Origin of the sequence: Hansschlegelia sp. (genome assembly GCF_035538955.1) — a bacterium.
Lineage (GTDB): Bacteria > Pseudomonadota > Alphaproteobacteria > Rhizobiales > Methylopilaceae > Methylopila.
Genome location: NZ_DATLJK010000014.1, coordinates 1 through 53,697 on the forward strand (window position 1 = coordinate 1; position 53,697 = coordinate 53,697).

Here is a 53,697-nt window from a genome sequence, read left to right on the forward strand (position 1 = left end):
CGACCTGATGTACAGCCTGCCGTCGGAGTTCGCGGCGGACGCGAAGCTTTACATCAACCGGCTGTCGATCCGTGACGTTCGCAAGCTGAAGGACAACAACGGGCAGTACCTCTGGCAGCCCGGCCTCGTCCTCGGCCAGCCCGCGACCATCAACCAGGCGCCCGTCGCCGAGATCCCCGGCATGCCGACCGTCGCCGCGGGCAACATCGTCGCGCTCTACGGCGACATGCCCCAGACCTACCTGGTGGTCGACCGGATCGGCGTGAACGTCCTGCGCGACCCGTTCACCAACAAGCCCTTCGTCCACTTCTACACGACGAAGCGCGTCGGCGGCGGCGTCTTCAACCCCGAGCCCATGAAGGCCCTGAAGGTCGCGGCGAACGCCTGAGCCTCTGGGCTGAACGCGTCCACCGGGCGCTCTGAGCGGCGCGCCTTCCAGCGCGCCGCTCTTCTGCCTTCACCTTCCATCACATGGAGGCCGACATGGCCGTTACGAAGACCAAGGCGGACGAAAAGCCCGCCGAGAACGCCGGCGACGCGCCGGCCAACATCCCGGCTGCGTCCGAGTTCTCGACGTCCGGCGCGCCGCGCCAGGTGACCGGGTTCGATCCCTCGCATCCGGCCGTGGACGACAACCCGCGGAAGAACACGACGCTGCTCCAGAACCGGGTCGACTTCAACGATCCGACGCTGAGCGAGCACGAAGCCGTGGCCAGGAACATGGCCGATCAGGGCTCCGGCGACATCGCCAAGGCCCCGGACGCCGGCAAGTAGGCGCAGCCGAGATGCTCACCGTCGTCACGCCTGCGGCCTCACGGAGGCTGACGACGGTTGAGCACGTGCGCGCAGATGTCGGTCTCGACGCGGCCTCTCCGACGGCCGAGCAGATCGAGCGGTTCATCGATCAGGCGTCGGCGGCGGCGGAACGGTTCTGCCGGCGCACCTTCGCGCGCGAAACCGTCCTGCAGACCGTCCGAGGCTGCGACCTGAGGCGCGGGGTGATCCTCGATCGCGGCCCGGTGGCGTCGATCGCCTCCGTCACATGGAATGGCGGCGCGCTCTCTCCCGCCGAGTTCGAGATCGACCGGGGCGTGGTGCACCGCCTGAGCGCCTCCGGCGAGCGCTTCACCTGGTGGGGTTCATCGCTTGCGGTCCAGTATGTCGCGGGCTTCGTCCTGCCGGGTGAGAACGGGACCGATCTGCCGGCCGATGTGGAGCGCGCGGCCATCCTGCTCGTCGGGGCGGCTCTCTCGACGCAGAGCCGCGATCCTCTCGTGAAGAGCGAGGACGTCGACGGTCTCGGATCGATCTCCTTCTGGGTTCCGGGCTCCCGGAGCATGCTGGCCTCGCCGGAGGCCGAGCAGCTGCTGAAGCCGTACCGTCTGGCGCGGGTTCGCTGATGACGCCCGCCCAGGCTCGCGCGATGTACCGCCGACAGATCTCGGCGCACGGCGAGCTCGTCGCGCTGCGGCGTGAGGCGCTGGACCCGGCGCCGGAGGCGTCTGGACTGCGGGCCCGCGTCACTGGGTTTTCGCCCGAAGAGCTCGCTTCCGGGATCGACCAGGGCGCGCGCAAGGTGATCCTGCTCGCCGAGGATCTCGAGGCGGCGATCGCGGCCGGCAACTGGCCGGAGCCCGCCGCCGGCTTCCCCGCGATCCTGAAAGACGACACGCTGGTCGTGCGGGGCGCGCCGGTGAACGTCGAGCGGGTCGACGACAGCACGCGGCGCGTCAGCGGCGAGCTGATCGCCTATGAGCTGACGGTGATCGGCTGATGGCGCGGGTGGCGGTGATCGAGGCCGTCGAGGCGAAGCTCGCCGACGCCTTTCCCAACGACACGATCGTCGGCGTGCTGAACGGCGGCGCGCGCCCGGCCGGCAACGCCGGCTTCCTGCTCGTGCAGTATCCGGTCGTGAATTCCGAACAGGCCAGCGTCGGCGATCCCGGCAACAATGTCTTCCGAGACGAGGGCGTGTTCAGCGTGCTCGTGCACCAGCCGAAGGCGGCCAAGCGCGCCGCGGTCGAAAAGGCCGACGCGGTCGCTGACCTGTTCCGCGGGCAGGAGTTCGCGGGCGTGACGTGCTTCGCTCCGCAAAGCGCGCGCTTCGACGACGACAATGACCGCGGCCTCTACATCGTGGCTTCCGTCGCGGTGCCCTACCACTTCGACTATCTCGGCTGACGGCCGAGCCCCTTCCTCACATCGCGGGAGACGCAGATGGCTCTGGCTGATCACAGCAGCACGAGGATCGCCTATGTGGCCGAGACGTCGTTCGGCGTTACGCCGGCGACGCCGACCTTCAAGACCTTCCGCACCACGCGCGCGGCTGGCCTCAGGTCGAACAAGACGACCGTGACGTCGGACGAGATCCGCGCGGATCGCAACGTGCCCGACGAGCCGATGGTCGGCCTCGACGTGACGGGCGAATACCCGGTCGAGATGTCCTATGGCAGCTTCGACGACATTCTCGAGGGGCTGCTGTTCGGGACGTGGGCGACCAACGTCCTGAAGAACGGCGTCACGCGGAAGTCCTTCACCTTTGAGGAAACCCGCGAGCTCGGCGCCACCGACAGCTTCTCGCGCTTCCCCGGCGTCATGGTGAACCAGGGGCAGTTCACCGTGAACGCCCGCGAGAAGATCATGGCGACCTTTTCGATGATGGGCGAGAGCGAAGAGCTCGACGACGCCATCATCACGGGCGCGACCTATACGGCCGCGAACGCCAAGCCGATCCTGACCGCTTCCGCCAACATCGCCGCGCTCGCCGTGGCGGGGCTCGATCCGGCGCCGAAAGTCCGTTCTCTCGGCTTCACGATCAACAACAACCTCAGGGTCCGCCCTGTGGTGGGCGCGCTCCATTCAGAGGAGTTCGGCGCGGGCCGCTGCGACGTCACCGGCACCTCCGAGATGTATTTCCAGAGCAACGAGCTCTACCAGGCGGTGCTCGACCATGGCGGCGGCGCGCTGTCCTTCGTGGCCGGGGCCGCGACAAACGAGAAGTACCGCTTCACCTTCCCGAAGATCATCTTCCTTGACGGCACGGTGCCGACCGGCGGGAACACCGACGACGTTATGGTCTCTATCCCGTGGCGCGCGGTCTATGACCCGACCGAGGGCTGCTCGGTCAAGATCGAGAGGGCGGTCGCGTGAAGACCGTCAGGATCACCGAGAGCTTCACCGGCTACCCGGCCGGCAAGAAGCGCAGCTTCACTGCCGGCGAAGAGGTCCAGGTCGCGAACGACTTCGCCGAGCTGATCGTCGGCAAGGGCCACGCGAAGGAGATCGAAGGTTCGCCGGCGCCCACCCCGAAGCCGGGCAAGCCTGCGGCTGATACCAAGGGGGACGGCGCGTGAAGGCCAGCCAGGCGAAGGCGCTCAGCCGCAAGATCGAGCATGGCGCGTGGGTGCGGGACATCCCCGGCGCCGGCGACCTGCAGCTCAAGGTCCGGGCCCGCTTCAACATCGACTATCGCCGTCGGCAGAAGGAGCTGTTCGAAGCGGAGCCCGCCGAGAACAAGCCGAACGGCGTGCTGACGGACGAGGCGGCCGAGCGGCACGACCGCATCCTGCTGCACGAGACCGTGCTGATCGGCTGGGCGAACTGGGAGGATGATGACGGCCAGCCGATCCCGTTCAGCCTCGAGGAATCGGCCAAGCACGTACTGCCGCCCGACGAGCCGGTGTTCCGATCCTGGGTGAACTGGGCGGCGATGAACGTTGCCGATCTGGGCGAGCTCGAGCTCAGGGCTGCGGAGGGAAACTAACGGCCGCGCTGCGCTGGCAGCTCGCGTGGGGCGACCGGGAAACATGGCTGCGGGAGCTGCATGACGAGGAGGGCGGGCCGCTTCCGCCGGCCCTTCGCGACAAGCCGCAAGTTCCAGCGCACCTGCTGTTCTACTGGGACGCTTTTGCGGACCTGGCGAACGACCGGCAGGTCTTCATGGGTGGCGTATCGCCGATCCCGTTCCTGGCGATCGATGCCTGGGCGCGACGGTCAGAGGTGAGCGGTGAGGCCTTCGCGAGGCTGCAGCGACTGATCCGGGCGATGGACGCGGTCTGGCTGGAAGACGCGGCGCAGAAGGCGAAAGCGGCCGCGAAGAGGTGATGAAGCGGCCTGCATTCGGCAATGGTGAAGACCGAGGAAGCGGTATGCGCCGCGAGGTGGGCAAGCGCGGGGGGGGGGGAAGGTGTGCACGCCCAAGGGCACGTAAGACAGGAGATGAGGATCGCCATGCGTTGCGTATGTGGTGTCCGCCGCCGTAGGGTTGGGAATCACTCGGCTATGGACCTTGCCCGCATCATGGATCGTCTAGCGTTATTGAAGGAATTATCTTTTGGATCGCAGGTTGCTGAAGAAGAGATTCAGCACCTAGCAAGTTATTTTGTCGAAACAGACCAATGGAATCGAATTGTAAAGGGAGATATAGGTTTAGTACGCGGCGAAAAAGGCGCTGGTAAGAGCGCGATATATCTGTTGCTCGGAGAAAATGCAGACTCTCTGTTTGACCGGGGAGTTCTACTTGTGAATGCGGAGAACCCGCGTGGAGCGACAGTTTTCAAAGATCTCGTCTCTGACCCTCCAACCTCCGAGGCAGAATTCGTTGTATTATGGAAGATGTATCTCCTTTCCATAATCTGCTTTCAGCTTCGCTCTTTCGGCATAAATGGCGACAGCATCCGCCACGTCTACAGTTCACTTGAAGGTGCTGGGCTGCTTGAGCGGGAACTTAATCTAAGCAGCTTGCTTCGGAGCGCCCAAGCGTTTGCCCGCCGCCTCTTACGAATCTCGTCGCTTGAGGGTGGCCTTCAGTTCGATCCGAATACCGGGGTACCTACGGGCGTCTCTGGAAAGATTTCGCTCACCGAACCATCCGGGGACTTAAGAGCGAAGGGGATCAACTCCGTCGACGGGTTGTTTCTCAAGGTGAATGAAGAGCTGTCAAAGGCGTCGTTGGTCATCTGGGCGCTGCTGGACCGCCTGGACATCGCTTTCGCTGAGAGCCATGAACTTGAGGCTAACGCCATAAGAGCACTGATCAAGGTCTACAGCGACCTTCGTGGGCAGGATCAGATTAAGCTAAAAATCTTCTTGAGAGAAGACATTTGGAGGCGAATAACGGCATCTGGACTTCGAGAGGCAAGTCACCTGGTTCGATATCAGATTGTGGAGTGGAATGCCCCGACCCTTCTTCATCTGATGATGCGTCGGATGCTTAGTAATGATGTGATAGTTAAACAGTACGACGTGGACAGGGAGGCGGCGTTATCGAGCGCTGCTGAACAGGAGAGGCTGTTCAATCGAATTTTTCCTCCACAAGTCGAGCAGGGACCCCAGAAGGCTCCTACTTTTAAGTGGATGGTGACTAGATGCGCAGACGGTAAGGACAACACCGCTCCACGAGAGCTGATCCATCTGCTTAATTCGATTCGAGAGCAAGAGATTCGGAGGCTGGAACGCGGGGGAGGCTATCCTGCCGGTGAACAATTGTTTGACCGTTCAGTGTTCAAAGCTGCATTGCCGACGGTGTCGGCTGCCCGCCTGCAGACCTACATGTACGCGGAATACCCGGCAGAGCGGCCATTCTTGGAAAAGCTGGACGGCCAAAAAACCGAGCAAACTCCGGACAGCTTAAGTGAACTCTGGGGTGTTCCCCGGGCAGAGGCGATCGCGAAGGCTGCCGAACTGGTTGATCTGGGGTTCTTCCAAGCCAGAGGAACCCGTTCCGAGCCAACATACTGGGTCCCCTTTCTTTATCGGGATGCGCTGCATCTCGTTCAGGGAAGAGCAGAGTCGGACCCGGAATAGGACGGTCGGATCAGTCCCTCCTGGGCTTCGCCTTCTTGCTCTCCGCCTTCATCTCGCGCGCTACGCGGACCATAGGGGCGTCGACGGGGCCTTGCTGTTCGGGGAGCGCGCCGGCGGGGTCAGCGGGGTCCTCTTCAGCGTCAGTCGCATCGCGCTTGAGGAAGCCGCGCTCCTTCAGGAGATGGATAAGGCGCTCGACAGCCGGGTCATTCTTGGGCGCCGAGGCGAAGTAGCTGTCGGCGCTCAAGCCCATCGTCATCAGCATGCGGATCGCCGCCGGACGGGTGAGCTTCCTCTCGGGCTGGGCTTCGATCCAGGAGTCGAGGAGATCGAGCTCCGTCGGCTGGAGGCGGACGCCAATCAGCGTGCCCTTCCCGGTTGGTGCCGGGCCCCGCCTCTTTTTCTGTGATAACACGGATTGACGGCTCATCTGAAACTGTGTTAGCACGAATAAATCGGGCCACCAAGACGGTGCAACGTCGAGGCGGCCCTAACCGCAACGCGATCGGTCAAGGATCACGTCATGGCTTCGCACGCCTATAGCACAATTCCAGCGCGCTCTACGACGCGCAGAGGCTGGCTCGGCCACGCGGCCGGAGCCGCCTTCGCGGCCGTAGGCAGCTATCTCACCGTCAGGAACCCCGAGCCCGCAGCGGCACCCGATCTGAGCGATGGCATGGCCATCATGCGGATCGGCGGCCGGACGGTGCTGGTCGACACCGCGGACTTCGCCTGCACGAGCGGATCCGAGCAGGTCTGCATGCACTTCGACGGGCGGCTCACGATCGAGCCCGCTTGGGCGGAGACGTTCATGAAGAGCGCTCCGGAACGGACTGCGCTGGGGGCGTTCAAAGTCGTCCAGCCGGGCATCCGAGAACGCCCCTACGTCCGCGTGATCGGACGCGTCGTCGGCGAGCGCGGGCTCGCCCTCTGATCTGAAATCCCGAGATCCCCCGAGGCCAAGGGGGTTAGACGCGATGCACCGAGCTCCATCGGCTCCGGTGATCGCGAAAGCGACCCTGGGCGTCTACAGGCTTGGCCGGCCGGACGCCGATGGAGGCCATCATGGCGGCGACTGCGAAAAAGACCGAAACGACGATCGAAATCCCTCGGCTCGAGGTCGAGATGCTCGAGGTGACGATCGTGGGCGACAGCCCCTTGATCGTCCACGCGTGGAGCGCCAAGGCGAAGCGCGAGATGCTGCAGAAGCAGATGAAGAAGGCGAAGGCCGCGAAGGAGGCGAAGGACCCTCGCAAGGACTTCGAGGAGTCGCTCTACAGGTTCGAGGACGGCGGATACGGCTTTCCGAGTGTCGGCTTCAAAGCGGCAGCCGCGACAGCGGCGCTTACGACGGACGGGATCAAAAAGGCGCACGCGCTGCGCGCCTTCCACGTCATTGGCGAGGATATCGACGTGAACGGCGCCTTCGACGGCACCGTGATGCGGCAGAACCTGGTTCGGATCGAAGGCGCCCCGCCGCGGATGCGAGAAGACCTCGTCCGCGTCGGCATGGGCACGGCGGACTTGCGCTATCGCGCCGAGTTCCCGACCTGGTTCGCTCGCATCCTGGTGCGCCATCAGCCGCGACTGCTCTCCGCAGAGCAGATCCTGAACCTGATCAACCTCGCTGGCTTCAGTGTCGGCGTCGGCGAGTGGCGGCCGGAGAAAGGCGGATCGTCGGGCATGTTTCATGTCGCCAGCTCTGGCGAAATCGAAGCGATCCTCGCCGGCCTCGAGCCGCAGCGGAGGGCCGCGTGATGCGCGTCGGCGGCTACGAATTTGCCGATGGTGCCCGGTTCCAGCCGGGCGCCAGGATCGACGATCCGAAGCTGGTCGGCGAGCACATCGACTTCCTGCGGAAGCAGCAGAAGGGCGAGCTGACGCCGCAGGACGTTCTTGCCGACGCGAAGAACCCGAACAGCCCGCTCCATTCGTTCTTCGAGTGGAGCGACACCGCCGCGGCCGAGCAATACCGGCTGCAGCAGGCGAGGGGGCTCATCCGAGCGGTGGTCGCCGTCTACGTCAGCGACGACAAGCCAGCGGTCCGGACGCGAGCCTACGTCCACATTCCGGAGCCGTCGGCGCCGCACTACCGCTCAGCCGATCAGGCGATGAGCACGAAGAAGACCCGCGATCTTGTGCTCCAGCGCGCGTGGCGCGAGTTTCAGCAGTGGAAGGCGCGCTACAAGGATCTGAAGGAGTTCTCGACGCTCTTCGAGGCGGCCGACGAGGTCGCTCAGAAGGTGCGGGCGATCGGAAAGCACTGAGCGGAGGCGTGCATGGAGAAGAGCGACCTGCGCAAGTTAGCCGTGGACGATGTTCGGGCCCGAGTGAAGGCCTGGCACGATCTGGTGCTTTTCGTGGACAAACAGGCTGCCGACCTTCTCCGTCTTTACGTCACGCTTTCTGTGGCGGCCGCTTCGTTCAGCTTAGGAATCTTCAAGCCAGATCCCTTGAAAGGGTGCATGGCGGCGGGACTCACAGCCATCGCTGCAACGCTCATCGTCGGGGCACTGTATTGCTTCAAGGCGATAGACGATCCGGACGTTGAGCTGCCGGGGGAGGATGGCGATTTCTGGAGCTGGGCAGTTGAGGAGAAGGTGAGCGCAGACGAGGTCATCGCCCACTACATCAAACGGGCGGACATCTCCGCGAAGAAGTTGAAAGAGGGAAACGAGCGCCAGGCAAAGGCATACCGGACGGCGCGGCGACTTGGCGTAGCCGCGCCGATGGCTGGCGCACTGGCGGCCGGTGTGTCCTACTTGGTTTTGAGCGGCTTAGTCTCGCTCTTCTTGCCCGCCGTTTTCGGTGGCGGCTCCTTCGGCTGAAGAGGCTCTTTGGGCGGGTTCTTCTTCTCGTCCGACATGAGCTTGGCCCTCTCTGTCGATGAAGTTCCAAGGATGTACCCGCCTCGAGATGGTGTCGAGTCGGTTGAATGCGCGGGAGCCGGTCGCCTACCGGCTCGGCGAGGATCCAGGCAGGCATGGACTGGTTTGGCATGGCTTGTTGAGGCGTGCTGCGGCAGGCATGGCAAGGTGTGCTGAGGCGTCGTACGGCGCGGTCTGGTTGAGCAGGCATGGAACGGCACGTTTAGGCTCGGTCCGACAAGTTAAGGCTGGGCCCGGCAGGCTAGGTCAGGTGAGGCGGGCCATGGCATCGCGAGGGCGGTGTGGCTGGCGCGGTGAGCCAAGTCTAGGAGTGGCAAGGCCGGGCGAGGTTCGGCAGGCAAGTCGTGGTCAGGTTTGGCGGGGCAAGTCACGGCCCGCTGCGGCTTGATGTGACTGGCAGGAAAATGCGCGGAGTCGGATGCCCGTCCGGCTCGCGAGGACCTGGGTAGGGCAGGCGTGGTAAGGCCCGTTGAGGTGGGGCGGGGCCGGCCATGGAATGGTTTGGCAGGCAAGGTGAGGCGCGGTCGGGTCAGGCGCGTCTAGTTGAGGTCTGGCACGGCCAGGTCGGGTAAGAGCTGGTGAGGAATGGCCGAGCGTGTTTGTTGGTTGGTCATTCCACTACAGAAGGAGTGGAAACTTCGGCTGATCCGGTTTCTGTGATAGTGCATATAGCGTTGAATTTGACCTTCTGGTCCGCTAACTCAGCACGAAGTTCAATAAGCCGGGTGACCACTACTAGCTTCTCGGAAGACCATTGAGCCAAAAGGCTTTCGACAATCGCTTTAAGCCTTGGAGAGTCCCCATTCGCGGCTGCGATACTCGCCGCCTCGGAATCGTTTAAGGAGCGGTACGCGGTAACTACTCGGACGGCCGCAGAAGAGCTGCCTTTGATCGTGTCAATCCGTTGCTGAGCGAGTCTGGCGGTCCCGGCGGTCTCGCGTTTTGCTACCAATGAGGCTGTCGAGACGAGCCTAAGGTCTGCAATCGCTGGGAGTTTGGCGGCCGCAAGCAGAATGCATCGCTTGTCATCGACATCAGCTGTCGCCGGCGATGCCCAGAGGGCCAGCGCCGCCGTTACCGCCTTCAACTCATTGCTCATGGTGCATTCCTATGTCCTCTGGTCGCCCGTTGCGGACGATAGTCGAGGCTATCGTCTCGCGGGAACTCTCGCCCGCGGCTCGGCAGAGCGTAATCGCCGACTTCGCCAGGAAGCGGCTGGCAGAGGGCTTAGCGCAGAATGAGCGGGCGACCGGCCGGATCGTGCCATACCAGCAGGTCGTCGATGGCCGGCAAGGCGCCGCGCTGGAAAGCGTCGACCCGGATCGAGGTCGCATTCTCTTCCTGTTCCACGTGGCGTCGAACGAGCTCTTCGTCTGGATCGCGGACATGCTCGTGCGGCACGCGCCGCGGCTGACGGGCAGATACGCCGATAGCTTCCGTCTGTTCGCCGGTGGCCGTCAGATCGAGGTGGGCGAGGCGCTGCCGAAGGCGGACGAGTACGCGTTCCTTAACGTGCAGCCTTACGCTGGTAGGCTGGAACGCGGCTGGTCGGGCCAGGCGCCGGACGGCGTGCTCCAGGCTGTCGCGGCACTCGCGAAGGTCCGCTACGCCGACGTCGCTCAGGTGCGCTTCACCTATCGACACTTCTCCGAATTCGGGCTCGCTCCGAAACCAACGACGCGCGCCGAGAAGGCGAGCAACCGCACGCCCGCGATTATGGTGAGCCTCCGCTGATGGTCTCTGTCGCCGAAGTCCGCGAGATCGACATTCGCTACAAGGCGACCGGCGTCTCGGAGACGGTCGACCTGCTCAATCGCCTGATCAGGGCGGAAGAGGGCGTCGTCGTCGTCGGGGAGAAGGTCGAGCGCAGCGACGCCAGCCTCTCTCGCGGGCTGGAGACGCTGAAGGGTCGGTACCTCGAGCACTACAAGGTAATTCAGCAGACCACCCGCGACATCAACCTGCTGCACGAGGCTCGCGCCCGCGATCTGATCAGCGTCAACCAGTACCAGGCTGCGCTCGGCGCCATGCAGGCGAAGCTCTCGGCGCTGCCGAGCGAGCTGAAGCGGGTCCAGCAGGCGCAGGGCGAGGTCGCGCGCGGATGGTCTGGAATGGCCGCCCCGACGACCGGCGCCTACGCCACGATGCAGGCGAACATCAAGGCGGTCGAGACACACATCGCCGCGCAGCAACGCGCCGAAGAGAGGCTTCGTGGGCTGGGCCAGCCTGTTCGGTCATCCTCGGCGTCCAACGTTATCCCGTTCCAGCGAAAGCCGGGTCAGCTGTCGTCTAGCGGACTGTCGAACCTGTCATTCCAGGCAAACGACATCGCTACGATGGCGATCATGGGGGCCAACCCGACGCAGATCATCGCGTCGCAGGCCGGTCAGATCTTTCAGATCTTCCAGCAGGAGGGAGCGAAGCCCAAGGCTGTCTTCGAGCAGCTGGCGTCGGCGGCCGCGAAGGCGATTTCTCCGATCGGCTTGGTGGTAGCCGGCCTCGGGGCAGCCGGCATCGCGGCAGCCATTTTCTACAGTCGGACCAAGAGCGAAGCCGAGCTCTTCGACGAAGCGATCGAAAAGCACGCGGCGGCAATCAAGCTGATCCGAGATGCATGGGGCGAGGCGGCCCAGGGTGTCGAGGAATATGCAAAGCCCACCGCGATCCGGGGGGCGACGGAGCTTCAGGCGAGCCGCCTCCGCCTTGAGGCGGCCGCTCTTTCCAAGGGGAAGTCGGCTTCTTCGGGACTGTTCAGCAAAGCGATCGACATGACCGGCGAGGAGCTCCTCGCGATCAACCCGATTTTTGAGCCCATCCGAAAGGACGTCGATGCGTTCCAAAAGACCGTCGAGAAAGGGCGACCGGACTTCACGAGGCTCCTTGATGCGGTCGACAGCCTGTACATGGCTCGTCGTGGAGACAGCATGGTTTCCAAGCTCCGCGAGGAGGTCAAGAAACTAGCGGATGAAGGCGATAAGGCGCAGCGCGCACTTAAGGCGCTCGCAGAAATTCCGTTCAACACGGGGTTTGACGCCGCTATCGGTGCGCTTCCGAAGGCACCGACGCAGCTCCCGGCTATCGGCGATTATCTCGGCCCGCGCGTTCGGGCCGCGCAAGAAGCCGAGTTCGCCATGCGCGATGTGGCCGCTCGCACGGCTGCAGAACGCGCCGGTATCGCCGCAGATCGAGCTCGCGCGGAAGCTCGTCGCGATCCAAAAACTGCCGGAGACGCGGACGCCGCAGCCGCGAGAGCTTCTGCTCTCGTCATGGCTCAGGCCCGGCGCGAAGCTGCGGATTACGCTTCTCAGCAGGAGGAATCACGCCGCCGCCAGATCGAGGGCGCGCAGACCGAGTTGCGCGCGATCGGCGCGACGGCCGCTGAGACGGACAAGCTGCGCCGGCTGATCGAGCTCACCAACGAGGCGCGGCAGCACGCCTATGATCTTGGGAAGAAGTACGACGATGCCGAGCTTTCGGGTCTCGAGCGCGAGGCGGACGCCTGGGCGAAGCTGCAGCAGGCGATCCGCGAGGCGGAGGCCGCCAAGCGCGCCGTCGACGAGACGAAGCTGCTGCGCTTCGGCCCCGACGAGCGCGCGATCCGCGGCCAGTTCGAGACCGACGACGCCGGCGAGATCATCAGCGCCAAGGACCGGATGACGGCGGCGCAGCTCCGCTACAACCGAGCCGTTCAGGACGCGCAGGAGGCGGAACGTGGCCTCGGCAAGGAACTGATCGACGCAGCTCGGAAGGGCGACTGGAAGGCGATGCTGACCGCCCCGCTGGAGCGCGTCGGCGACTATTTCACGAAGCAAATCGGCGACCGGTTTGACGACGCCATGGGCGGCCTCATCGCGCAGTCCTTCGGCGCGCCGCCGATGAGCAGCGCGGACGTTCGCGCCATGTCGACCGCCGCGATGACGGTTACGGCCGGAACGGTGACGATCACCGGCGGCGGCGCGAGCCTGCTTTCGCCGACATCGTTCGACAAAGCGGGCGGCGCTCTCTCCGGCGGCGCCCCGCGCGCAGCCGCGAATGACGTTCTGGCGCCGAAGTCGATCGCCCGCACGCCTGCGCTCGCGCCGCACGCCGACGTGCTCGGCGACGCGATGTCGTTCGTCGGCAACTACAAGCGCGGCGTCGATCCCCGGCTGACGGAGATCCTGTCTGAGGCCGCCAGGCGCTCCGGCTACCGGGTTGAGGCGTTCTCCGGCTTCCGCCCTGGCGATCCGCGCTTCCATGGCCGGGGGATGGCGACCGATATCAGGCTCGTCGATCCTGCCACAGGCAAGGCGCTGCCGTCTTATCAGAGCGCGGCGAACTTCCGGCCCTATGAGCAGTTCGCCCAGACGGCTCGTCAGGTGCAGATGGAGCGCTACCCGGGCCTCGAGCGCGACTTCCGCTGGGGCGGCTATTTCTCGGGGCCGCAGGGCAAGTATGGCGCGGTCGACCTGATGCATTTCGACCTCGGCGGCCGGCGCGTCGGCATGGGCGGCGGGTCATGGAACGGCGGCATGACGGCAGCGCAGCGCCGCATGTGGCCGGGCGCGCAGTCATTCGGCATGGGAGCCAATGACAACGGCGTCACGGCGCTGCCGGAGATCAAGGTCGAAGGGCTTCAGCAGAGCTTCAACACGCTGCAACAGTCGACCGCGTCGCTGGCGCAGAACGCGATCCCTCAGGCCACGCAGGGACTCGGCGGGCTGGGGCAGCAGGCGCAGGGGCTCGGCGGAATCTTCCAAAGCCTGTTGAGCGGTCTCGGCGGCGGCGCGCCGGGCGGCGGCGGCGGGAACATCTTCACCTCGCTCCTCTCCGGCCTGTTCGGCGGCGCCTTCGCGGGCGGGACGGAGAACCTGCCGGCGAACAAGATCAACCTGGTCGGCGAGGAAGGGCCCGAACTGCTGATCGGCAACAAGGTCATTCCGCATCGTCGCAGCATGCAGATGATCGCCCGGCCGGCGCAGATCCTACAGCCGGTCTATGCCCCGGAGCCGCGCTCCGGTGGCGAGACGAAGATGGAGGTGCATGTCCACAACGCGCCTCCCGGCACGCGCGTCGAGGAAAGCACCGACGCCAAGGGCAACCGCCGCGCCGACGTGATCTTCGACGAGATGCAGGCGCGGAACATGAGCAATCCGAAGAGCCGCACGGGGCGCGCGGTCTCGTCGACCTTCGGCAGTCAGGCCGTCCAGCGGAAGTATGGCTGATGGCGCTCCTGTCGTGGCCGGCGGAGCTGCCGCAGCGGATGCTGGTGGACGCGTACAACCGCACGGGACGCGACGGCGTCGAGGCCACCGACATGAAGGCTGGGCCGCCCAAGACGCGGCTGCGCACGTCGAGCGCGGTCGAGCCGCTGCAGGGCGCGGTCGAGGTGCGCACAGCCGGGCTCGCGCGCTTCCGGAGGTTCTACAATGAGGAGCTGAAGTTCGGATCGAAGCTGTTCTGGATCCGAGACCAGGCTTTTGACGGCCAGCCGCTGACGACCGGCGACGGCTCGATCCTGACCAACGCAGACGGCGAGCCGCTGCTGCAGAGCGCGCATTGGCTGGTGATGTTCACGCCGGGCTCTCCGCCGCGCGAGACGAACCTGCGCGGCGACGAGTGGCGCATCTCCTTCAACCTGATCATCCTGCCGTGAAGCCCTGATGGCGAAGATCGTCGCTTTCGAGGTCCGCAAGGAGTTCACCGAGCAGCATTCCTCGGCCGAGCTCGTCGGGCTCATCCGGGTGACGCCGGCGGATGGCGGCGCGCCGATCCTGCTCTGCACGCATCCGGTGACGCGGTTCTCGGTCGACCCGCTGGCCTATGGGATCATGTCCCGCGGCGCGCGCTACGACTTCATGGCGGTGCGGTTCCAGCTGCCGGACTCGAGCAAGGACGAGCTGCCGCAGACGTCCATGGAAATGGACAATATCGACCCGGCTGTGGTCGAGGCGGTGCGCTCCTCGATCGACCGGGCGCGGCTCGACCTCGAGACGGTGATGTCGTCGCGGCCGAACGACGTGATCGAGCGCTTCCCGAACATGGAAGTGCGCGACGCGCACTGGACCGACGACGTGGTGTCGATCGAGATCGCCTACGAATCTCTGGCGACGACGCCGCTGGTGAAGCATCGCATGACGGTCGGGGTGTTCCCGGCGCTGCGCACGGTCGGCTGAAAGGCTCCGAACATGATCAGGTTTTTCGCAGGCATGGCGCTCGGCGCCGTGGCGGTGGCGCTCGCGCGTTCGCTGCCGAAACGGGAGCGGCGCTGGGCCGTGGAATGGTCCTTTCCGCAGGGGGAGGTCGCGTACACGAAGAAGGGCAATCCAGTGCGGTGCGGGTGGATCACAGCCCGCTTCCGCACCGCTCCGCAGGCGCTTGAGGTGCCTGACAGTTGGATCACGCGGCAGGATTGGGTGGAAGGCGGCGCCTAAACCACTCGGCCGCCTCTGGGGGGAGCATGAAGTAGTATTCCGCTCCGTCTGTCGTGACCAGCGACAGTCCGAACACTCCATCATCTCGACTCGGGTCTATCCGGAATTCTCCGACCCGCGGCCCAGAGAATATACCAGATGCTCCCGCCTCTAGGGCGCTCGAAACTCCGCCCTCCTGCTGAAAGCGGGCTCGGAATTCACCTTGCTTGATGCTGTGGGCGACCTTGGCGGCAAGCTCTGTGACGACCGTCAAGGTCTGCTCAGAACCTGCGGCGTCGAACACCCTCACGGTCACGGTCGCCCCATTGTCGTCTGTCTTGGAACCACCGAGCTTCACGCCAACTGCCATAGCCGCCTCCTGATTGCGATCTCCTAGTAGTTCAGACGGAAGCTGATGTGTCTTCTTTGATCGACTACCGCGGCCTTCCGTACCTCAAGTACGGCCGGGACCGGGAAGGCGTGGACTGCTGCGGCCTGCCGTTCCTCGCCTTCCGTGAGGTCCACGGGATCGAGATCGAGCCTCACGCTGGCGCCGTCGTCGGCGAGGTGGAGCGTGCCGAGGCCGAGGCGCTGTTCCGCGGCGAGCTCTGTTCCGGCCGCTGGCGCAGGCTTGGGCCTGAGCCCGAGCGTGAATGGGACATCGCCTGGTTCCGCGACCCCAAGGACTACCGCCCCACGCATGTCGGGATCGTCATGAAGCCTGGATGGATGCTGCACGCCCATGAGGGCGCGGGGCTGGTCGTGCCCGAGCGTTACGAGTCCGGCCTGTGGGCGCGGCTGCTGATCGGCTTCCAGCGCAATGTCGAGCTCGAGGCGCGCCTTGCGTCCTGAGGAGGCGAAGGCCGCACCGAAACGCGCGCTGTGGTCGCCCGACGCCATCAACGTCGTGCTGCGCTCGCTGATCGAGAAGGAGGACACGAGCGCGATCCAGATCCCGCCCGGCGCGAGCGTGGCGGAGGCGGTGCGGCTCCGGACGCCGAACCTGACCGATGCCGAGCGCGCCGCGCTGCGCGTGGTGAGCCATGAACGCAGCGGTGGCCATGTGATCGACGCGAGGCATAGGGAGCGCGTCAGGCTGAAGGCCGGCGCGGTGCTGGTGATCACCGATCCTCCGGCGGGCGGGGCGCTGCGACAGATCCTGCAGGTGGTCGTGTCGGTGGTGGCGCTCACGATCGCGACGGTGATCGGCGGGCCGTTCGGAGCGATCGTCGCCGGCGCCTTCGCGTTCGGCGCGAACTATCTGGTCAACCTGTTGGTCCCGGTGAAGACGCCGGACCAGAAGAAGCCTTCGCCGCTCTACTCCATCCAGGGCTTCAAGAACCCGCTCAACATCGACGCGCCGATCCCGCTGCCGGTTGGTCTGCGCCATCGCTTCGCGCCGCCCTACGCGGTCCCGCCTTACATCGATATCCAGAACGGCAAGGTGTATCTGACCGCCGCCTTCTGCTGCGGTTACGCGCCGATGGCGCTGTGGAAGGAGCGGATCGGCGACCGGCTGCTGACGCGCTTCGACAGCCGGTTCTACCAGGTCGAGTATCGCGGCTTCCTGATCGACGGCGAGGTCGACACCTCGCCCTTCACGCTGGTCACCGAGACGGTGATCCAGACCGAACAGCAGATCACGCTGACGCATCGCGACGACGGCGTGAGCGAGGATGACGACGGCATCCTGTCCGAGCCGTCGTCGCTGTTCACCGCGCCCGACACCGCTCGCTGGAAGGTGATCTGGAGCTTCCCGGGCGGTCTCGTCCGCTACACGAAGAAGAAGGGCAAGAAGCAGTCGGCGACGGTCAACATCCGCATCCGGCAACGGCCGGTGACGGAGAACAATGACGGCGCGTGGACGGTGATCGAAGCCAACTGGGCGATGCACCGCAAGGACCGCGACCCGTTCTTCGTCGAGTATGAGCACGAGATCACGGTAGAAGAGGGCGGCCGCGGGGCCTATGAGGTCGAGTTCCTCAGGCTGAACGACGACGACGACACGAACCGCGAAAGCTCGAAGATCGAGATCGTCGCCTTCCAGTCGATCCTGCCCGAATATCCGATCAACCAGCCGGCCGACACGCCCTTCGCGCTGGTGGCGGTGCGCATCAAGGCGAACAACCAGCTCAAGGGCACGCTCGACGAATACAACGCCGAGTTCGCCTCGCTAATCGATGCCCTCAATCCCGAGACCGGGCTCTATGAGCCGTTGAAGGAGACCGGAAACCCGGCGGACTGGTATCGCCGGCTCAAGACGATGCCGCAGAACGCCAAGGCGATCGGCTTCGACGAGCTGAACGCCGCCGAGCTCATCGACTGGCACGCGCACAACGCCGCCAACGATCTGATGTTCTCGCGGGTCTATGACTACGAGGTCGCGGCGGATGCGGCGATCCGCGACGTCTGCGCCGTCGGCCGCGCGGTGCCGCGGCTCACGAACGGCTATCACGGCGTCACGATTGACCGGCCCAAAGACCCGCTTACCGCCTACCCGATTACGCCGCACAACAGCTGGGGACCGGAGGGGCATCGATCCTACAAGGACCTGCCGCACGCCTTCCGGATCAAGTTCAAGGACCGGACGAACGACTTCAAGACCGCCATCCGCGAGGTGGAGCGGCCCGGCTTTGCGGGCGACCCGACGCTGTTCGAGGAGATCGAACCGCCCGGCGTGACGGACCCGACCGCGGCCTATGTCTGGGGCTACAAGCTCTGGCTCGAGCTGCTGCACCGGCCGGACGATTACACGCGGAACCTCGACTGGGAGCACCGCCAGCTCGACATCGGCGACCTGGTGGCGATGTCCGACCGGGTGCTGGTAAAGGGCGTCCAGAGCGGGACCGTCCTCGGCGTCGACGGGCGGATCGTGGCGCTCTCAGAGCCGGTCAGCATGACGACCGGCAAGAGCTATATGGCGAAGTTCCGCCGCATCGTTCAGGACGGCGACGGCAGCCGGGCCGAGGTTCTGTTCCGCGGCGTGACCGCGATCGACGGCGAGACCCGCACGCTGCTGCTGACCGGCTCTGGCGAAATGCCGGAGGAGGGCGATCTCGCCTGGTTCGGCGAGACAGGATTTGTCGACGTGCTCGGCGTCATCCAGCATATCGAGGTGAGCGAGGGCGAGCGCGGCCGGCTGACGATCGTCGATCAGGCGCCGCAGATCTTCGAGGCGCTCGACGCTCTGATCGTCCCGCCGTGGTCGTCGCGCGTGGGGGACGTGCTGGAGCCAGACGCCCGTACGCCGCCGTCCCCGGTGATCGCACGCGTGCTGTCGGACGATAGCGTCTATGACGATGAAGAGCCGGTGCCCGACAGTCCGCGGCGCGTCGTCGCCTATGTGGAGCAGGGGGAGGGGCTGCCGCTCGCCAGCGCCTTCAAGCTGCGCCACCGGATCGTCGGGGCGGGCGCCTGGTCGCAAACCGGCTGGACGCTGTTCGGCGCGGGTTTCGTGACGATCGAGGGCGTCTACGCCAAGGGCGACGAGATCGAACTGCAGCCGCTCGGCCGCACGCGGCTCGGCGTCGAGAGCGCGACCTGGGGCGCGACCTTCACCCACGAGGTCGGTCAGAACGACGCCGTTGGCCCGTCCGTGACGTTGTTCGAGGTCAATCGGCTTGGCGCCGCGGGGCTCAACCAGTTCGTCTGGGAATCGGCGGACGCCACGGCCACGGCCGAGATCCGGTGCAAGGCGACGAGCGCGCTGCCCGGCGGCTGGGAGGCTCTTTCGGACGAGGCGCAGTTTTCGCTGCTCGATCCGCTGCACACCGGCGTGCTGACGGGCTCGCCCTGGATTGCGGAAGGGCCGGACGATGTCGGCGATTATCTGGTCGGCATCCGCCTCACCAGCGACGACGGCGATCCCGGTGCGCCTTTCACCGATCTCTATGAGATCTCGGCGACGCCAGCGCCGGCGGCGCCCGCTTCCTTTGCGGCGACGCTCGACGGCGCGACGGTCCATCTGAACGGCCGCAACGGCAACAGCCTCGGGATCACGGCGGCGCGGTTCTACCGGACGGCCGACGGCGACACGTTCGATCCGGACGCCGACGACATCACGGGGCCGCTCTACTCGGCCCCGAACCAGACGCTGCCGACGATCGACGACGCGCCCGGACCGGGCACGTGGATCTACCGCATGACGGACGAGACCGCGCCGGACAACCGCTCGGCGACGCTCGCGGCCGCGCCCGTCACCATCGTCTAACGGCGCTCCGCCGCCGGCCCTGCCTTCAGCCGCCTCAGGGCGGTTTTTTCGTGGAAGCGCCCATGCCCGAAGCCGGCTCGCCGACGTCGAACCTGCCCGAGATCACGGGGCTGATCGAGAGCCTGCTCGGCAATGGGCAGCTCCCGGGAGGACAGGTCGACACCGGCCGGATCAAGCTCGCGACGCTTCTGCTTCAGCTGCTCGCGCAGGGGCCGCTCGCGGACGCCTTCGGGCCGCCCTTCGCGCGGCCTGGCGTCGAGCTCGCGCAGAAGACGGTCGCGATCCTGAAGCGCGGCACGGGGCCGACGAGCGGAGAGTATTTTCAAGGAGCCTACCGCGCGCCGCAGGGCGCGCACGGGATCGAGACCAAGAGCGCCACGGTCCACGTCGCGGATGCAGTGACGGAACCCGGCACGTTCATGCTGATTAAGCAGCGCCGGAGGACGATCTCGGAAGCAGACGCCGACAATGAGGACGATCTTCCGGGCGGGTATCACAGCTTTATCTTGTATCCTTACACTGAGGCTGGCCTCGCGAGTCTGGAACCGATCGGCTGGACGGAGGAGATCAACTCCGGTCACCAAGCCCTCAGCGCATGGGTTGACGAGGAAGCGGGTCAGATCTGGCTCTGGACGTCGAGCGGTTATGAGGAGGTCCCTGAGCCGGACCCGACGGATGACGGCGACGACGGAGATTCACCGGACGAGCAAGTGCCGCCGGCGCAGATCAAACGCCGCGGCCTTCAGCGCATCCGCTGGCGGGGCGTCTCGCAGGACGTAGGCGGCGGCACCACCCAGGCCGACGTCACGAACTACAAGATGTTCCCCGGCGGGGCGGCGAACGGCCGTTTGCGCGGGTTCTACGGCGACAGCGGGATCTGCTCGAACGACGGCCGCTTCGTCTTCATGATCGGCCAGCACAAGGATAACAACTACCGGTCCGACGGCGTCCGGCACGTCTTCGGCTGGCGTCGCGAAGAGGTCGAGGCCTGCCTCGACGGTGATGCGACAAATGTGCAGCCGATCTTTGAGTTTGTGCTGCCTCCGATGGAGGAGCTCGACGCTGACTGCATGCAGGATTTCGCCTGTGACGGCCGCTACTTCTATGCGTTCACAGGTCAGACCCATCCGTTCGGCACCCACAAGGTTATCTGCGTCGATCTCTTTCGGCCGACCGTCTGGTGGGTGCTGGACAGCGACGATGCCCGCGGGAACTATACATACGCAGAACTGCTCGGAGGTCTGGCGGAGACGCAGGGTCTGCCCTACTCGTTCGAGCCTGAGGGGCTGTTCCTGGTCCCGCCGATCGGCGGCTGGCCGCACACCGTCACGCAGGAGAAGTGGGGCGCGCCCGGCGACGTTTTCAGCTGGGAAGGACGCAACTGGAACTCGATCCTCACGCATTCCGACGTGCCGGGCACGTCGCGGAAAACCGCGCCAACGACTCTGCCGGCGACCGTCGGCGCCTGGGACCCGAACACGACCTATGCCGGGCACGGCGCCAACACGCTGGTGCGCGCTGTGGTGTGCCGCTTCAAGCAGGCTGACGGCGACCCCGGCGACAAGCCTCTCAACGCCGGCCTCACCTCTGTTAAATCGTCTGCCGCCCTAACATTAAACAGAGCGGTGATCGACATCGCCGTTCGGTACGGAGAAGAATTCCGCGTCGGCTACCACAATGATTTCGCAGACAAATACACGAACTTGTTCCGCGTCAGCGACGGCGTATTTCGCATCTATGACACGGACAAACGAGGAGACTGGGATAAGACCTCAGCGCGCATGGCCATTAGTGCGCGGACCGTGGGCGGGGCGCGACAGGAATACGCGTCATTCTCCTATGCCGGGACCGGCATCACCGGATTCTACGCGATCCGGGTCTACGGCCCGGCTGACGCCGCGACGGCAAGGCGGGTCTCGATTGGCAGGGTGTTCGGCAGCGGCGAAGTCGCTCCGGCCGAGTATCAGCCCGATTTCGGATGGAAGCTCCGCCAGGCGGCGTCGACGCAGCAATGGTCGGTCGATGCGATCGGGGCGGTGGTCGGCAACGGATTCGTGCGCCCGAACGAGTTCACCCGTCAGACGCTGCCGACCGCATCTTCGAGCAATATCGGGCGCTGCGACGTCTCAAACCCGGAGGCTGGCAAGAGTTACGCCGTCCGCAACTGGGGCTCCGGCGGCTGGAAATATGAGGACGGCAGCGCCGTCTCGCTCACCTGAGGTCCACATGACGCAATATGTCGAAGAGTTCGTCTATCGCGGGCGGCCGCCGTCGAGCGAGCTCCAGCCGGCCTGGCATGTCCGTCTCGGTTCGGAGACGCCGTCGGCCTTCGGCGGCGAGCCGACGATCGAGCTCACGCAGCCGATGATGGTCACCGAAGCCGAAGCGGCGGGATGGCCGCTCGACGACATCCTCGGCGCCGTTGCGGCGGCCGCCACGGTCCGCGCCGACACCCTCGCGGCTCAGCTGGCGGCGGCGCGCGAAGCCGCCGACGAGGCCGAGATGCTCCGCGATCAGCTCGCGCAGGCCAACGAGACGATCGCGCAACTGCGCGCCCAGATCATCGATCTGCCGCCAGCCTGATCGTCCGCCGCATCTGACCCGCCCATGCCCGCGCTCCACGCGGGCTTTTTCATGCCCGGAGCACAGCATGGCTGACACTGGCGGCGTGCCGACGACGTCGATCCCGGAGCTGACCGGAGACGCGGCCGAGTTCCTGGCGAATGGCGAGGTCGACGGGCGCGCGGACACCGGCCGGATCAAGGTGCCGGCGGCAGCCCAGCAGCTGCGCGCCGCTCCGGCTTTCGCGGACTCGTTCTCTGCGCTCGCCGCATCGCTCGCCAGCCTCGGGGAGCAGCTCGGCCAGATCGACGGCACGGCCGCGATCGCGGCTTCGGAGCTCGCCGCCGCCGCCTCAGCCGCCGCGATTGCCGCTCGCGCTGCTGCGGAGGATGCGCGCGACGTCGCGTTGGCGAGCGACGCCGGCGTGGTCAGCACCGCGCTGAAGCGCGACGTGCTCCCGCAGCCGGGCGGCGATCCGATCCTTGCTGGCGACGCGGGGGTCTCTGCCGGCTTCGGCGACCTGTTCGGCAACATGCAGGCCTATCTCGATCTCGACGGCATTTTGCGCGCCGAGATCGTCGACCTGACGGGGGAGGCGGCCCTCTCGGAGGACTACGCCTGGGGCCTGCTGAGCCCTGATGGCTACATCATGATCGGTCTTAACAAGGCCGGCTTCTTCACCCTCTGGGATCACGACGCCGCCTGGGGCGACGACTTCACCTGGTTCCGCGCTCTCGATGATGGGACGGTCTTCCAAGGCTTGCGCCCCGACGGTTCCATGCAGTGCGGCCTCGCGCCGGCGCGGCTCTACGTGCCCTTCGTGCGCGGCGCCAGCGGATCGCGCGACGTCTATCTCGCGTGGGACGCCGGCGAGGTCCGCGTCACCCGCGGCGAGGGCGACTGCCATTCGCCGGTGATGGACGGACCCGTGCTGCGCTACGTCCAGGAGATCGGCGGCGTCGCCCGACTGATCAGCGTCTCGCTGCTCTACACGTCGTCGATCGCCCCGAGCGTCACGACGCTGCACCACTTCCCGCTCACCGGCCAGAGCCTGCACGGCGGCACGCAGTCGACGCCCGCGATCACCACGACGCCGCCGCGCCCCGGGCGGGTGCTGATGTTCTCCGGCGGCGTGCGCACGCTCGGGACCAACTTCCCGACGGACAGAACCGCGATCATCGCCGACGAGGATCTGGCGGGCATCGTCGACGCCTTCGAGCGCACCGATGGCGACCGCGCGGGCGAGACGGTCGCCTCGATCGGCGGCTGGCAGGCGACCAAGACGCTTGCCTCGACCGAAGCCCTGCTGATGTCCGCGCACGGCATCGGCGGGCAGGGCTACGACTGGCTGAAGAAGGGCAGCATCCCTTATTCGAACATCCTCAAGGCGGTGCGCCGCGCGCGGCTTATCGCGGCGCTTTCCGGGATCGCCTACGAGGTGCCGGGCGTCATCTGGGACCAGGGCCAGCACGACCACGACGAGACGGAGTCGACCTACCGCGGTTGGCTCGTCGAGCTTCAGTCGGACCTCACCGCCGACATCAACGCCCTGACCGGCGGGACCGATCAGGTGAAGCTGATCATCCACCAGATGGCCAACTGGCAGCTCTACAATATCGCGACCTCGGGCGTGCCGCTGGCTCAGCTCAACATGGCGCTGATGAACCCGACGAAGGCGCTCTGCGTCGGGCCGCAATACATCCTCGAGACCGTCGCCGACGGCATGCACCTGACGGCCGCTTCCGAGCGCTTGCAGGGCCTCTACACCGGCCGCGCCATGGCGGCGGTCGTGGCGGGGCAGCCCTACACGCCGCTCTACGTCACCTCGGCCGTGCGCGCTGGCGCAGTGGTGACGCTCACCTTCAGCGACACCGGAACGGCGCTCGCGTTCGACGACGGCTCGCTGGTGACCGACCCGGGCAACAAGGGCGTCACCTGGCACGACGCCGGCAACGGCAACAGCGTGACGATCACGAACGTCGCGATCACCGGCGCGCACACGATCGACGTGACGCTTTCCGCCGTCCCGACCGGGACCGCGCAGCAGATCGGGATCGCGCGCGTCGCGACGCCGAACGCCTTCGCCGGCCCCACGACCGGCCCGCGCTCCGTCATCCGGGACCAGTCGCCGGACACGACCCCCGAGGGGCGGCGTCTCTACAACTTCGCCTGCATCCAACTCGTCAACGTCACCTGAGGGGGCCCGACATGGTCGGACGCGTCACCACTATTCCCGGCGTCTCCGCGCCCGCCCTCGGCGGCAAGCGCATCGTGATGACGGAGGCAGACAAGCTCATCGCGCGGCTGCCGGGCTTGCTGCACTACTTCGACCCGGCGGTGCTCGACGCCTATGGCGCCGGCAAGTGCCGGGCGAGCGGCCGGCCGATCCGGTCGTTCCCGCCGGCGGGCTCCGCCGCGGGGACGCTGCCGACTCCGACCAGAGTCGCGGTCGACGCCGCCTTCAACAACAAGCCGACGATCAGCTTCCCGACCGGCGACGGCGACATCCGCATCGGCCCGCGGACCGTGACGCCGTCCTTCGCGATCGTGATGGTCGCCTCGCTGGCCGCCGCGGCGAACGCCTCCGGCGCGGGCTTCGCGCAGTTGCTGACGACGGCGAACGCCAACGTGCTCGGCGTCACCTGGCAGAACGTCGCGACCGCGTCCTTCCGGGCCGACAATCTCGCCGGCGGCAGCGACTATATCGGCGTCCCGTCGGCCTCGGTCCCGCTGGATACGAAGGCGATCTGGGTCTTCTCCTATGACGACGACGCCCGGACCGCGATCGCGTGGATCGCCAACGTCACGCCTCTCACGCGGACGGGAATCACCACGCCGGCGCTGGTCGCCCCGTCCATGACATGGAACATCGGCGGCAGCGGCGGCAACAGCACGGCCAACGGCTGGCGCGGCAAGATCGCCAAGGCGCTGATCTTCGGCCGCGAGATGCACTCCGACACGTACCGGCCGTATCTCGACGACGCCGTGGCGGCGCTGAAAGCCGAGTTCGCGATCGCCTGACGCCGCCCGCCTGATCCGATCGTCCGCGCCCGTCACGAGCGGGCTTTTTCATGCGGCAGGGGAGGGTGGCTCAGCGCCGAAGCCCGGGGGGGAAACGGCGCTGAGCCATGCCACGCCGGGAGGAGACCAAGCGTGGCGAGCCACTCCAACGCGGCTGAGCGCTGTCGTCAACACCTGACTTCCCGCGCCCAGAGCGCGTCCCGCAACTCCTTCAGCCCGGCGCTTGCCGCTGACCACCTTCAAGATCGGCGATGCGCGCCCGAAGGTTCTGCTTGATGTCGTCGGCGGGAGCACCGTCGAGCTTCAACTCGAGAAATCCCGCCTCTAACTCGCGCATGGCTGCCGCGCTCTGGGCGGCGTCGCCTCCCAGTTCCAGAAGGTAGGCATCGATCGCGACGCGAGCATGCATAGCCGCGTCAGTGTCGCTCATCCCCGAGGCCACCGCGAGGGCCACCAGACAGTCGGTCATCGGTGTCATCCACCGATTGTCCGTCGGCAGTCTGGATTTAGCAAATCCCACAAGATCGAGACCTCCCAAGCCTAACCTGCTCAGGCTCTTCATGTCTCGCTAGGGTGGCTCAGCGCCAGTCTTCGGCCGGAAGCCAGCGCTGAGCCGCTACGTCGCGGGTTGGAGGACGCGCGGCATAGCAAGGCATTCAGAGCCGGACCGCCGGGCGGGGTCAATCGACGAAAAGATCAGCCGCCAGCTGCAAAAAAAGCTCAGCGCCGCGGAGGGCGCTGAGCCAGTCGCCACGCCCTGGGAAGGGACTGAAATCGTGGCGGCCTACTGCAATGCCCGGCGAGACTGACGTCAACGGTTGATCACATGCGCCCTCTCCGCGCGCGGCCATCATCGCAGCTATAGCCCGGCCCTCGCGCCGGGCTTTTTCATGCCCGGAGCGCACTATGGAATGGAACGGCTTCGTCGGCGCGGCCACTCGGCTCGCCGATATCGACCTGCCGCGCGTGGGCTACACGATCGGCGTCGGGGAGGATGAGGTCCACGCCATCCTCGATGTCGAGGCGGCGGGCTCTGGCTTCGACCGCGCAGGACGGCCGAAGATGCTGTTCGAGCCGCATGTGTTCTACCGCAACCTGTCGAGCGCGAAGCGCGCCGAGGCGGTCGGTCAGGGTCTCGCCTACAAGGTCTGGGGGACTCAACCCTATCCGGCTGACAGCTATCCGCGGCTGGAGAAGGCGCGGGCGATCGACGAGACGGCGGCGTTGCGCTCCGCATCCTGGGGCCTCGGCCAGATCCTCGGCGAGAACTTCGCCGCCGGCGGCTTCGACAGCCCGCAGGACATGGTGCGGGGCTTCATGGACGCCGAGGCGCGCCACCTCGAGGCAATTGTCGGCTTCCTCGTGGCCAACAAGCTCGACGACGATCTGCGGGCGCACGCCTGGGCGCCGCTCGCCCGCGGCTACAACGGGCCGGGCTATGCGAAGAACGGCTATGACACGAAGCTCGCGGCCGCCTTCGCCAAATGGGCGCGCATCCCCGACACGCCATTCTTCCCGTCGGCCGGACCGGGTTCGATCACGCTGCCGCGCACGCGCATCGGCCGCGGCTCGCGCGGGCCGCTGGTGACGCTCTGGCAGAACACGCTGGTCGCGGGCGGCTATCCTCTGCCGAGCGGTGTCGACGGCGCCTTCGGGGCGGAGACCGAGGCCGCGACGAAGAAGTGGCAGGCAGCGCACAAGCTGCTCGCCGATGGCGTCGTCGGGCCGAAGACGTGGGCGGCTGCGACGTGATTAAGGCAGTCGTGCTGGCCATTGCCACACTAACTCATCTCGTTCCATTGGTTGGCTCTGCTAAAGCCATCCCCTTTGATCGCCGCGGGGGGAGTTTCAATAGAAACTGGGGTGTTAGCGTAACGGTCCAATGCCCTCATAAGGTGGCCGGTCTTCAGCAAGAAACAAAACTTGGTCGTGTGATCCTCCTGAAAAATATCTCGATAACGCACAATGCCGATGATATACAGGCGCTCGTTGCTTCGTTGAAGTTCCAGGCAATCGTTTTTGGTAAGACAAGGGAACTCCTTGTTTACGATAAGCCTTTTTCCAGAACCCAGGATGCTGGAGCTTCCGGTTGCCGAGGCGCTTTCTCTATCTTCGGCAACCGAAAGTGTTCCGATGGGCGGATGGTGAGGCTTGATGGTGAGCAGGGTGCCACTACGAATGTACATGGCGGGGGTTTGCCCATTGTTCTCAATACGTATCTGCACCCGCATAACCTCGCGTTCTGGATTGAGAATGAGGGCTTTTTTTACGTCGACTGTAAGATACGCGCGCAGTTGGCGCTTACCCGTCGTCTCTGCAATTCGATTTGCTTGGTAGGCGAAATAAAGAGCTACCAGAACGCTGATAGTGCCAAGGCTGGCAAGAATGATCTGCGCCCAAGTCGGCGTTTTCATCCATTCTGCAACGTCGGCGCTGCGATCAGCTGCTTGTGCGGCTTGCCGCTGAGCCTGCAGGTTGGCCTCATCGTGTTTGTCGGTCTTTTGCTCGCGCTCACGAGCACTGCGCTGCTGATCTGCGGTCTCCATAATAATAACTGGAAGGCTAAAATTCTTTTTGGCTTCGGCGGCGCTCTTTTCATGCCCGGAGTGATCGTTTGTTATGCTTGGGCTTCTGGGCTGTTCCATTTCCCTGTTTGAAGGCTGAGCCAAAGCTATCGCGGTACACGATACTCCCAACCAGAGTACAAGAACTGAGAGTAAAGAGCGCTGAGACATTGCAGCAGCCACCGCGATGAGAACCTCCGTGCGAGGTTATTGCGGGTGTCCGGCTTTGTCTCGTTTCCCCGTGTGATGCTGGAAGCTTAAAACCGCGCCCGGCCGGCTGCCGGGCAATTTTCCTCCGGAGACATCCCATGAACCTGCTCTCACGGGCGGCCGCTCTCGGCCTGCTCGCGCTGTCGCTCGCCGCCTGCTCGGTCAGCGACGCGTCCACCACGACCGCCAAGACTTTCGACACGATCTGCGCGAGCGAGCCCGCGGTCTATGCCGCCTATGTGACGGTCGCGAGCATAAAGGGCGTCTCGGCGAAGAAGCTGCAGACCGCTGCCGCGGCGCACGCTGTCGTGTCTGGCCTCTGCGCCAGCCCGCCGGCCGATCTCGCGCAGGGCGTCGCGGCGGCGGCCACCGCCTACGCGACCATCATGGCGGCGCGCGCCGACGCCGCTCGTCAGGGAGCCTGAGCGATGGCGAAGATCACCAAGCCGAAGCTGCAGGACGTCGTGGAAAGCGCCGTCCGCAACCTCCCGCCCACCGCGGCGCCGGCGGAGGTCGCCAAGCGCGTCGTCACCGACCCAGCCATCGCGCCGGCTCTGAAGCCGGTCTCGCGGCTCGCGAGCGAGACGATCCAGGGCATCACGGCGGCCGGCGCGGCGCAGCTGCTGCAGATGACCGGGCTCGCGAAGAGCCTCGTCATTGCGGCCGGCTGGTTTGGCCAGACGTGGAATGCCGATGACGTGTCGACAGTCGCGACGACCGCGATCACGCTCATCGGCCTCGCCTGGGCTTGGTACGGGCGGGAGACCACGTCCCGGCCGCTCGGCTGAGGCGGCTGCGATGGCTGAGCTCTGGGCCGCGGCTCAGTCGTTCCTCGCATTCCTGTTCGACCGCCTTGGCGCGCCGGCGGCGCTGCTCGCCGTCGCGACCGCCTATCTGGCGTGGCGGCTCTACCGGGCTGAGAAGCGCAACGAGGCGCTCTCAGACCGACTGATCGCGCTCGGTGACCGATCGACCGACAAGTTGTCGAGCCTCGCGGGCGAACGCATGAACGCCGACCTCGCGCTTGCCAAGGCCCTCGAGGATCTGTCCGACCGTGTCGCAGGCCTCCCGAGGGGGCGCAGATGAGGTGGATCAGCCGAATGCTCGACCTTTGGCGCAGCCGCACCGAGCCGAAGGCCGCCCGCCGCGCGCGGGAGGCGCTTCAGGACGCCGATCATAAGGCGCGTGAGATCGACCGTATCGCCGGAGAGGTGAGCGCGGGCGGAGCGCGCCTGAACGCCGCCCTGAGGCGGTTTGAACTCGCGTTGCAGGGCAGGGGGCGTTGATGCAGGCGGAGTGGTCGTATTGGGTCTACGCGACCCTCAACAGCATGTTGCTGCTGACATGCGCGTTGTCTTGCGCGCTGTTCGCGTTCTGGAGCTGGGAGCTTCGTCGCTCGCCGCGGACGGACCTGTGGGCGATCCTGCCGCTCACGGTTTGGACGCACGCGGCGATCGCGATGATCCCCCTCCGATGGATCTGGCCGCGGGCGCTCGACCCCGCCTATGCGGTCTCGATGATCATCGCGGTGAACGCCGCGCAATCGTTCGATTCCTATGCGCTCACGCAGGCGCTGCTGCTGATCGCGGTCATGGCGAAGGTCGCGCTGGTGTGGATCGTGCGGGGCTCGCGAACGTCGCTACTCGTCGCGGTGTTCTGCTGGCTGACCGTGCTGTCGATCTGCGCGACCCGGTTTCACGCCGAGCAAATGGCCGCATTCTGCCGAGACGACCCCGGCAGCTGCGAGCCGCCCTGATGGGTCGCTCTGCTTCCTGTCAGCGCCCCGCGGCGGCCTCCGGGCTGTCGCGGGGCGCTCGCCGTTCAGGTAGTTACTGACGATAGTCGGCCCCTGGGGCCGCTCCGGTTGTTTTCGGACCTTTATTGGGCTCGATCTTCTGATCGCCGGAAGCAGCGCCTCCGCCTTGTGCAGCTGTCGGCTTCCCCTGCTGCTGAGCACCGACATCCTGAGGGCTGGTGGCGACGCCACCGACTGCGTTGTTCATGGCGCCCGTGGTCTTAGGCGTCGTCTTGTCGCCCCCTGGCTGAGCCGATCCGCTGTCCTGTGTCGAAGGCGCTTGGGGCTGCTTCTGCTCGGTGCCTTGTGCGTGCGCGATGCCGGATGCGAGCAGGACCGCAGCAGCGGATGCGAAGAAGGTACTCTTCATTCTCTGCCTCCCTTTGCAGTTTCACTACCAACAAGGGCTGGGCGTCGTTGTTCCCATGGAGCGTAACCGGACCGCTGGGAATTCGCCCTGGCTTATTGGTTTGCTGTGATCGCGCCCGTTGCGAGGAGAGCCATCTTTGCCGCCGTGGATGTCTCAGCCGGTTCTGGCAGCGCGCTCCGGCGACGCCTTTCGCCCTCTTGACCGGTCGAGCCTGACTAAGCGCGGAAGAACCCGCCGGTGGCGCGCCGGTCCTGGGCGGTGATCGCCGCCGCCTTCGTGGCGGGAGGCGTGCTCACCGGGATCGTAATCCTCGCGGCGCTGCCGCCCTGACCGCCCGAGCTTCCTATCTGATCAGCGCCCCGCGGCGGCCTCCGGGCTGTCGCGGGGCTTTTCGTCGTTTCAGCCCCAGCGAGCACGACGTTCCTCAGGGAGGCGGCGGCGTGGCTTCTGGCTCACTATCGCGATCGGCCAGTTCTATCAAAAGCCGATTGATATCAGCGTTCTCCGGTGATTCTCCCAAGTCGGCGAATTCCTTGCGGAGAACAGCGCCAATTTTCATGAGGGCGTCTCGGTCGATCTTCGGTTCATTAACCAGCGCCCCATCTCCTTGGGTTTTACTTCGGAAGCAACAGAACGCATGATCGTTCCGACAAAAACGGAATCTTCCCGAAGCTTCCGTTTGCTATCCCCGGCGCCACCAGATCAGCGCCGCGAGCGCGAGCGGCGCGATGATCGCGAAGGCGGTCGCGAGCACCAGCCGAGGGTCGTCGTCATGATCCCAGTGGCCGCGGCCGTCCTCACGCATCGCCTCTTGTTCGCATTTCGTTCTCATGGAATCCATCTTCCCTGAAGATGGAGCTGAGCCATGACGGACGCCGCAGAGCGGCTTGAAGACGAGAGCTTAGGCACGCGGGAGGCCGCCGTCGACGGCGCGATTCGGGCGGCCGGCGGTGACCCGCGCGCGGCGATCTGGGCGCTGCTGGTGCAGCTCGCCGAGGGGGAGGAGGCGAGGGCGACGGCGCACAGCCGGATATCGCTGGGCTATCTGCGCGGGTGCCAGCCGCTGCGGCGGCTCCCGTGACCGTTGAGACGCTTGGGGAAGCCTGGCGCGCCGGCTGGCGCGTGAAGGCGCGCTGCGCTCACGGAAGGCGCGACGGGATGAAGTCGATCCGGGAGTGCCATCGCGAATACGAGCTCGATATGGAGACGCTGGTGTGGACGCGCGGCGCAGGGCTGCCGTTGAGCGATCTCGCCGGCCGGCTGCGGTGCCCGGCCTGCCGGTCGCTAAAGGTCGCAGTGGCCTTCGTGCCGCCGCCGATCAGCGACGAAGGCAGCGGTCGCGCGCTCTCGCCACGCGAGGATATGGCGGCGCTGCCGCACCGAGTGGAGCTCTATCGTGCCGGCGGGAGCCTCGACCGCATGATCGCTGCTTCAGCGGACAGCGACATCGCGCGCGCCGCCTTCCATGCCGCGGTCAAGGTGGTGAAGCTGGAGGAGGGTTGTCAGCTCGTGCTGAGGCGGTTTGGGCAGATGGTCGCGCAGCATCCGGAGCCCGAGACCGGGACGGACGCTCCGGAGGCCGTGAACGCGGAGATCAAAAGTGTTCGCGCTCATCTGGCAGCGGGCCGCAAGCGTCGCTGGAAATAGCCGCTCAAGCTCACGCAGAAGCTTTCCCGGGGCCAGCCTCAACGCCGGATAAGGACAACCCCCGCGATCAGCAGCACGACCCCGATCAATCGCGGGAGATCGACGGGGCGTTCCGCCAGACCGAGCCAGCCGAAGTGATCGAAGGCGATGGAGGCCAGCATCTGTCCTGCCACCAGCAGGGCAATGAAGGTTGCTGCGCCGATCGACGGGATGAGCAGGATCGCGAGCGCGATGAAAATCGCGCCGAAGAGCCCTCCGCTCCACGCCCACCACGGTATCCGCGCCGCTTCTGCCATCGATGGCAGCGGGTCACGTAAGACCAGCGCGAAAATCGCCATGCAAAGGAGGCCTACGAAATAGCTCATGAAGCCGGACCACGCAGCCGAGTTGAGTGCGGTCCGAAGGTTCGTGTTCAGAGCCTGCTGAATAACGATGCTCGCGCCAGCCGCCGCAGCGAGGAACATCGGAAGGGCGACCTTGAGCATCTCGAGGCTCCGGATTTCGTGCAGACTTCCAAGCGTCGGCTTAGATCGAGCAAATTTGGGCTCTCGCTTCCTGCCACGAGTCGGCTTGCTGTGGGACGCTCTCGAGCGGTCAGACAACGCGGAAGTGTCGAAAACGGCGAACCCTGATCGTTGCGAAGCTCCACAGTCGCGCGGCAGACTGCTCCGATGTGCAACCTCTACAGAGTCACCAAGGGCCAGGCGGCGATCCGCGAGCTGACGAAGGCGCTCGTCGACCGCACGGGCAACCTGCCGCCGATGCCGGGGATCTTTCCGGACTACCCGGCACCAATCGTCCGCAACTCGAATGAGGGACGCGAGCTCGTGCTTGCCCGCTGGGGCATGCCTTCGTCGAGCCGCGCGCTGTTCGAGGCCACGAAGAAGCGCGCCGCGGCCCTCGAGAAGAAGGGCCAGGCCGTCGACTTCCAGGCGCTGCTGAAGGCCGAGCCGGACATCGGCACGACGAACATCCGCAACGTCGCCTCTCAGCACTGGCGCCGTTGGCTTGGGCCGGCGAACCGCTGCGTCGTGCCGATGACGAGCTTCTCCGAATATGAGCGCGGGCCGGACGGCAAGATGCAGCCCGTATGGTTCGCGCTCGACGAGAGCCGGCCGCTCTGCGTGTTCGCCGGGATCTGGACCAGCTGGACCTGCGTCCGGAAGAAGTCCGAGGGCGAGGTCACCTGCGACGTCTACGGCTTCCTCACCACGGAGCCGAACGCAGTCGTGGCGCCGATTCACCCGAAGGCGATGCCGGTGATACTCACCACGTCGGAGGAGATCGACGTCTGGATACGCGCGCCCTGGGATGAGGCGAAGGCGCTGCAGCGGCCGCTGCCGGACGATGCGCTCGTGATCGTTGCGCGCGGGGGGAAGGTGGATGGCCTCCGGGACGCGGCCTAAGCGAAGAGGCGGCGCCACGTCAAAAAGTGCTACAGACGCCGAGCCGAGACAGGCTATGTGAACTTCATCCGGTGGACGAGAGCAGCGCCATGGCCGCGGCCGACAAGGCATTCACGGGCTCCATCGCCGAGACATACGAAGAGCATCTCGTCCCCCTGATCTTCCAATCCTACGCGTGGGATATGGCCGAGCGCCTCAGGAGGATCGGGCCGACGGACGTGCTCGAGACTGCGGCGGGCACGGGCGTCGTCACTCGTGCGATCGCCTCGGTCGATCCGGCCCCCGCTCGTTTAGTCGTGACCGATCTCAATCAGGCGATGCTGGACGTAGCGCGGTCCTCGCTTGCGAAGAATGCCCGTATCGAATGGAGGCAGGCCGACGCTTTGGCGCTGCCCTTCCGGGACGACAGCTTCGACGCCGTGGTCTGCCAGTTCGGCCTGATGTTCTTCCCCGACAAGGCCCAAGGCTTCAGGGAAGCGCGCCGCGTACTTAGACAGACCGGCAAATTCCTGTTCAGCGTATGGGATTGCCTGTCCGCGAACGAGTTCGCCGCCGCGGTGACGGAGGCGCTGGCGCAGATGTTTCCGCACGATCCGCCGCGATTTCTGCCGCGCACGCCGCACGGATACCACGACGTCGACGCCATCCGTCGCGAGACGCTTTCGGCTGGCTTCTCAGATGTCGAAATCGACATCGTCGAGGGCGTCAGCAGATGCGCATCGAGTCGCGAGGCGGCCATCGCCTACTGCCAAGGCACCCCGCTCCGGAACGAGATACTCGCCCGCGATCCCTCCGGGCTGGAGCGGGCGACCCAGCATGCCGCCGAAGCGCTGGAGCGGAGGTTCGGAGAGGGCCCCATAGAGGGGCGGATCCAGGCGATCGTCTTTGCCGCGATACACTGAGCGGACACCCGCCGATTGCGCGCGTGAAGGGAAGGGAGTCGGTCAGCTCAGTGCTCCGGCACGCCCTTTAGCGATGGATGCCGCAGCCCGCCGCTCGGCGTGCGGCCGCGGAACTCCACCTGGACCATGACGAGTTCGCCGGCGTCCAGCCGGCGGCGGAAGTCCCGGCTTGAAGCGGCGGTAAGGCCGGATCCGACTGACCCGGCCGGAACGCCGTCCAGGTCGGCCAGCTTCAGCGACCTGACCCCGCTCCTCGCGTCGGGATCGTAGCCGGTGACGACGAACGTGCCGGTCTGGGTGCATTTGATCTTGAGCCAGGTCGTGCTGGGCCCCGAACGATAGGTAGCCTCCCGCACCTTCGCCACGATGCCCTCCAGCCCGAGCTCGCACGCGGCGCGATAGACCGACGGCCCGTCGTCAAGAACGTGCTCGCTGAACCGCAACGCGTTCGGTCCATAGAGCAGCATGTCCTCGAGCAGCAGGCGGCGCTCGTCGAGCGGCAGCTCGCGCAGGTCGTCGCCGTTCAGATGCAGCAGGTCGAAGGCGTAGAGGAAGGCGCGCGGCGCGCTCTTGGCCGCCAGCGCCGCATGCAGCGCGAAGAAGTCGGTGACGCCGTCCGGTCCTTCCATGACGGCCTCGCCCTCGATCACGGCGGAAGAGACCGGCAGCTGCTCGAGCGCGGCGACGATCGCGGGCATACGCTGCGCCCAGTCGAAGCCGTTCTTCGTGAAGATCCGGACTTGGCCGCCGTTGACGTGGCACTGCGCCCGGTAGCCGTCGTGCTTGATCTCGAACTGCCAGCGGGAGCCGCTCGGCGCCTTCAGCCGCAGCGTTGGCTTGCAGGGCGGGATGAACTCGGTCCGGAAGAGCTCCGCCTGGCGCGGGTCGCGCCGGGCGATGAGCGGGCGGCTGGCGACGGCCTCGCTCTGCGGCTCCGCGGAGCGCTTGATCGTGCGGGGCGGGCGCGGCGGCTTTGCCATGCCCGAAAAACTCGCCGACAGAACTTAAAATGGCGTGGATCGATCTTCCGATTGCAGTCGACGCCGAGCGCCCGTTAAGGTCGAAACAGGCCGGGAGCACTTCGGCCCGTTTCGGGGGAAACCATGCGTTCTATTGTTATCGCGGCCGCAGGGCTCGCATTGGCGGCGTGCGCCAAATCGCCGGACAGCATCGCGCCGTCTTATGTGAGCGAAGTCAGCTATCAGGGCTACACCTGCGGCCAGCTCGCCGACGAAAGCCTGCGCCTAAATTCAGCGCTCGCGACGGCTTCGGTTCAGCAGGAAAAGGCGCGGACGAATGATACGGTCGGCGTGATCCTGATCGGCCTTCCGGTCTCCTCGCTCAGCGGCGACAACATCGCGCCGGAAATCGGACGGCTGAAGGGTGAACAAGAAGCGGTCCGCAAGGCGTCCATGATCAAGCGCTGCTCAGCGGCGCCAGCGCCAACGCCGGCCGCTAAGTCGGCGAAGACATCCTAGCCTCGCTCTATGTGATCCCTGCCTCGATATCGTCGAGCAGCGACAGCGCGGTCATGTACTTGGCGAGCCGCTCACGGTCCTTCTCCGTGATTTCCCCGAGGCGGCTGGTGTCCATGTTGTCGTGGAGATCAGCACGCTTCACCACTCGGCCGATCGGGTCGCGCGCTGCGCGTGCGACGAACTCCAGATAATCCTCGCCCTCGCGGCGCGTCATCGCGTCCACGCCGGAGAGAACAGCTTCGCTGAAGCCTTCCGCGCGCAGCCTCTCGATCGTCCAGTCGCTGTCCTCGACCACGTCGTGCAGGACGGCCACAATTCGCGCGTCGCTCCCGAGAGGAAGCGTGAACGCCACCCGCATGGGGTGCATGATGTAGTCGGCGCCGGCACTGTCCTTTTGGCCGGCATGCGCCTCCTTCGCGATCTCGATCGCGCGCTCCAGCGTGCTCATTGGCTCTCTCCGCACCAGGTCGGCCGATCCGCTTTCGTCAGCTTTGGCCAGGGCTTGGCATGCCCCTCGCGGACAAGCTGCGCGCCGACGTCCTTGCCGTCCACCAGCAGCACCGCGACCGTCCGGCCGTAGCGATCTGCGCCCTTCCGCACGACGGAAAGGGCGTCCGCAGTATGGACGCCCTTCAGCAGAGCAGCCAGCCTGTCGCGCGCAGCCTCGGCGCGGAACAGCTCGAGCGGACACTTCGCCTTGCCGAGCTCCGAGGCGTCGATCGGGCCGGCCTCCGAGCGAAGGCGGATGCGCTCGCCGGCGATCACCACCGTGTCGCCGTCGATTATGCGGACCGATTCCCTCGGTGCCTGGTCACCGCCCCCTTCGCTAAGATGCTCTTGGCTCAGAGGCCGATTTCCTCCGCGTGAAGACACCGCCTCTTTTGCATAATCGCTGAACACGCTCGGCGGCTCCTGAGCGAGCGCGGGCGAGGCGAACAAGGCGAAGAGCAACGCGACTCTGATCATGGCCACATCATCCCCGATCTTTCGCTGGAGCGCATCCGCCGGCGATCTGGCCGAGCTCTCGAACGCAGGAACCAGGGCGCGAATCCGGCGTTTCGTTGGCCATTTCGTTGGCCAAGCTCGGCGCCGCGCATTCGCGCGCGGCGCTAAGTACTTGGAGTGTAATGGTGGGCCCGGCAGGACTCGAACCTGCAACCAGACCGTTATGAGCGGTCGGCTCTAACCATTGAGCTACAGGCCCCCGCGCCCACGCATACGCTGATTGGATCGGGTTTGTCATCGGGCTCGATCACCGCTGATGGTCGGCTTGACGGCGTCGGCGGCGGCCCGGATGGTCTCGCTCACGTCTTGGGGTCCGCGTCTCGCATGCCCGCAGTCTCAGCCGAACGCCGCCGCGAGATCGAGCGCGGCTTCCTTGTCGCTCTCGCGCGCGCTGTCGGCGGAGCGATCGTGTTCGTTCTGCCCGTCCTGATGACAATGGAGATGTGGCAGCTCGGCGGCAGCATGGAGCCGGGCCGCCTCATGCTGCTGCTGCTCGCGGTCCTGCCGCTGCTCGTGGGTCTATCGCATTACATCGGTTTCCAGGAGACGGAGACCTGGCTCGACGACGTGCGCGACGCTCTGGTGGCGCTGCTCGTCGGCTTCGTGACCTCGACCGCAGTGCTCGTGCTGTTCGGCGTGATCACCTTCTCGCAGTCACTTGACGAGGTTCTCGGAGCGATCGTGATCCAGGCCGTGCCGGCGAGTTTCGGGGCGGTCATCGCGCAGGGGCAACTCGGCCAGGGGGACGAAGCCAACCGCAGCCGGAACCGCCGCGCCGGCTATCTGGGCGATCTGCTGTTCCTCGCCGCAGGCGCCGTGTTCCTGTGCTTCAACATCGCCCCGACCGAGGAGGTCGATCTGATCGCCGCCTCCATGACGCCGTTCCACGCAGTGGCGCTGGTGGCGCTGTCGGTCATCTCGATGCACGCCATCGTCTACTCGGTGCAGTTCCGCGGCCAAGCCGCGCTGCGTCCCGAGGGACTCGGCTTCTTCAGCCTGTTCGTCTGCTACACGCTGGCGGGCTACGCGGTCGCGCTGCTCGTCTGCGCCGGCATGCTGTGGGATTTCGGCCGGCTCGAAGGGCTCGGGCCGGAAGCGGCGCTGCGCCTCGTCGTCGTGCTCGGCTTCCCGGCGTCGATCGGCGCCGCCTTCGCCCGGCTGATCGTCGGAGGACAGAGTTGATGGCCCAGGGCCGCGCGCGGGAGAAGACGCAGGATGACGGAAGGCGCGACGCGCCGCCGCCGCGGGCCGTCGGGCGGCTGGAGTGGGCGGTGGGCGCGTTGGGCGCGCTAGTGACGTTGGGCGTCCTTGGCCTGCTCGGCCATGAGGCGCTGACCTACCATCCGGCGGCGCCTGCGCTGACCAGCCGCGTGACCGGCGTGACGAAAACCGAATCCGGCTATGTGGTGAGCTTCGAGACCGAGAACCTCGGCCCTTCGACCGCCGCCGAGGTCGTCATCCGCGCCACCCTGAAGAGGGGCGATCAGGTCGCCGAAGAGGCGGAGGCCACGTTCGACTACGTGCCGCGCCACTCGACCCGCAAGGCTGGCTTTGTCCTCAGGGAGGATCCGGCGGCCGGCGAACTGGAACTTGCCCCGATCTCCTATCGTGAGCCGTAGATGACGTCTTCCGAAAGCCCCATCCAAAGCCGCAAGATCGCCGAGGCCGCCCGCCTGCTGATCGACGCGCGGCGTGCGCGTCAGCCGATCCAGGCTCCGCCGTCGGAGCTTGCGCCGGCGGACGACGCGGAAGCCTGGGCGATACACGAGGCGGTCGTGGCCAGCTTCGGCCCCGTCGTGGCCTGGAAGACCGGCGCGCCATCGCCTGAGGCCGAGCCCGGAATGGGGCTGATCACCGCCGACACGCTGAAGGCAAGCCCGGCGGCCGTGCCGGCGGACGCCTTCGTGCTCGGCGCCGTGGAGGCCGAGATCGCCGTCACGCTCGCGCGGGACCTGGGGCCAAGGCCCGAACCCTATTCGGCGGACGAGGTGCTTGACGCGGTCGCGACATGGCACGCGGCGATCGAGGTTCTGGACACCGCCTTCGCCGACTGGGCGGCGACCCCCGCGCTGTGGAAGATTGCAGACCGGCAGAGCCACGGGCTGCTCGTGCTTGGCGCCGGGGTGACAGAGCGGCCGAAGATCCCCCTCGCGCGGCTGCCTGTGAGGCTGACCATCAATGGCGAGACCGCCTTCGCCCATGAGGGCGGCAACAGCGGCGGAGATCCGGCCCGCCTGCTCACGCATCTCGCGAACGCCCGGCGCGCGACCGACCGGCCGCTGCTTAAGGGCGACGTCGTGACGACCGGCTCGACGACGCCGTTCCGGCGCGCCACGCCAGGGCAGAGCGTGCGAGCGAGCTTCGAAGGGCTGCCGGACGCCGAGCTGACGATCGCTGCGGCCTGAACGGATTCGGCGCTCTATGCGCGGCTCCTGAATGAATATTCATGGAACGGTTGCGGTGCATACCCGTTTAGTTGCGCCGCAATACCTAGTCGGTCGCCGTCCTGGCGGGGTTTCACGCGAATAGCCGTTCCGATGGAACCCTTTGAGACCATCAGTCATTGACGCGCCATCTTCCGCGGTTATTTGGCCTCCCTTGGGGTGAGGCGACGCGCTAGCCGCAGACCGGCGCGCGTTTGGATACGAAGCAAGGATGATCATGAAGACGACGAGATTTCTTCTGCTCGCCGGGACCGTTCTGCCGGTCGTCGCCCTGGCCGCGCCGAGCTTCGCGCAGGCGCCTGTCTCGGGCGCGCCGATCGTCCTGGCGCAGGGGCTGAACCCCGAAGCTCCCGGCGGCGACAGCGACCGCAAGGGGCGCAACAAGTCCGATGACGGCGGTCGGCCCGACCGCGGCGAGCGTTCCAAGCCGGACCGAGGCGACGCGGGGGGCGGCGCAAGCGACAGCAGCGACCGGCCTTCGAAGCGCAAGGACTCTCAGGGCGACTCGATGCGCGAGCAGATGCGCGAGCCCAAGGCCGATGCGCCCGATTCCCGCATCGAGCGTAAGAAGGGCGCGTCGGATCAGGACCAGAGCGACAGGCCGGGCCGCGCCAAGCCCGACATGTTCCGGCCCGACAAGTCCGGCGGCGACGCCAGCCAGACCGACAAGTCCGACGCCAAGCGCGAGAAGAAGGAACGCGCGAAGGATGCGCGCGACAAGAGCGACGACGCCAAGGGCGCCGGCGACTCCGCGACGGACGGCAAGGGCAGGGACGCCACTGGCCGGGACGGCCTGGATCGCAAGGATCGATCGCAGGATCTTCGCGACAGGGCGAAGGACAAGACCGACGCCGACAAGGCCGGCGGCGACGCCGATCGCAAAGAGCGGCTTCAAGACCTTCGCGACGGCAAGGACAAAGACGACTCGGACAAGGACAAGACCGGTCGCGATGCGACCGATCGCAAGGAGCGTCTGCAGGATCTGCGCGACAAGCGCGATGATCGCGGCTCGGACGCCGATCGGGACCGCCCGGGCGCCGGAGACAACGACAAGGACCGCGACCGGCGCGATCGTCTTCAGGATCTTAGGGACGGACGGGATGGCGACCGCCCGGGCGCGCGCGACGACCGTGATCGTGCAGGCGACCGTGACCGGCGCGACGGCGACCGCGACGCTCGCGACCGACGCGACGGCGATCGCGACGCCCGCGACCGGCGTGACGACGATCGCAACGCCAGCCCGGAGAGGCGCCGCGAGCGCTTCGAGGAGCGGCTGCGCGACCGCCGGGACGATCGGGACGACCGTGACGCCCGCGACCGTCGCGAACGCCGCATCGACGATCTCCGCTCCGAGCGTCGCGAGCGTCGCGAGGGCGACCGCGTGATCATCACCGAGCCCGGCGGGCGCACGATCATCCGTGAGAACGGCCGCACCGTGATCCGTCGTGATGAGGGCGAGCGCTTCCGCTATGGCGCGCGCGACGTTCGCGAGGAACGCCGCGGTGGGGAGATCCGGCACATCGTCGAGCGCCCAGACGGCTCGCAGGTGATCACCGTCACCGACGAGGACGGTCGGCTGATCCGGCGCGTGCGGCGTTATCGCGGCGAGGAGTATGTGCTGATCGACAACCGGCCGCGGGGCGCCCGCACCGGCGTGTTCGTGAACCTCGATCTGGCCCCGCCTCAGGTCAGCATCCCGCGCGAGCGCTACATCGTCGACGCCGACAGCGCGTCCTACGACCAGATCGAGGAGGCGTTCCAGGCGCCGCCGGTCGAGCGGCTGGAGCGTAGCTACTCGCTGGACGAAATCCGGCAGAACGCGCCGCTGCGCGAGCGCGTCCGCAGCGTCGATCTGGATACGATCACCTTCGACACGGGTTCCTGGGACGTGCGCGACGACCAGATCAAGAAGCTCGAGAATGTCGGGCTCGCGATGGAGGACGCCGTGAAGAAGAACCCCAAGACCGTCTTCATGGTCGAGGGCCACACTGACGCGGTCGGCGCTGACGATGACAACCTGTCGCTGTCCGACCGGCGCGCTGAATCGGTCGCCGAAATCCTCACCAAGTACTTCGACATCCCGGCCGAGAATCTGACGACCCAGGGTTATGGCGAGCAGTACCTCAAGGTGAAGACCGAAGGCCCGGAGGAGCGCAACCGGCGCGTCACCGTGCGGAACATCACGCCTCTGCTGAGCAGCGGGAACAACTGATCCGCAGACTCGGATGTTGAGAAGGGCGCGGGCGCTTCGGCTCCCGCGCCCTTCTTCTATCCGGGCGCCGTTGGCGGCAGGCCTCGTCGCGCTACCTCACCGCGAGGAGCGGGATGAGGGAGCCGACGGATGGCAGCGATAGACGTGGGATCGGCCGCTGCGAGCGAGCCGAGCCTCGACCGCTCCGTCGGGCTCTGGCAGGTGACGCTTTATGGCCTCGGCAGCATGCTGGGGGCGGGCATCTACGGCCTCGTCGGCCAGGCGGCGAAGGATCTCGGCAGCGCGATCTGGATCGGTTTCGTGGTCAGCATGATCGCCGCGATGCTGACCGGGCTGTCCTACGCCAACATCGTCTCGCGGCACCCCAAGGCGGGCGGGGCGGCCTATGTGACGCAACGCGCCTATGGCGCGCCGCTGCTGAGCTACGTGGTCGGCCTCGCGGTGGTGTGCTCGGGCCTGACTTCGATCGCGACCCAGTCCAACGTCGTCGCGGGCGGTCTGCAACAGCTTTTCGGCGGCGCCTTTCTCCCGACCTGGATGCTGGCGCTGGGCTTCCTGCTGCTGGTCGCGGGGCTGCTGTTCCGCGGCATCAGGGAATCGATGTGGGCCAACGTCGTTTGCACCATCGTGGAGGCCGGAGGGCTGATTCTCGTGGTGCTGGTCGGCTTCAGCTATTGGGGAACGAACAGCCTGCTCGAATTTCCGCCCGAGAAGACCGGCGACGCCGGCGCCGCCGGATTGGCGCTGCTGGTGATGCAGGGCGCGGTTCTCACCTTCTTCTCCTTCATCGGCTTCGAGGACATGCTGAACGTCTCCGAGGAGGTGAAGCGGCCGAGCCGCAACATGCCGCTAGCCATCGTGTTCGCGATGCTGGCCGCGACCGTGATCTACATGGCGATCGCGATAACCGCGGTGTCGGTGATGCACTGGAGCGAACTCGCGGGCACGGAGGGGCTGGCTCTGGTCGCGGTCGTCGAGAAGGCCGCGCCCTGGCTGCCGCCGGTGCTGTTCACGGCGATCAGCATCTTCGCCGTCTCCAACACCGCGCTGGTCAACTGGATCATGGGTTCCCGCCTGCTCTACGGCATGTCCAAGCAGGGGCTGATGCCGGCGGCGCTTGGCCGGGTGCATCCGACCCGCCGGACCCCGCATGTCGCGATCTTCGCGCTGCTGGTGGTGGTGGCGGCGCTTGCGATGATCGGCGACATCAAGGAGCTCGCTTCGGCGACCGTGCTGCTGCTGCTCAGCGTGTTCACCGTGGTCAACATCGCGCTCGTCGTGCTCAAGCGCCGACCGAGCGAGGCGCCTGGCGGCTTTGAAGTCCCGATCTTCGTGCCGATCCTTGGGGCTGCGGTCTGCGCGGCGCTGATCCTGGTGCGGCTCGGCCAGGGGAGCTGGACCGCGCCTGCGATCGCGGTTGGTCTGCTGCTGGCGATCGCCGCGCTCTATTTCATCACGGGCGCTGGACGCGACCAGACCCGGCTGCAGCGCTTCATCGAGCAGGACGAGGCCGCGGCGCAGGCGTGACGCGGAGCTCCGGTTCATGAAAATCGCGCTGGTGATCAACAGGTCGTCCGGAGCGCTTCTCGGGCTGACCGACGCGCCCGGCGATCTCGAGCGGAAGCTCGCCGAAGCCGGGTTTGAGGTCGGCGCCGTGCTCGACGGCGACGCCAGCGACCTCTCCGCCCGGATCGAGCGCGCGAGCCGCCTGCCGGTCGATGCGGTGATCACCGCCGGCGGCGATGGCACGATCATGACCGCCGCCCAGGCGCTCGCCGGAACCGGCAAGGCGCTGGGGCCGCTGCCGCTCGGCACCATGAACCTGCTCGCCCGCGACCTCGGCATCCCGATCGACCTCGACGAGGCGATCGCCGCGCTCGCCACCGCCGATCGCGTCCCGATCGATATGGGCGACGTCAACGGCCACGTCTTCCTGTGCAATTCCATGCTGGGCGTGCCCGCGCGTCTGGCGGAGCGCCGTGAGCGCTCTCGCGAGGACATGGGGCTGACCGGGTGGTGGCGGCTCGCTGCGGCGGGGCTGAAAGGCCTCTACCGCTATCCCCCGCTGCGCGTCGGCCTCGATCTCGGGCACGGGCCGGTGACCATCCGGTCGAAGGCGATCGTGGTCGCCAACAACGCCTATGACGAGGGCTTCGGGCATTTTCTCAGCCGCTCCAGCCTCGACCGCGGGGAGCTCGCGCTCTACGTCACGCGCCGGCTCAGCGCCTGGCCGATCATCCGGATCTCGGCGCGGATCGCGATCGGAAGCTGGAAACAGGATCCCGATCTGGAGACTTATGGGGTGAGGGAGCTCACCGTGACGAGCCGGCGAAAACTCCTGCGGGTGATGAACGACGGAGAGACGATGCTGCTGAAGCCTCCGCTGCTTTACCGCACCCGACCTAAGGCGCTGCTGGCGCTGCGTCCGCGCAGCGGCCAGGCCGCGCCTGCGGAGGCGGCCGCGTGACCCGGATCGTGCATCTTTCGGACCTGCATTTCGACCGCGTCGACCGGCGCGTTGTCGACGCCCTCCGCGACGAGATCAACGCCGATCCGCCCGACCTGATCGCGGTCTCCGGCGACCTCACGCAGCGCGCCTATCGCCACGAGTATCGCTCGTCGGGAGCCTTTCTGCGCAGCCTCAACGCGCCCGTGCTGGCCGTGCCGGGCAATCACGACATCACCTATCTGAACATGCTCGAGCGCTTCCTCGATCCCTATCGGCGGTGGCGCCGGTTTGTGTCGCGGGACATCGAGCCGATCTGGCGGGACGAGACGGTCGCCGTCGTCGGGCTCAACACGGCGCGCCGCTTCACGCTCGGCTTCGACTGGTCGAAGGGCCGCTACGGCGTCGGCCAGCTGCGGAAGTTCAGGAAACGCGTCCAGGAGCTGCCGCCCAACCTGTTCCGGATTGTCGTTGCCCACCATCCGCTGCACCCGCCCGAGACGGAGCCCGAACTCGCCATTGTGGGCCGCGCGGAGCGGGCGCTCGCCTGCTTCCAGAAGCTGCGGATCGGGCTCGTTCTGTCGGGTCACCTGCACCGCGACTACGTCCATACCCATTCGGTGGAAGCTGACGACGAGACCCGCATGGTGATCGTGCAGGCGTCCACCGCGACCTCGACGCGCCTGAGGGGCGAGCCCAACGCCTATCACAGGCTGACGATCGACCCGTCCGGCGAGGTGGTGATCGAAGTCCGCGCCTGGGACGGCGAGCGCTGGCGCGAAGCGCCCGCCCGTGAGCAGGGCGCCCGGCTGCGGCTGCCGTCGGTCGAGGCGCCCTCGGTCGCCGCCGAAGCCGAGGAGCCGACGCCAGTTAGAGCGGAGCCTTAGTCATCGGCTAGTTGATCAGCGCTCCGTCGCACATTGCGTTACGGCCCGCGATCCGCCATTTGGAGGTAAATCCTCCCTGTCGGCGCAGGCGACGCGACGAAGGCGGCGGCGCCGTCTCCGCGAAAGGTGCGGCGCGGGAGGCCGCAGCATCCGGGCGCCGCCCGCTCACGCCGACCAGAGCCGAATGACCGATCTCGCTGTCTCGACCGCCGCCACAACCCCGCTCGCCCGTCAGGTCGAACGGCGGCGCACCTTTGCGATCATTTCCCACCCGGACGCCGGGAAGACGACGCTGACGGAAAAGCTGCTGATGTTCGGCGGCGCCATCCAGCTCGCGGGTCAGGTGCGCGCCAAGGGCGAGCGCCGCCGCACGCGGTCGGACTGGATGAACATCGAGCGCGAGCGCGGCATTTCGGTCGTCACCTCGGTGATGACCTTCGAGTACCGCGACTGCGTGTTCAATCTGCTCGACACGCCGGGCCATGAGGACTTCTCGGAAGACACCTACCGGACGCTGACGGCGGTCGATTCTGCCGTGATGGTGATCGACGCCGCCAAGGGCATCGAGGAGCGCACCCGCAAGCTGTTCGAGGTCTGTCGCTTGCGCGACATCCCGATCGTGACCTTCGTCAACAAGATGGACCGCGAGAGCCGCGATCCGTTCGAGATTCTTGACGAGATCGAGAGCACGCTCGCGCTCGACGTCGCGCCGCTGACGTGGCCGATTGGCCGCGGCCGTGACTTCGCGGGAACCTATGAGCTCCAGTCCGGCCGCATCCGGCTGGTTGACACCGGCGACACCGTGTCGGGCACGGGCATGGAGGCCCTGAAGGGCCTCGTCTCGGCCGACCGGCTCGCCGAGGTCACAGAGGAGCTCGAGCTTGCGGCCGGCGCTCTCAAGCCGTTCGATCTGGCCTCGTTCCGCGAGGGCCACCAGACCCCGGTGTTCTTCGGCTCCGCGCTCAGGAATTTCGGCGTTCGCGACCTGCTCGACGGCCTCGCCGATCTTGCGCCGGGCCCTCAGGGCCTCGACAGCGACAAGAGACCGGTGTCGCCCGCCGAGGAGCGGATGACGGCCTTCGTCTTCAAGGTCCAGGCCAACATGGACCCCAACCATCGCGATCGCATCGCTTTCGTCAGGCTTTGCTCAGGCAAGCTCAGACGCGGGATGAAGGTGCTTCAGACCCGCACGGCCAAGACCATCGGGCTTCACGCGCCGCAGTTCTTCTTCGCGCAGGATCGCGCGCTCGCCGAAGAGGCCTATGCGGGCGACGTGGTCGGCATTCCGAACCACGGCCTCTTGCGGATCGGCGACACGCTGACCGAGGGCGAGGACATCTCCTTCCTCGGCGTGCCGAGCTTCGCGCCCGAGATCCTGCGCCGGGTGCGGCTCGAAGACGCCATGAAGGCGAAGAAGCTGAAGCAGGCGCTGCAGGAGCTCGCGGAGGAGGGCGTCGTGCAGGTGTTCCGGCCGCTCGACGGCTCGCCGGCGCTGGTCGGCGTCGTCGGGCCGCTTCAGCTCGACGTGCTGACGGGTCGCCTGGCGGCCGAGTACGGGCTGGAGGTCGGCTTTGAGCAGAGCCAGTACGCGCTCGCCCGCTGGATTTCGGGGCCGGACAAGGACCTGCAGGAGTTCCTCAACGCCAATCGCGGCAACGTCGCCGAGGACCTCGACGGCGACCCTGTGCTGCTGGCGGGCAGCGCGTTCCAGATGACCCGCGCCAAAGAGCGCTGGGAGAAGGTGGCGTTCACCGACGTCAAGGACGTGAGAAAGCTCGCGGCGTAAGGCCGCTTACGGCTCACGCCGCCTCGCATTCCTTCACGCCCTCGAAGCAGGGGCGACGCTTGGCGAGTTCGACGGCCACATAGTCCATGAAGGCGCGCACGCGCGCGCTCGACCGCAGGTCCGGATGGGTCAGGATCCATAGGCCCGGCGGCTGCTGGCCGGGCGGATCGTAGAGCCGGACGAGGTTCGGGAACCGGTTGCCGATGAAACAGGGCAGGGGTCCGACTCCGACCCCGGCCCCGATCGCCTCCGCCATGCCGAGCACGGTCGAGAGGCGGTAGACCACCTTGTGCTCGCCCACGACGTCGCGCAGCCAGCGCTGCAGCGGCGCGAGGATGTCGCCGGGGCCGATCCAGGGCAGGTCGTCGAGCTCCTCGATGGTCGAGACGGGCTTCAGCGGCGACGGGCCATAGACGGCCCAGAAGACGCCTGCGAGCCGGCGGCCGACGAGCGTCTCAGGCGGCGAGGCCGTCACCCGCAGCGCGATGTCGGCGTCGCGCTTCGACAGGTTCAGCACCGCGTTGCCGACGACGATGTCGAGCGTGATCTCCGGATAGGCTTTGCGGAAGCCGGCGAGCACATCCGTCAGGGCGTGGATCAGCAGCGTGTCATTGGTCGTGACGCGCAGCTCGCCGGTGGGGGCCAGGTCCTGTCCCGAAACGCGCCGTTCGAAGGCGATGATGTCGTCCGCCATGCGGGCGGCGATTCCGGCCATTTCCTCGCCGGCCGGCGTCAGGCCGTAACCCGCGCGGCCGCGCTCGAACAGCCGCGCGCCGAGCCTGTCCTCCAGGGCGCCGAGCCGGCGGAACACCGTCGAGGCGTTGACGCCGAGGAATTCAGCGGCGCCGGCGAGGGAGCGCCGTTCCGAGATCGCCTTCACAAGGCGGAAATCGTCCCAAGCAAGCATGAAGGGAGTGGCCCTGAAGATTGCGCGATTGCGCGCGTGCAAGCGATCTAGCCCAATCTGCGACGAAAGTCATTGGCGCGACCACGACGCGCGCCGGCGTCAGTAACGGCCGAACCGGAGGCCCGGCGCAGGTCGCTCCTCCACCACCTCGCGGCGGAAGCGATAGAGCTTGGCCGGGCGGCCGCCTGTCGCGGTCTCGGCCGCGCCGGTCGGCTCCACCAGCGCCGCGCTTTCGACCAGTCGGCGGAAGTTCTGCTTGTGAAGCTTGCGGCCGGCGATCGCCTCGACCGTCTGCTGCAGGGCCGTCAAGGTGAACCGCGGCGGCATCAGCTCGAACACCACCGGCCGGTATTTGAGCTTGCCGCGCAGGCGGCCCATCGCGGTGGCCAGAATCCGGCGGTGGTCCGCCTGCATCGGCTCGCCGAGGCGGGGCAGTTCGCCGCGCGCAAGCGCCGCCGGCCGGCCGTCGCGCTGGGCCTCCTCCACCAGTCCTGCCTCGTAGAGAAGCTCGTAGCGGTCGAGCACCTTTTCCTCGTCCCAGGGCGCGCCGTCGAAGCCGAAGCAGAGCCGCGCCCGGACGAGTCGCGGAAGATCGCGGCCGGTCTCGGCCTCGGGCGCTTCCGCGGTCCAGCGGCTGAGGGCGGGAAGGATTTCGGCGTCGAGCACCTCCGGCCTGCGCCGCCGCCAGTCCTCCCAGGGGAAAAAGCCGTACCACGGCCTGAAGGCCGCTCCGGCGGCCGCCAGGGCGGAGCCGTCGCGCGGCCGCCGCGTCAGCGCGAGGTAGCCGATCGAGACCGTGTGCGGGCCGACCTCGTCCGGGCCCGCGACGCGGCCGCGGTCGCCGAACGTATAGAGCTGCTCGACATAGCCGAGCTCGAGGGCGGTCTGCTCGGCGACCGAGGCGCGGAGGGCGATCTCGAGCGTCCGGCGCCGGCGCGGATCGAACGGGCCGGCGGGCAGCGAAGCCAGACGGTCGTGCGCGCGCGCCACGAGGATCTCGGGCGCGTCCCGCTCCACCGCGACCACCGCGGCGGACAGGTCGATGCCGATGGTCACGCCTTCGCTCACGGCGTGGCGGCCGGAGCGAGCGTGAACGGCGCGCCTTCGAAAGCGTCCTCGCCGCGGCCTATGGCGGCGATCGCCGCCGCCATCCGGCCTTGTCGGCCAAGGGCGTCGTCGGCCAGCCGCACGATCAGGCGGTTCGGCGTCGCCATCGGGCTCGCGCGCCGCAACGCGGCCGCGAGGTCCCGCTCGTCCCGTGACGGCTCACGGGCGCAGGCGATCGCGAACGCCATCGCGGTCGAACGGCTGATGCCGGCGTAGCAATGCACCACGATGGGGTCAGGCCCGGCCGCGAAGGCAAGCGCCTCGGCGACATGGTTATCGCAAGGGTGCACGTGCCCGGTCGTGGGCTCGACGATGTCGTGGAACCGCAGCGTCAGGTGATCTTCCGGCGCGATTCCGGGAAGCCTCGGGGCCGCCATCTCGAGCGACAGCAGCGAGAGCACGCGCCGCGCGCGAGCGGCCACGATGGTTTCAGCGAGCCTGGAGAGCGGACAAACGGCGATCACGGCGCAAGCCTAGTCCGGGCCGCCGCGCCGGAACATGGCGACCATCGGCGTGGGTCGCGGCCCCTGCGGAGAACCCGCGCGTCAGGGCAGAAGCGCATGGAACCGGTCGAGGAAGCGCGCCTCGGCGTCAGCCGCCGGCCATGGCGTCAGGTCCACATTGGCGGGCGCGCCTTCCGGCCTTCCGAAGAATCTCCGCGCCTCCTCGATGGAGAAGCCGGCGAGCCGCGTGGCTTCAAGGAAGGCGGCGGTCGCGTCGGCCCGCTTCAGCAGTTTCAGCGTGGGCGGAGGAGCTTCCGGCGGCAGCCCGAAGCGCAGATGCACGACGGCCATCAACCGCTTCTCGACGGCCTTGTACTCGCCGCCCAGGACCGCCTTGAACGGGCTGATCATGTCGCCGATGACGTATTCGGCCGCGTCGTGCAGCAGGACGGTCAACAAGGCGCGCGCGTCCGCGTCCGGAGCGAGGCGCCGCGCGATCTCCTCCACCAGCAGCGAGTGCTGCGCGACCGAGAAGATGTGCTCGCCGGCGGTCTGGCCGTTCCAGCGAGCGACGCGGGCGAGGCCATGGGCGACGTCGGCGATCTCGACGTCGAGCGGCGAGGGATCGAGCAGGTCGAGCCGTCGGCCGGACAGCATGCGCTGCCACGCCCGGGGCGGCGCGGGGCTCTTGCGCGAAGCGGCTGAGGAGGGGGAAAGCTTATCTGCCATATTGGTCTTACGAACAGCGGCCGCCGCAAGGCGGCCCGAAAAGAACAAGCGACGCAGGGAGATCACCGATGACCGTGACCTATGGACCGGAGCATCTCGCGCTCCAGGAGGAACACGATTCGCGTGGTCTTGCGGAGTTGTGGCGGCGGAACCTGATCCATGGCGAACTCACGCCCGAGGAGCAGGCGTTCATCGCCAGCCGCGACATGTTCTTTCTCGCGACCGTCGACGGCGAGGGCAAGCCCACCGTGTCCTACAAGGGCGGCGCGACAGGCTTCGTCCGCGTGCTCGATCCGGTGACGCTCGCTTTCCCGGGCTATGACGGCAACGGCATGTTCCTGTCGGCCGGCAATATCGCGACGACCCATTCGGTCGGCATGCTGTTCATCGATTTCGAGACGCCGCACCGGCTGCGCGTCCAGGGCGAGGCCGAGGTCGTGCGCGACGGCGATCTGGTCGCGAGCTTCCCGGGCGCGGCCTACGCGTTGCGGATCCGCGTCACCGACGCCTTCGTCAACTGCGCCCGCTACATCCACCGTTACCGCAAGGTCGAGACCTCGCGTCACGTGCCGGAGGCGACCGGCGACCAGCCTTTGGCGGAATGGAAGCGGATTGACTGGGTGCAGCCCCACCTCCCTGCGCGCGACCGAGAGCCGGCCGCCGAGGCGGGCGCGCTGACGATGGAGGAGTACGGAGCCAAGACAGCCGCGGGCGAGACCTGATCGCCCTTCAGCTCTGACCTAGTTGTGCCCGCGGCGGGCCGTCACGGCGGCGTGAAGCGGAGACATCGGACATGGCGATAACGACCGAAGCGGCCCCGCCGGCCAGGGCGCGGCCGTGGTACGCGATCCTCTACGTCCAGGTCCTGATCGCGGTCGCGCTCGGCATCGCGCTCGGCTATTTCGCGCCTGACGTCGGCAAGCAGATGAAGCCGTTCGGCGACGCCTTCATCAAGCTCGTGAAGATGCTGATCGCGCCGATTATCTTCCTCACCGTCGTGCACGGCATCGCCAGCATGAGCGACATGCGAAAAGTCGGGCGGGTCGGCCTCAAGGCGATCATCTATTTCGAGGCGCTGACCACCATCGCGCTGGTGATCGGCCTCGTCATCGTCAACGTCCTGAAGCCCGGCGCCGGCATGAACGTCGACCCCGCCTCGCTCGACGCCGCCTCCGTCGCCAAGTACCAGCAGGCCGCAAAAGACCAGACGGTCACCGACTTCTTCCTGCACATCATTCCGGACCAGGTGGTCGGCGCCTTCGCGCAGGGCGAGATCATCCAGGTGCTGCTGATCGCGATCCTGTTTGCGTTCGCGCTGCACTCGCTGGGCGAGCGCGGCAGACCGGTGATGGAGCTCATCGACGGCACGATGGAGGTGTTCTTCCGGATCGTCGCCATCGTGATGCGCGCCGCCCCGATCGGCGCGTTCGGCGCCATGGCCTTCACCATCGGATCGCAGGGCCTGCAGGCGCTTGCGCCGCTCGCCTATCTGATGGGCGCGTTCTATCTCACCTGCCTGATCTTCATCTTCGGCGTGCTCGGGATCGTCGCTTGGGCGACCGGCTTCTCGATCTTCAAGTTCGTTCGCTACATCAGCGAGGAACTGCTGATCGTGCTCGGCACCTCCTCCTCGGAATCGGTGCTGCCGCGGATGCTCGACAAGATGAAGCGGGCAGGGGCGGAGGAGTCGGTCGTCGGCCTCGTCATCCCGGCCGGATACTCGTTCAACCTCGACGGCACCTGCATCTACCTAACGATGGCCGCGATCTTCCTCGCGCAGGCCACCAACACGGAGCAGACGCTGTGGCAGCAGATCGTGATCCTTGCGATTCTGCTGCTGACCTCGAAGGGCGCGGCCGGGGTAACGGGGTCCGGCTTCATCGTGCTGGCGGCCACACTCCAGTCAGTCGAGCACATCCCCACCGTCGCGATCGCGCTGATCCTCGGCATCGACCGCTTCATGTCCGAGGCGCGGGCGCTCACCAACCTGGTCGGCAACGGCGTCGCGACGCTGGTGGTGGCGAAGTGGGAGGGCGCGCTCGACGAGCGAAGGCTGCACGCCGAGCTTAACGGCCCAAGAAGCGCCGAGAGAGCGCTCCCGGAGCGCCCGGTCCAGGTCTAGCCCGGCAGAAGTCAGGCGGCCGCCACTTCCGCGTGGCGGTGGCAGTCGACCAGATGATCATTGACCATGCCGACGGCCTGCATGAAGGCGTAGACGATCACCGGTCCGCAGAAGGCGAAGCCGCGGCGCTTCAGGTCCTTGGAGAGCGCTTCCGACAACGCCGTCGACGCCGGGACCTCTGCGGGCGACGCCCAGCGGTTCACGATCGGCTCGCCATCCACGAAGCCCCAGAGGTAGTCAGAGAACTCCTCGCCCCGCTCGCGCATCGTCAACAACGCGCGCGCGGACTTCACCGCGCCCTCGATCTTGGCTCGGGAGCGCACGATGCGCCGATCGCCCATCAGCCGCGCGACCTCGGCCTCGCCGTAGCTCGCGATCCTATCGGGGTGAAACCCCTCGAAAGCTTCTCGAAATGCTTCCCGCTTCCGCAGGATTGTGATCCAGGCGAGGCCCGCCTGGAAGCCATCCAGCACGAGCTTCTCATAGAGCGCTCGGCTGTCGCTCTCCGGCACGCCCCAATCCTGATCGTGATAGGCCACGTAGAGCGGATCGGTCCCGCACCAGCGGCAGCGCCGCTTGCCGTCTGCGTGCAGCGGACTGGAGTCGCTCACGCGGCCGTCGGCTCGCCCGGGAAGGCGAAACGCGCCCAGGAGGGTTTTTCGAGGGTCAGCATGGCGTTGCCGGCGATCAGCGGGACCCCGGCGGAACGCGCGTCTTCGGCCCGGTCGAGCCGAAGCAGGGCGAGGCCGCGGCCGTCGGTCGAGGAGCCCATCCGGCCCACGGTCTTGTCGCCGGCCGTGACCGCGGCGCCGATCTCCGGCGGCAGCCCGTCGAGCAGCACGGGCGCGACGCGGGTCCGCGCGGTCCCGCGATGCTCCATCCGGCTCACCACCTCCTGGCCGACATAGCAGCCCTTCTTGAAGTCGACGCCGTTGAGCTGGTCGAGGCAGGCCTCGTGCGGGAAGGCGTCCCCATAGACGAAATCCAGGCCGCCCTGCGGCGCGCCGAGAGCGATGCGGTGCGCGTGCCAATGGTCGGCGCTCGCGGGGGTGACGCCCTCCGGCAGGCCGTCGCCTGCCGCCAGATAGGCCCGGCAGCCCAGCGCCGACAGGCGAGGGTCCGAGACCAGGTCGCCGTCAACACGCGGCAGCAGGCCGTCGCCCCACAGCACGGCGACCTCGGTCTTGTCGGTCACGTCCTCGATCTCGATCTTGGAGCGGAGCCGGTACAGCGTCAGCCTGCGCGCCAGATCGGGGATCAGGGGGAGGGGCGCGTCGAGCCGGAAGCCGCCGGAGACCGGGGAGACCAGCATGTCGACGATGATCTTGCCCTGCGGCGTGAGCAGCGCCGCATAGGCGGCGCGGCCCGGCGCCAGACCCGAAACGTTATTCGTCAGCAGGTTGTCCAGGAACGCCCCGGCGGTAGGTCCGGTGACGTTCAGGAGCCCGCGTCCGTCCAGCATAGCGCCGCGCATCCGGCTTCTCCGTCCGTGTTGCCATCCGCCCGCTGCGAAGGTAGCCACGCCGCAGACCGGTCTCAAGCCGATCCTGCTCACGAGGTTTCACAATGGCCGAGACTTTCGACCTGATCCTGCGGGGCGGCGTCGTCGTGAACCAGGACGGCGAGCATCGCGCCGACATCGGCGTGCGCGGCGGCCGCATCGCGCTGATCGGCGACCTGGCGCGCGCCGACGCTGGCGAAATCGTCGACTGCGCGGGGCTGCACCTCCTGCCGGGCGTCATCGATACGCAGGTCCACTTCCGCGAGCCGGGCGCGACCCACAAGGAGGATCTCGAGACCGGCTCGCGCGCCGCCGTGCTGGGCGGCGTCACGGCGGTGTTCGAGATGCCGAACACCAATCCGCTGACGGTCACGGCGGAAGCGCTCGCGGACAAGCTCGCGCGCGCCAAGGGCCGGATGCACTGCGACCACGCGTTCTTCGTCGGCGGCACTCATGAAAACGCCCGCGACGTCGCCGAGCTGGAGCGGCTCCCCGGAGCCGCCGGCATCAAGATCTTCATGGGATCGTCGACCGGTTCGCTGCTCGTCTCGGACGACGCCGGCGTGTCCGAGATCCTGAAGCGCACGCGCCGGCGCGTCTCTGTCCATTCGGAGGACGAGCCTCGGCTTTCCGAGCGCAAGGATCTGCGCGTGGCGGGCGATCCCTCGAGCCACCCGGTCTGGCGCGACGCCGAGGCGGCGATGAAATGCACGCGGCGGCTGACGAAGATCGCGCGCGAGCACGGCGCCAAGGTGCACGTGCTGCACGTCTCGACGGCCGAGGAGATGCGCTACCTCGCCGGCTTCAAGGACGTCGCGACGGTCGAGACCACGCCGCACCATCTGACGATGGGCTCCG

Annotated in this window: 64 protein-coding genes and 1 tRNA gene (1 of these 65 only partly in view); 47 read left to right on the top strand and 18 right to left on the bottom strand. The window is 66.8% G+C overall.

All coding sequences use genetic code 11. From position 1 onward, the window contains the following. The 10 genes from VM780_RS09395 to VM780_RS09435 form a co-directional block, all read left to right on the top strand. A partial coding sequence (locus VM780_RS09395; protein WP_325445004.1) for a phage major capsid protein occupies nt 1-388 on the top strand: 388 nt, incomplete at its 5' end. Between the two features lie 95 nt (nt 389-483). Further along, nucleotides 484-774 (top strand): hypothetical protein, encoded by a 291-nt coding sequence (locus tag VM780_RS09400; protein ID WP_325447014.1) that lies wholly within the window; start codon nt 484-486, stop codon nt 772-774. An 11-nt stretch (nt 775-785) separates the two neighbouring features. Beyond that, on the top strand, nt 786-1,400 hold the full coding sequence (locus VM780_RS09405) for a hypothetical protein (RefSeq protein WP_325447015.1): 615 nt from the start codon (nt 786-788) through the stop codon (nt 1,398-1,400). Continuing rightward, on the top strand, nt 1,400-1,774 hold the full coding sequence (locus VM780_RS09410) for a hypothetical protein (RefSeq protein ID WP_325447016.1): 375 nt from the start codon (nt 1,400-1,402) through the stop codon (nt 1,772-1,774). The genes VM780_RS09405 and VM780_RS09410 overlap by 1 nt, the downstream gene beginning before the upstream one ends. Next, entirely contained in the window at nt 1,774-2,181 is a 408-nt protein-coding gene (locus tag VM780_RS09415; RefSeq protein ID WP_325447017.1) for a hypothetical protein, read from the top strand. The genes VM780_RS09410 and VM780_RS09415 overlap by 1 nt, the downstream gene beginning before the upstream one ends. Nucleotides 2,182-2,217: 36 nt before the next feature. Continuing rightward, nucleotides 2,218-3,150, top strand: coding sequence for a phage tail tube protein (locus tag VM780_RS09420; protein ID WP_325447018.1), 933 nt, complete (start codon nt 2,218-2,220; stop codon nt 3,148-3,150). After that, nucleotides 3,147-3,353 carry a hypothetical protein gene (locus tag VM780_RS09425; RefSeq protein WP_325447019.1) on the top strand — a complete coding sequence of 69 codons (207 nt, stop codon included), beginning with the start codon at nt 3,147-3,149 and terminating at the stop codon, nt 3,351-3,353. Before VM780_RS09420 ends, VM780_RS09425 begins: the two co-directional genes overlap by 4 nt. Next, nucleotides 3,350-3,763 (top strand): hypothetical protein, encoded by a 414-nt coding sequence (locus VM780_RS09430; RefSeq protein ID WP_325447020.1) that lies wholly within the window; start codon nt 3,350-3,352, stop codon nt 3,761-3,763. Before VM780_RS09425 ends, VM780_RS09430 begins: the two co-directional genes overlap by 4 nt. 56 nt (nt 3,764-3,819) lie before the next feature. Continuing rightward, nucleotides 3,820-4,104, top strand: a complete 285-nt coding sequence (locus tag VM780_RS17630) for a phage tail assembly chaperone (protein ID WP_422653643.1) — start codon at nt 3,820-3,822, stop codon at nt 4,102-4,104. 177 nt (nt 4,105-4,281) lie between these two features. Then, nucleotides 4,282-5,805 carry a P-loop ATPase, Sll1717 family gene (locus VM780_RS09435; protein WP_325447021.1) on the top strand — a complete coding sequence of 508 codons (1,524 nt, stop codon included), beginning with the start codon at nt 4,282-4,284 and terminating at the stop codon, nt 5,803-5,805. Nucleotides 5,806-5,815: 10 nt separating this feature from the next. On the opposite strand, the gene VM780_RS09440 is transcribed toward VM780_RS09435, so the two are convergent. Beyond that, the gene (locus tag VM780_RS09440) at nt 5,816-6,220 is read right to left on the bottom strand and encodes a hypothetical protein (RefSeq protein ID WP_325447022.1); all 405 of its coding nucleotides are present in this window, start codon (nt 6,218-6,220) and stop codon (nt 5,816-5,818) included. Nucleotides 6,221-6,481: 261 nt separating this feature from the next. Here VM780_RS09440 and VM780_RS09445 point away from each other — a divergent pair, with 261 nt between their 5' ends. From VM780_RS09445 to VM780_RS09460, 4 genes are all read left to right on the top strand, one after another. Then, nucleotides 6,482-6,739, top strand: a complete 258-nt coding sequence (locus tag VM780_RS09445) for a hypothetical protein (RefSeq protein WP_325447023.1) — start codon at nt 6,482-6,484, stop codon at nt 6,737-6,739. A 131-nt stretch (nt 6,740-6,870) separates the two neighbouring features. Beyond that, complete coding sequence (locus tag VM780_RS09450) at nt 6,871-7,563, top strand: hypothetical protein (RefSeq protein ID WP_325447024.1); 693 nt, start codon at nt 6,871-6,873, stop codon at nt 7,561-7,563. After that, nucleotides 7,560-8,072, top strand: coding sequence for a hypothetical protein (locus VM780_RS09455; RefSeq protein WP_325447025.1), 513 nt, complete (start codon nt 7,560-7,562; stop codon nt 8,070-8,072). The genes VM780_RS09450 and VM780_RS09455 overlap by 4 nt, the downstream gene beginning before the upstream one ends. 12 nt (nt 8,073-8,084) lie before the next feature. Next, nucleotides 8,085-8,633, top strand: coding sequence for a hypothetical protein (locus VM780_RS09460; protein ID WP_325447026.1), 549 nt, complete (start codon nt 8,085-8,087; stop codon nt 8,631-8,633). Nucleotides 8,634-9,303: 670 nt separating this feature from the next. On the opposite strand, the gene VM780_RS09465 is transcribed toward VM780_RS09460, so the two are convergent. Then, nucleotides 9,304-9,792, bottom strand: coding sequence for a hypothetical protein (locus tag VM780_RS09465; RefSeq protein WP_325447027.1), 489 nt, complete (start codon nt 9,790-9,792; stop codon nt 9,304-9,306). A 161-nt stretch (nt 9,793-9,953) separates the two neighbouring features. Here VM780_RS09465 and VM780_RS09470 point away from each other — a divergent pair, with 161 nt between their 5' ends. From VM780_RS09470 to VM780_RS09520, 11 genes are all read left to right on the top strand, one after another. Further along, a complete protein-coding gene (locus VM780_RS09470) occupies nt 9,954-10,427 on the top strand; it encodes a hypothetical protein (protein ID WP_325447028.1) in 474 nt (157 codons plus the stop codon). Continuing rightward, nucleotides 10,427-13,897 carry a phage tail length tape measure family protein gene (locus VM780_RS09475; RefSeq protein ID WP_325447029.1) on the top strand — a complete coding sequence of 1,157 codons (3,471 nt, stop codon included), beginning with the start codon at nt 10,427-10,429 and terminating at the stop codon, nt 13,895-13,897. Before VM780_RS09470 ends, VM780_RS09475 begins: the two co-directional genes overlap by 1 nt. Further along, on the top strand, nt 13,897-14,328 hold the full coding sequence (locus VM780_RS09480; protein ID WP_325447030.1) for a hypothetical protein: 432 nt from the start codon (nt 13,897-13,899) through the stop codon (nt 14,326-14,328). The genes VM780_RS09475 and VM780_RS09480 overlap by 1 nt, the downstream gene beginning before the upstream one ends. Nucleotides 14,329-14,335: 7 nt before the next feature. Next, entirely contained in the window at nt 14,336-14,848 is a 513-nt protein-coding gene (locus VM780_RS09485; RefSeq protein WP_325447031.1) for a hypothetical protein, read from the top strand. A 12-nt stretch (nt 14,849-14,860) separates the two neighbouring features. Continuing rightward, nucleotides 14,861-15,106, top strand: coding sequence for a hypothetical protein (locus tag VM780_RS09490; protein WP_325447032.1), 246 nt, complete (start codon nt 14,861-14,863; stop codon nt 15,104-15,106). A gap of 396 nt (nt 15,107-15,502) precedes the next feature. Beyond that, complete coding sequence (locus VM780_RS09495; protein ID WP_325447033.1) at nt 15,503-15,937, top strand: C40 family peptidase; 435 nt, start codon at nt 15,503-15,505, stop codon at nt 15,935-15,937. Beyond that, on the top strand, nt 15,927-19,295 hold the full coding sequence (gene gpJ, locus VM780_RS09500; RefSeq protein WP_325447034.1) for a TipJ family phage tail tip protein: 3,369 nt from the start codon (nt 15,927-15,929) through the stop codon (nt 19,293-19,295). The genes VM780_RS09495 and gpJ overlap by 11 nt, the downstream gene beginning before the upstream one ends. A gap of 62 nt (nt 19,296-19,357) precedes the next feature. Further along, complete coding sequence (locus tag VM780_RS09505; protein WP_325447035.1) at nt 19,358-21,514, top strand: hypothetical protein; 2,157 nt, start codon at nt 19,358-19,360, stop codon at nt 21,512-21,514. Nucleotides 21,515-21,521: 7 nt separating this feature from the next. Further along, nucleotides 21,522-21,878: a hypothetical protein gene (locus VM780_RS09510; protein ID WP_325447036.1), complete on the top strand. Its 357-nt coding sequence runs from the start codon at nt 21,522-21,524 to the stop codon at nt 21,876-21,878. A 67-nt stretch (nt 21,879-21,945) separates the two neighbouring features. Next, nucleotides 21,946-24,054: a sialate O-acetylesterase gene (locus VM780_RS09515; protein ID WP_325447037.1), complete on the top strand. Its 2,109-nt coding sequence runs from the start codon at nt 21,946-21,948 to the stop codon at nt 24,052-24,054. Nucleotides 24,055-24,065: 11 nt separating this feature from the next. Then, a complete protein-coding gene (locus VM780_RS09520) occupies nt 24,066-24,878 on the top strand; it encodes a hypothetical protein (RefSeq protein ID WP_325447038.1) in 813 nt (270 codons plus the stop codon). A 211-nt stretch (nt 24,879-25,089) separates the two neighbouring features. On the opposite strand, the gene VM780_RS09525 is transcribed toward VM780_RS09520, so the two are convergent. Continuing rightward, nucleotides 25,090-25,347, bottom strand: a complete 258-nt coding sequence (locus tag VM780_RS09525) for a hypothetical protein (protein ID WP_325447039.1) — start codon at nt 25,345-25,347, stop codon at nt 25,090-25,092. 437 nt (nt 25,348-25,784) lie between these two features. On the opposite strand from VM780_RS09525, the gene VM780_RS09530 reads away from it, so the two are divergent. Continuing rightward, a complete protein-coding gene (locus tag VM780_RS09530; RefSeq protein WP_325447040.1) occupies nt 25,785-26,630 on the top strand; it encodes an N-acetylmuramidase domain-containing protein in 846 nt (281 codons plus the stop codon). Between the two features lie 29 nt (nt 26,631-26,659). Here the strand turns inward: VM780_RS09530 and VM780_RS09535 are convergent, their stop codons facing one another. Then, nucleotides 26,660-27,523 (bottom strand): hypothetical protein, encoded by an 864-nt coding sequence (locus VM780_RS09535; RefSeq protein WP_325447041.1) that lies wholly within the window; start codon nt 27,521-27,523, stop codon nt 26,660-26,662. Between the two features lie 227 nt (nt 27,524-27,750). Between VM780_RS09535 and VM780_RS09540 the strand changes: the two genes are divergently transcribed. From VM780_RS09540 to VM780_RS09560, 5 genes are read left to right on the top strand one after another with little or no spacing between them, the layout of a single operon-like run. Continuing rightward, nucleotides 27,751-28,077: a hypothetical protein gene (locus VM780_RS09540; protein WP_325447042.1), complete on the top strand. Its 327-nt coding sequence runs from the start codon at nt 27,751-27,753 to the stop codon at nt 28,075-28,077. A gap of 3 nt (nt 28,078-28,080) precedes the next feature. Next, nucleotides 28,081-28,440, top strand: coding sequence for a hypothetical protein (locus VM780_RS09545; protein WP_325447043.1), 360 nt, complete (start codon nt 28,081-28,083; stop codon nt 28,438-28,440). Between the two features lie 10 nt (nt 28,441-28,450). Then, the gene (locus VM780_RS09550; protein WP_325447044.1) at nt 28,451-28,738 is read left to right on the top strand and encodes a hypothetical protein; all 288 of its coding nucleotides are present in this window, start codon (nt 28,451-28,453) and stop codon (nt 28,736-28,738) included. Continuing rightward, nucleotides 28,735-28,938, top strand: coding sequence for a hypothetical protein (locus VM780_RS09555; RefSeq protein ID WP_325447045.1), 204 nt, complete (start codon nt 28,735-28,737; stop codon nt 28,936-28,938). Before VM780_RS09550 ends, VM780_RS09555 begins: the two co-directional genes overlap by 4 nt. After that, the gene (locus VM780_RS09560) at nt 28,938-29,408 is read left to right on the top strand and encodes a hypothetical protein (protein WP_325447046.1); all 471 of its coding nucleotides are present in this window, start codon (nt 28,938-28,940) and stop codon (nt 29,406-29,408) included. Before VM780_RS09555 ends, VM780_RS09560 begins: the two co-directional genes overlap by 1 nt. A 73-nt stretch (nt 29,409-29,481) precedes the next feature. Here VM780_RS09560 and VM780_RS09565 read toward each other — a convergent pair whose 3' ends face one another. The 3 genes from VM780_RS09565 to VM780_RS09575 form a co-directional block, all read right to left on the bottom strand. After that, a complete protein-coding gene (locus tag VM780_RS09565) occupies nt 29,482-29,817 on the bottom strand; it encodes a hypothetical protein (RefSeq protein WP_325447047.1) in 336 nt (111 codons plus the stop codon). Between the two features lie 424 nt (nt 29,818-30,241). After that, the gene (locus VM780_RS09570; protein ID WP_325447048.1) at nt 30,242-30,376 is read right to left on the bottom strand and encodes a hypothetical protein; all 135 of its coding nucleotides are present in this window, start codon (nt 30,374-30,376) and stop codon (nt 30,242-30,244) included. A 123-nt stretch (nt 30,377-30,499) separates the two neighbouring features. Beyond that, on the bottom strand, nt 30,500-30,649 hold the full coding sequence (locus VM780_RS09575; RefSeq protein WP_325447049.1) for a hypothetical protein: 150 nt from the start codon (nt 30,647-30,649) through the stop codon (nt 30,500-30,502). A 33-nt stretch (nt 30,650-30,682) separates the two neighbouring features. On the opposite strand from VM780_RS09575, the gene VM780_RS09580 reads away from it, so the two are divergent. Together VM780_RS09580 and VM780_RS09585 are read left to right on the top strand one after the other, a co-directional pair. Next, entirely contained in the window at nt 30,683-30,898 is a 216-nt protein-coding gene (locus VM780_RS09580) for a hypothetical protein (RefSeq protein ID WP_325447050.1), read from the top strand. Next, nucleotides 30,895-31,464 (top strand): hypothetical protein, encoded by a 570-nt coding sequence (locus VM780_RS09585; protein ID WP_325447051.1) that lies wholly within the window; start codon nt 30,895-30,897, stop codon nt 31,462-31,464. Before VM780_RS09580 ends, VM780_RS09585 begins: the two co-directional genes overlap by 4 nt. A gap of 38 nt (nt 31,465-31,502) precedes the next feature. Here VM780_RS09585 and VM780_RS09590 read toward each other — a convergent pair whose 3' ends face one another. After that, a complete protein-coding gene (locus tag VM780_RS09590; RefSeq protein WP_325447052.1) occupies nt 31,503-31,949 on the bottom strand; it encodes a DMT family transporter in 447 nt (148 codons plus the stop codon). Nucleotides 31,950-32,135: 186 nt separating this feature from the next. Here VM780_RS09590 and VM780_RS09595 point away from each other — a divergent pair, with 186 nt between their 5' ends. Next, the gene (locus VM780_RS09595; protein WP_325447053.1) at nt 32,136-32,870 is read left to right on the top strand and encodes an SOS response-associated peptidase; all 735 of its coding nucleotides are present in this window, start codon (nt 32,136-32,138) and stop codon (nt 32,868-32,870) included. 89 nt (nt 32,871-32,959) lie between these two features. Continuing rightward, nucleotides 32,960-33,772 carry a class I SAM-dependent methyltransferase gene (locus VM780_RS09600; protein ID WP_325447054.1) on the top strand — a complete coding sequence of 271 codons (813 nt, stop codon included), beginning with the start codon at nt 32,960-32,962 and terminating at the stop codon, nt 33,770-33,772. Nucleotides 33,773-33,819: 47 nt separating this feature from the next. Here VM780_RS09600 and VM780_RS09605 read toward each other — a convergent pair whose 3' ends face one another. Then, a complete protein-coding gene (locus VM780_RS09605; protein WP_325447055.1) occupies nt 33,820-34,752 on the bottom strand; it encodes an ATP-dependent DNA ligase in 933 nt (310 codons plus the stop codon). 123 nt (nt 34,753-34,875) lie between these two features. Here VM780_RS09605 and VM780_RS09610 point away from each other — a divergent pair, with 123 nt between their 5' ends. Beyond that, nucleotides 34,876-35,250 carry a hypothetical protein gene (locus tag VM780_RS09610; RefSeq protein WP_325447056.1) on the top strand — a complete coding sequence of 125 codons (375 nt, stop codon included), beginning with the start codon at nt 34,876-34,878 and terminating at the stop codon, nt 35,248-35,250. Between the two features lie 7 nt (nt 35,251-35,257). Here the strand turns inward: VM780_RS09610 and VM780_RS09615 are convergent, their stop codons facing one another. The 3 genes from VM780_RS09615 to VM780_RS09625 form a co-directional block, all read right to left on the bottom strand. After that, on the bottom strand, nt 35,258-35,698 hold the full coding sequence (locus tag VM780_RS09615) for an HD domain-containing protein (protein WP_325447057.1): 441 nt from the start codon (nt 35,696-35,698) through the stop codon (nt 35,258-35,260). Beyond that, nucleotides 35,695-36,018: a thermonuclease family protein gene (locus tag VM780_RS09620; protein ID WP_325447058.1), complete on the bottom strand. Its 324-nt coding sequence runs from the start codon at nt 36,016-36,018 to the stop codon at nt 35,695-35,697. The genes VM780_RS09615 and VM780_RS09620 overlap by 4 nt, the downstream gene beginning before the upstream one ends. 360 nt (nt 36,019-36,378) lie before the next feature. Then, nucleotides 36,379-36,454, bottom strand: a tRNA-Ile gene (locus VM780_RS09625). A 125-nt stretch (nt 36,455-36,579) separates the two neighbouring features. On the opposite strand from VM780_RS09625, the gene VM780_RS09630 reads away from it, so the two are divergent. The 8 genes from VM780_RS09630 (at nt 36,580) to VM780_RS09665 (ending at nt 46,030) form a co-directional block, all read left to right on the top strand. Further along, on the top strand, nt 36,580-37,437 hold the full coding sequence (locus VM780_RS09630) for a TIGR02587 family membrane protein (RefSeq protein ID WP_325447059.1): 858 nt from the start codon (nt 36,580-36,582) through the stop codon (nt 37,435-37,437). Then, nucleotides 37,437-37,874, top strand: coding sequence for a TIGR02588 family protein (locus VM780_RS09635; RefSeq protein ID WP_325447060.1), 438 nt, complete (start codon nt 37,437-37,439; stop codon nt 37,872-37,874). The genes VM780_RS09630 and VM780_RS09635 overlap by 1 nt, the downstream gene beginning before the upstream one ends. Continuing rightward, nucleotides 37,875-38,660, top strand: coding sequence for a 2-keto-4-pentenoate hydratase (locus VM780_RS09640; protein ID WP_325447061.1), 786 nt, complete (start codon nt 37,875-37,877; stop codon nt 38,658-38,660). It abuts the gene before it with no gap. 256 nt (nt 38,661-38,916) lie between these two features. Next, on the top strand, nt 38,917-40,911 hold the full coding sequence (locus VM780_RS09645; protein ID WP_325447062.1) for an OmpA family protein: 1,995 nt from the start codon (nt 38,917-38,919) through the stop codon (nt 40,909-40,911). A gap of 129 nt (nt 40,912-41,040) precedes the next feature. Continuing rightward, complete coding sequence (locus VM780_RS09650) at nt 41,041-42,438, top strand: APC family permease (RefSeq protein ID WP_325447063.1); 1,398 nt, start codon at nt 41,041-41,043, stop codon at nt 42,436-42,438. A gap of 16 nt (nt 42,439-42,454) precedes the next feature. Beyond that, entirely contained in the window at nt 42,455-43,378 is a 924-nt protein-coding gene (locus tag VM780_RS09655; protein WP_325447064.1) for a diacylglycerol/lipid kinase family protein, read from the top strand. Further along, nucleotides 43,375-44,244: a metallophosphoesterase gene (locus tag VM780_RS09660; RefSeq protein ID WP_325447065.1), complete on the top strand. Its 870-nt coding sequence runs from the start codon at nt 43,375-43,377 to the stop codon at nt 44,242-44,244. Before VM780_RS09655 ends, VM780_RS09660 begins: the two co-directional genes overlap by 4 nt. A gap of 184 nt (nt 44,245-44,428) precedes the next feature. Next, a complete protein-coding gene (locus VM780_RS09665; protein ID WP_325447066.1) occupies nt 44,429-46,030 on the top strand; it encodes a peptide chain release factor 3 in 1,602 nt (533 codons plus the stop codon). Nucleotides 46,031-46,043: 13 nt separating this feature from the next. On the opposite strand, the gene VM780_RS09670 is transcribed toward VM780_RS09665, so the two are convergent. From VM780_RS09670 to VM780_RS09685, 4 genes are all read right to left on the bottom strand, one after another. After that, the gene (locus VM780_RS09670; protein WP_325447067.1) at nt 46,044-46,937 is read right to left on the bottom strand and encodes a LysR family transcriptional regulator; all 894 of its coding nucleotides are present in this window, start codon (nt 46,935-46,937) and stop codon (nt 46,044-46,046) included. A gap of 99 nt (nt 46,938-47,036) precedes the next feature. Beyond that, nucleotides 47,037-47,993, bottom strand: a complete 957-nt coding sequence (locus tag VM780_RS09675; RefSeq protein ID WP_414652808.1) for an NUDIX hydrolase — start codon at nt 47,991-47,993, stop codon at nt 47,037-47,039. A gap of 8 nt (nt 47,994-48,001) precedes the next feature. Next, nucleotides 48,002-48,508, bottom strand: a complete 507-nt coding sequence (locus VM780_RS09680; RefSeq protein WP_325447069.1) for a protein tyrosine phosphatase — start codon at nt 48,506-48,508, stop codon at nt 48,002-48,004. Nucleotides 48,509-48,589: 81 nt separating this feature from the next. Then, the gene (locus VM780_RS09685; protein WP_325447070.1) at nt 48,590-49,144 is read right to left on the bottom strand and encodes an HD family hydrolase; all 555 of its coding nucleotides are present in this window, start codon (nt 49,142-49,144) and stop codon (nt 48,590-48,592) included. Nucleotides 49,145-49,284: 140 nt separating this feature from the next. Here VM780_RS09685 and VM780_RS09690 point away from each other — a divergent pair, with 140 nt between their 5' ends. Further along, nucleotides 49,285-49,938, top strand: a complete 654-nt coding sequence (locus tag VM780_RS09690; RefSeq protein WP_325447071.1) for a pyridoxamine 5'-phosphate oxidase family protein — start codon at nt 49,285-49,287, stop codon at nt 49,936-49,938. 71 nt (nt 49,939-50,009) lie between these two features. After that, the gene (locus VM780_RS09695; protein ID WP_325447072.1) at nt 50,010-51,338 is read left to right on the top strand and encodes a dicarboxylate/amino acid:cation symporter; all 1,329 of its coding nucleotides are present in this window, start codon (nt 50,010-50,012) and stop codon (nt 51,336-51,338) included. A gap of 11 nt (nt 51,339-51,349) precedes the next feature. Here VM780_RS09695 and VM780_RS09700 read toward each other — a convergent pair whose 3' ends face one another. Both VM780_RS09700 and VM780_RS09705 read right to left on the bottom strand, forming a co-directional pair. Further along, nucleotides 51,350-51,949: a DNA-3-methyladenine glycosylase I gene (locus VM780_RS09700; protein ID WP_325447073.1), complete on the bottom strand. Its 600-nt coding sequence runs from the start codon at nt 51,947-51,949 to the stop codon at nt 51,350-51,352. Further along, nucleotides 51,946-52,800: a folate-binding protein gene (locus VM780_RS09705; protein WP_325447074.1), complete on the bottom strand. Its 855-nt coding sequence runs from the start codon at nt 52,798-52,800 to the stop codon at nt 51,946-51,948. The genes VM780_RS09700 and VM780_RS09705 overlap by 4 nt, the downstream gene beginning before the upstream one ends. A gap of 104 nt (nt 52,801-52,904) precedes the next feature. On the opposite strand from VM780_RS09705, the gene VM780_RS09710 reads away from it, so the two are divergent. Next, nucleotides 52,905-53,697, top strand: partial view of a dihydroorotase gene (locus tag VM780_RS09710; RefSeq protein ID WP_325447075.1) — the 5' portion only. Its footprint extends 539 nt past the window's final position; only the first 793 of its 1,332 coding nucleotides appear in the window; the start codon lies at nt 52,905-52,907; its stop codon lies beyond the right edge, outside the window.

Bases quoted from the DNA above. Each gene is read 5' to 3' on its own strand.
- VM780_RS09690 (WP_325447071.1), top strand. From the start codon at position 49,285: ATGACCGTGACCTATGGACCGGAGCATCTCGCGCTCCAGGAGGAACAC.
- VM780_RS09465 (WP_325447027.1), bottom strand. From the start codon at position 9,792: ATGAGCAATGAGTTGAAGGCGGTAACGGCGGCGCTGGCCCTCTGGGCA.
- VM780_RS09540 (WP_325447042.1), top strand. From the start codon at position 27,751: ATGAACCTGCTCTCACGGGCGGCCGCTCTCGGCCTGCTCGCGCTGTCG.
- VM780_RS09665 (WP_325447066.1), top strand. From the start codon at position 44,429: ATGACCGATCTCGCTGTCTCGACCGCCGCCACAACCCCGCTCGCCCGT.
- VM780_RS09580 (WP_325447050.1), top strand. From the start codon at position 30,683: ATGACGGACGCCGCAGAGCGGCTTGAAGACGAGAGCTTAGGCACGCGG.
- VM780_RS09560 (WP_325447046.1), top strand. From the start codon at position 28,938: ATGCAGGCGGAGTGGTCGTATTGGGTCTACGCGACCCTCAACAGCATG.
- VM780_RS09510 (WP_325447036.1), top strand. From the start codon at position 21,522: ATGACGCAATATGTCGAAGAGTTCGTCTATCGCGGGCGGCCGCCGTCG.
- VM780_RS09670 (WP_325447067.1), bottom strand. From the start codon at position 46,937: ATGCTTGCTTGGGACGATTTCCGCCTTGTGAAGGCGATCTCGGAACGG.
- VM780_RS09650 (WP_325447063.1), top strand. From the start codon at position 41,041: ATGGCAGCGATAGACGTGGGATCGGCCGCTGCGAGCGAGCCGAGCCTC.
- VM780_RS09445 (WP_325447023.1), top strand. From the start codon at position 6,482: ATGGCCATCATGCGGATCGGCGGCCGGACGGTGCTGGTCGACACCGCG.
- VM780_RS09575 (WP_325447049.1), bottom strand. From the start codon at position 30,649: ATGAGAACGAAATGCGAACAAGAGGCGATGCGTGAGGACGGCCGCGGC.
- VM780_RS09695 (WP_325447072.1), top strand. From the start codon at position 50,010: ATGGCGATAACGACCGAAGCGGCCCCGCCGGCCAGGGCGCGGCCGTGG.
- VM780_RS09590 (WP_325447052.1), bottom strand. From the start codon at position 31,949: ATGCTCAAGGTCGCCCTTCCGATGTTCCTCGCTGCGGCGGCTGGCGCG.
- VM780_RS09630 (WP_325447059.1), top strand. From the start codon at position 36,580: ATGCCCGCAGTCTCAGCCGAACGCCGCCGCGAGATCGAGCGCGGCTTC.
- VM780_RS09645 (WP_325447062.1), top strand. From the start codon at position 38,917: ATGAAGACGACGAGATTTCTTCTGCTCGCCGGGACCGTTCTGCCGGTC.
- VM780_RS09615 (WP_325447057.1), bottom strand. From the start codon at position 35,698: ATGAGCACGCTGGAGCGCGCGATCGAGATCGCGAAGGAGGCGCATGCC.
- VM780_RS09490 (WP_325447032.1), top strand. From the start codon at position 14,861: ATGATCAGGTTTTTCGCAGGCATGGCGCTCGGCGCCGTGGCGGTGGCG.
- VM780_RS09505 (WP_325447035.1), top strand. From the start codon at position 19,358: ATGCCCGAAGCCGGCTCGCCGACGTCGAACCTGCCCGAGATCACGGGG.
- VM780_RS09405 (WP_325447015.1), top strand. From the start codon at position 786: ATGCTCACCGTCGTCACGCCTGCGGCCTCACGGAGGCTGACGACGGTT.
- VM780_RS09420 (WP_325447018.1), top strand. From the start codon at position 2,218: ATGGCTCTGGCTGATCACAGCAGCACGAGGATCGCCTATGTGGCCGAG.
- VM780_RS09565 (WP_325447047.1), bottom strand. From the start codon at position 29,817: ATGAAGAGTACCTTCTTCGCATCCGCTGCTGCGGTCCTGCTCGCATCC.
- VM780_RS09655 (WP_325447064.1), top strand. From the start codon at position 42,455: ATGAAAATCGCGCTGGTGATCAACAGGTCGTCCGGAGCGCTTCTCGGG.
- VM780_RS09595 (WP_325447053.1), top strand. From the start codon at position 32,136: ATGTGCAACCTCTACAGAGTCACCAAGGGCCAGGCGGCGATCCGCGAG.
- VM780_RS09515 (WP_325447037.1), top strand. From the start codon at position 21,946: ATGGCTGACACTGGCGGCGTGCCGACGACGTCGATCCCGGAGCTGACC.
- VM780_RS09545 (WP_325447043.1), top strand. From the start codon at position 28,081: ATGGCGAAGATCACCAAGCCGAAGCTGCAGGACGTCGTGGAAAGCGCC.
- VM780_RS09530 (WP_325447040.1), top strand. From the start codon at position 25,785: ATGGAATGGAACGGCTTCGTCGGCGCGGCCACTCGGCTCGCCGATATC.
- VM780_RS09640 (WP_325447061.1), top strand. From the start codon at position 37,875: ATGACGTCTTCCGAAAGCCCCATCCAAAGCCGCAAGATCGCCGAGGCC.
- VM780_RS09635 (WP_325447060.1), top strand. From the start codon at position 37,437: ATGGCCCAGGGCCGCGCGCGGGAGAAGACGCAGGATGACGGAAGGCGC.
- VM780_RS09480 (WP_325447030.1), top strand. From the start codon at position 13,897: ATGGCGCTCCTGTCGTGGCCGGCGGAGCTGCCGCAGCGGATGCTGGTG.
- VM780_RS09520 (WP_325447038.1), top strand. From the start codon at position 24,066: ATGGTCGGACGCGTCACCACTATTCCCGGCGTCTCCGCGCCCGCCCTC.
- VM780_RS09535 (WP_325447041.1), bottom strand. From the start codon at position 27,523: ATGGAACAGCCCAGAAGCCCAAGCATAACAAACGATCACTCCGGGCAT.
- VM780_RS09475 (WP_325447029.1), top strand. From the start codon at position 10,427: ATGGTCTCTGTCGCCGAAGTCCGCGAGATCGACATTCGCTACAAGGCG.
- VM780_RS09570 (WP_325447048.1), bottom strand. From the start codon at position 30,376: ATGAAAATTGGCGCTGTTCTCCGCAAGGAATTCGCCGACTTGGGAGAA.
- VM780_RS09525 (WP_325447039.1), bottom strand. From the start codon at position 25,347: ATGACCGACTGTCTGGTGGCCCTCGCGGTGGCCTCGGGGATGAGCGAC.
- VM780_RS09685 (WP_325447070.1), bottom strand. From the start codon at position 49,144: ATGCTGTCCGGCCGACGGCTCGACCTGCTCGATCCCTCGCCGCTCGAC.
- VM780_RS09400 (WP_325447014.1), top strand. From the start codon at position 484: ATGGCCGTTACGAAGACCAAGGCGGACGAAAAGCCCGCCGAGAACGCC.
- VM780_RS09610 (WP_325447056.1), top strand. From the start codon at position 34,876: ATGCGTTCTATTGTTATCGCGGCCGCAGGGCTCGCATTGGCGGCGTGC.
- VM780_RS09605 (WP_325447055.1), bottom strand. From the start codon at position 34,752: ATGGCAAAGCCGCCGCGCCCGCCCCGCACGATCAAGCGCTCCGCGGAG.
- VM780_RS09460 (WP_325447026.1), top strand. From the start codon at position 8,085: ATGGAGAAGAGCGACCTGCGCAAGTTAGCCGTGGACGATGTTCGGGCC.
- VM780_RS09555 (WP_325447045.1), top strand. From the start codon at position 28,735: ATGAGGTGGATCAGCCGAATGCTCGACCTTTGGCGCAGCCGCACCGAG.
- VM780_RS09550 (WP_325447044.1), top strand. From the start codon at position 28,451: ATGGCTGAGCTCTGGGCCGCGGCTCAGTCGTTCCTCGCATTCCTGTTC.
- VM780_RS09435 (WP_325447021.1), top strand. From the start codon at position 4,282: ATGGACCTTGCCCGCATCATGGATCGTCTAGCGTTATTGAAGGAATTA.
- VM780_RS09410 (WP_325447016.1), top strand. From the start codon at position 1,400: ATGACGCCCGCCCAGGCTCGCGCGATGTACCGCCGACAGATCTCGGCG.
- VM780_RS09705 (WP_325447074.1), bottom strand. From the start codon at position 52,800: ATGCTGGACGGACGCGGGCTCCTGAACGTCACCGGACCTACCGCCGGG.
- VM780_RS09415 (WP_325447017.1), top strand. From the start codon at position 1,774: ATGGCGCGGGTGGCGGTGATCGAGGCCGTCGAGGCGAAGCTCGCCGAC.
- VM780_RS09450 (WP_325447024.1), top strand. From the start codon at position 6,871: ATGGCGGCGACTGCGAAAAAGACCGAAACGACGATCGAAATCCCTCGG.
- VM780_RS09600 (WP_325447054.1), top strand. From the start codon at position 32,960: ATGGCCGCGGCCGACAAGGCATTCACGGGCTCCATCGCCGAGACATAC.
- VM780_RS09485 (WP_325447031.1), top strand. From the start codon at position 14,336: ATGGCGAAGATCGTCGCTTTCGAGGTCCGCAAGGAGTTCACCGAGCAG.